67 protein-coding genes and 1 riboswitch (1 of these 68 only partly in view) are annotated in these 55,404 nt (G+C 37.2%); of the genes, 49 read left to right on the plus strand and 18 right to left on the minus strand.

The window, feature by feature from the left end; genetic code table 11:
* The first annotated feature begins 346 nt into the window (after window positions 1–346).
* The 6 genes from AC2VNP_RS12675 (at window position 347) to AC2VNP_RS12700 (ending at window position 5,973) form a co-directional block, all read left to right on the plus strand.
* Window positions 347–1,573 (plus strand): MFS transporter, encoded by a 1,227-nt coding sequence (locus tag AC2VNP_RS12675; RefSeq protein WP_486917676.1) that lies wholly within the window; start codon window positions 347–349, stop codon window positions 1,571–1,573.
* A gap of 207 nt (window positions 1,574–1,780) precedes the next feature.
* Window positions 1,781–2,308 (plus strand): RNA polymerase sigma factor, encoded by a 528-nt coding sequence (locus AC2VNP_RS12680; RefSeq protein ID WP_486917677.1) that lies wholly within the window; start codon window positions 1,781–1,783, stop codon window positions 2,306–2,308.
* On the plus strand, window positions 2,301–3,347 hold the full coding sequence (locus tag AC2VNP_RS12685; RefSeq protein ID WP_486917678.1) for a DUF4179 domain-containing protein: 1,047 nt from the start codon (window positions 2,301–2,303) through the stop codon (window positions 3,345–3,347). Before AC2VNP_RS12680 ends, AC2VNP_RS12685 begins: the two co-directional genes overlap by 8 nt.
* Before the next feature lie 242 nt (window positions 3,348–3,589).
* Entirely contained in the window at window positions 3,590–3,739 is a 150-nt protein-coding gene (locus AC2VNP_RS12690; RefSeq protein WP_486917679.1) for a hypothetical protein, read from the plus strand.
* Between the two features lie 321 nt (window positions 3,740–4,060).
* Window positions 4,061–5,275, plus strand: a complete 1,215-nt coding sequence (locus AC2VNP_RS12695) for a GAF domain-containing SpoIIE family protein phosphatase (RefSeq protein WP_486917680.1) — start codon at window positions 4,061–4,063, stop codon at window positions 5,273–5,275.
* Window positions 5,276–5,466: 191 nt separating this feature from the next.
* A complete protein-coding gene (locus AC2VNP_RS12700; protein WP_486917681.1) occupies window positions 5,467–5,973 on the plus strand; it encodes a ferritin in 507 nt (168 codons plus the stop codon).
* Window positions 5,974–6,107: 134 nt separating this feature from the next.
* On the opposite strand, the gene AC2VNP_RS12705 is transcribed toward AC2VNP_RS12700, so the two are convergent.
* Window positions 6,108–6,467, minus strand: a complete 360-nt coding sequence (locus tag AC2VNP_RS12705; protein ID WP_486917682.1) for a hypothetical protein — start codon at window positions 6,465–6,467, stop codon at window positions 6,108–6,110.
* A gap of 334 nt (window positions 6,468–6,801) precedes the next feature.
* Between AC2VNP_RS12705 and AC2VNP_RS12710 the strand changes: the two genes are divergently transcribed.
* On the plus strand, window positions 6,802–8,349 hold the full coding sequence (locus AC2VNP_RS12710) for an FAD-dependent oxidoreductase (protein WP_486917683.1): 1,548 nt from the start codon (window positions 6,802–6,804) through the stop codon (window positions 8,347–8,349).
* A 230-nt stretch (window positions 8,350–8,579) separates the two neighbouring features.
* Window positions 8,580–10,079 carry an amidase family protein gene (locus AC2VNP_RS12715; RefSeq protein ID WP_486917684.1) on the plus strand — a complete coding sequence of 500 codons (1,500 nt, stop codon included), beginning with the start codon at window positions 8,580–8,582 and terminating at the stop codon, window positions 10,077–10,079.
* Between the two features lie 59 nt (window positions 10,080–10,138).
* Here the strand turns inward: AC2VNP_RS12715 and kapB are convergent, their stop codons facing one another.
* The gene (gene kapB, locus AC2VNP_RS12720) at window positions 10,139–10,522 is read right to left on the minus strand and encodes a kinase-associated lipoprotein KapB (RefSeq protein ID WP_486917685.1); all 384 of its coding nucleotides are present in this window, start codon (window positions 10,520–10,522) and stop codon (window positions 10,139–10,141) included.
* 243 nt (window positions 10,523–10,765) lie between these two features.
* On the opposite strand from kapB, the gene AC2VNP_RS12725 reads away from it, so the two are divergent.
* Window positions 10,766–10,963, plus strand: coding sequence for a DUF2187 family protein (locus tag AC2VNP_RS12725; RefSeq protein ID WP_275120215.1), 198 nt, complete (start codon window positions 10,766–10,768; stop codon window positions 10,961–10,963).
* Window positions 10,964–11,013: 50 nt separating this feature from the next.
* Here the strand turns inward: AC2VNP_RS12725 and AC2VNP_RS12730 are convergent, their stop codons facing one another.
* Window positions 11,014–11,484: a hypothetical protein gene (locus tag AC2VNP_RS12730; protein ID WP_486917686.1), complete on the minus strand. Its 471-nt coding sequence runs from the start codon at window positions 11,482–11,484 to the stop codon at window positions 11,014–11,016.
* Window positions 11,485–11,636: 152 nt separating this feature from the next.
* Here AC2VNP_RS12730 and AC2VNP_RS12735 point away from each other — a divergent pair, with 152 nt between their 5' ends.
* Both AC2VNP_RS12735 and AC2VNP_RS12740 read left to right on the plus strand, forming a co-directional pair.
* Window positions 11,637–12,272, plus strand: a complete 636-nt coding sequence (locus AC2VNP_RS12735; protein WP_486917687.1) for a CAP domain-containing protein — start codon at window positions 11,637–11,639, stop codon at window positions 12,270–12,272.
* A gap of 121 nt (window positions 12,273–12,393) precedes the next feature.
* Entirely contained in the window at window positions 12,394–12,600 is a 207-nt protein-coding gene (locus AC2VNP_RS12740) for a hypothetical protein (protein WP_486917688.1), read from the plus strand.
* A 50-nt stretch (window positions 12,601–12,650) separates the two neighbouring features.
* On the opposite strand, the gene AC2VNP_RS12745 is transcribed toward AC2VNP_RS12740, so the two are convergent.
* Window positions 12,651–13,625, minus strand: a complete 975-nt coding sequence (locus tag AC2VNP_RS12745; RefSeq protein WP_486917689.1) for a S8 family peptidase — start codon at window positions 13,623–13,625, stop codon at window positions 12,651–12,653.
* 176 nt (window positions 13,626–13,801) lie between these two features.
* On the opposite strand from AC2VNP_RS12745, the gene AC2VNP_RS12750 reads away from it, so the two are divergent.
* Window positions 13,802–14,683, plus strand: a complete 882-nt coding sequence (locus AC2VNP_RS12750) for a helix-turn-helix domain-containing protein (protein ID WP_486917690.1) — start codon at window positions 13,802–13,804, stop codon at window positions 14,681–14,683.
* A gap of 308 nt (window positions 14,684–14,991) precedes the next feature.
* Here the strand turns inward: AC2VNP_RS12750 and AC2VNP_RS12755 are convergent, their stop codons facing one another.
* Complete coding sequence (locus AC2VNP_RS12755; RefSeq protein WP_486917691.1) at window positions 14,992–15,123, minus strand: hypothetical protein; 132 nt, start codon at window positions 15,121–15,123, stop codon at window positions 14,992–14,994.
* A gap of 353 nt (window positions 15,124–15,476) precedes the next feature.
* On the opposite strand from AC2VNP_RS12755, the gene AC2VNP_RS12760 reads away from it, so the two are divergent.
* From AC2VNP_RS12760 to AC2VNP_RS12800, 9 genes are all read left to right on the plus strand, one after another.
* On the plus strand, window positions 15,477–16,217 hold the full coding sequence (locus AC2VNP_RS12760) for a class I SAM-dependent methyltransferase (RefSeq protein WP_486917692.1): 741 nt from the start codon (window positions 15,477–15,479) through the stop codon (window positions 16,215–16,217).
* 16 nt (window positions 16,218–16,233) lie between these two features.
* The gene (locus AC2VNP_RS12765; protein ID WP_486917693.1) at window positions 16,234–16,458 is read left to right on the plus strand and encodes a hypothetical protein; all 225 of its coding nucleotides are present in this window, start codon (window positions 16,234–16,236) and stop codon (window positions 16,456–16,458) included.
* Between the two features lie 99 nt (window positions 16,459–16,557).
* Window positions 16,558–16,602: riboswitch (PreQ1 riboswitch) on the plus strand.
* 52 nt (window positions 16,603–16,654) lie between these two features.
* Entirely contained in the window at window positions 16,655–17,317 is a 663-nt protein-coding gene (queC, locus tag AC2VNP_RS12770) for a 7-cyano-7-deazaguanine synthase QueC (RefSeq protein WP_486917694.1), read from the plus strand.
* Window positions 17,318–17,764: a 6-carboxytetrahydropterin synthase QueD gene (queD, locus tag AC2VNP_RS12775; RefSeq protein WP_486917695.1), complete on the plus strand. Its 447-nt coding sequence runs from the start codon at window positions 17,318–17,320 to the stop codon at window positions 17,762–17,764.
* Complete coding sequence (gene queE, locus AC2VNP_RS12780; protein WP_486917696.1) at window positions 17,754–18,488, plus strand: 7-carboxy-7-deazaguanine synthase QueE; 735 nt, start codon at window positions 17,754–17,756, stop codon at window positions 18,486–18,488. The genes queD and queE overlap by 11 nt, the downstream gene beginning before the upstream one ends.
* A 430-nt stretch (window positions 18,489–18,918) precedes the next feature.
* Window positions 18,919–19,095 (plus strand): ATP-binding protein, encoded by a 177-nt coding sequence (locus tag AC2VNP_RS12785; RefSeq protein ID WP_486917747.1) that lies wholly within the window; start codon window positions 18,919–18,921, stop codon window positions 19,093–19,095.
* Window positions 19,096–19,187: 92 nt separating this feature from the next.
* The gene (locus tag AC2VNP_RS12790) at window positions 19,188–19,640 is read left to right on the plus strand and encodes an FAS1-like dehydratase domain-containing protein (RefSeq protein WP_486917697.1); all 453 of its coding nucleotides are present in this window, start codon (window positions 19,188–19,190) and stop codon (window positions 19,638–19,640) included.
* Window positions 19,637–19,993 (plus strand): MaoC/PaaZ C-terminal domain-containing protein, encoded by a 357-nt coding sequence (locus tag AC2VNP_RS12795; protein ID WP_486917698.1) that lies wholly within the window; start codon window positions 19,637–19,639, stop codon window positions 19,991–19,993. The genes AC2VNP_RS12790 and AC2VNP_RS12795 overlap by 4 nt, the downstream gene beginning before the upstream one ends.
* Before the next feature lie 36 nt (window positions 19,994–20,029).
* Window positions 20,030–20,659, plus strand: coding sequence for a TetR/AcrR family transcriptional regulator (locus AC2VNP_RS12800; protein ID WP_486917699.1), 630 nt, complete (start codon window positions 20,030–20,032; stop codon window positions 20,657–20,659).
* Window positions 20,660–20,776: 117 nt separating this feature from the next.
* Here AC2VNP_RS12800 and AC2VNP_RS12805 read toward each other — a convergent pair whose 3' ends face one another.
* Window positions 20,777–20,914, minus strand: coding sequence for a YflJ family protein (locus tag AC2VNP_RS12805; protein ID WP_486917700.1), 138 nt, complete (start codon window positions 20,912–20,914; stop codon window positions 20,777–20,779).
* A gap of 169 nt (window positions 20,915–21,083) precedes the next feature.
* On the opposite strand from AC2VNP_RS12805, the gene AC2VNP_RS12810 reads away from it, so the two are divergent.
* Window positions 21,084–21,986, plus strand: coding sequence for an ABC transporter substrate-binding protein (locus tag AC2VNP_RS12810; RefSeq protein WP_486917701.1), 903 nt, complete (start codon window positions 21,084–21,086; stop codon window positions 21,984–21,986).
* 57 nt (window positions 21,987–22,043) lie between these two features.
* Here the strand turns inward: AC2VNP_RS12810 and AC2VNP_RS12815 are convergent, their stop codons facing one another.
* On the minus strand, window positions 22,044–22,946 hold the full coding sequence (locus tag AC2VNP_RS12815) for a vanadium-dependent haloperoxidase (RefSeq protein WP_486917748.1): 903 nt from the start codon (window positions 22,944–22,946) through the stop codon (window positions 22,044–22,046).
* Between the two features lie 244 nt (window positions 22,947–23,190).
* Between AC2VNP_RS12815 and AC2VNP_RS12820 the strand changes: the two genes are divergently transcribed.
* From AC2VNP_RS12820 to AC2VNP_RS12835, 4 genes are all read left to right on the plus strand, one after another.
* Window positions 23,191–23,781: a CBO0543 family protein gene (locus tag AC2VNP_RS12820; protein WP_486917702.1), complete on the plus strand. Its 591-nt coding sequence runs from the start codon at window positions 23,191–23,193 to the stop codon at window positions 23,779–23,781.
* Window positions 23,782–24,185: 404 nt separating this feature from the next.
* Window positions 24,186–24,878, plus strand: coding sequence for a DUF1538 domain-containing protein (locus AC2VNP_RS12825; protein WP_486917703.1), 693 nt, complete (start codon window positions 24,186–24,188; stop codon window positions 24,876–24,878).
* Complete coding sequence (locus tag AC2VNP_RS12830; RefSeq protein WP_486917704.1) at window positions 24,875–25,624, plus strand: DUF1538 domain-containing protein; 750 nt, start codon at window positions 24,875–24,877, stop codon at window positions 25,622–25,624. The genes AC2VNP_RS12825 and AC2VNP_RS12830 overlap by 4 nt, the downstream gene beginning before the upstream one ends.
* Window positions 25,602–26,330, plus strand: coding sequence for a P-II family nitrogen regulator (locus tag AC2VNP_RS12835; protein WP_486917705.1), 729 nt, complete (start codon window positions 25,602–25,604; stop codon window positions 26,328–26,330). The genes AC2VNP_RS12830 and AC2VNP_RS12835 overlap by 23 nt, the downstream gene beginning before the upstream one ends.
* A 106-nt stretch (window positions 26,331–26,436) precedes the next feature.
* Here AC2VNP_RS12835 and AC2VNP_RS12840 read toward each other — a convergent pair whose 3' ends face one another.
* The 5 genes from AC2VNP_RS12840 to AC2VNP_RS12860 all read right to left on the minus strand — a co-directional run bounded on the left by AC2VNP_RS12840 (window position 26,437) and on the right by AC2VNP_RS12860 (window position 29,643).
* Entirely contained in the window at window positions 26,437–27,375 is a 939-nt protein-coding gene (locus AC2VNP_RS12840) for an arsenic resistance protein (protein WP_486917706.1), read from the minus strand.
* 132 nt (window positions 27,376–27,507) lie between these two features.
* Window positions 27,508–27,645, minus strand: coding sequence for a hypothetical protein (locus AC2VNP_RS12845; protein WP_275120239.1), 138 nt, complete (start codon window positions 27,643–27,645; stop codon window positions 27,508–27,510).
* Between the two features lie 25 nt (window positions 27,646–27,670).
* Window positions 27,671–27,994, minus strand: a complete 324-nt coding sequence (locus AC2VNP_RS12850) for a hypothetical protein (RefSeq protein WP_486917707.1) — start codon at window positions 27,992–27,994, stop codon at window positions 27,671–27,673.
* 131 nt (window positions 27,995–28,125) lie between these two features.
* On the minus strand, window positions 28,126–29,319 hold the full coding sequence (locus AC2VNP_RS12855) for a chromate transporter (protein WP_486917708.1): 1,194 nt from the start codon (window positions 29,317–29,319) through the stop codon (window positions 28,126–28,128).
* 15 nt (window positions 29,320–29,334) lie between these two features.
* Window positions 29,335–29,643 carry a PadR family transcriptional regulator gene (locus tag AC2VNP_RS12860; protein ID WP_486917709.1) on the minus strand — a complete coding sequence of 103 codons (309 nt, stop codon included), beginning with the start codon at window positions 29,641–29,643 and terminating at the stop codon, window positions 29,335–29,337.
* Window positions 29,644–29,808: 165 nt separating this feature from the next.
* Between AC2VNP_RS12860 and AC2VNP_RS12865 the strand changes: the two genes are divergently transcribed.
* From AC2VNP_RS12865 to AC2VNP_RS12900, 8 genes are all read left to right on the plus strand, one after another.
* Entirely contained in the window at window positions 29,809–30,267 is a 459-nt protein-coding gene (locus tag AC2VNP_RS12865; protein WP_486917710.1) for a GNAT family N-acetyltransferase, read from the plus strand.
* Window positions 30,268–30,379: 112 nt separating this feature from the next.
* Window positions 30,380–30,610 (plus strand): DUF1450 domain-containing protein, encoded by a 231-nt coding sequence (locus tag AC2VNP_RS12870; protein ID WP_275120243.1) that lies wholly within the window; start codon window positions 30,380–30,382, stop codon window positions 30,608–30,610.
* A 159-nt stretch (window positions 30,611–30,769) separates the two neighbouring features.
* Window positions 30,770–31,201 carry an SRPBCC family protein gene (locus tag AC2VNP_RS12875; protein ID WP_486917749.1) on the plus strand — a complete coding sequence of 144 codons (432 nt, stop codon included), beginning with the start codon at window positions 30,770–30,772 and terminating at the stop codon, window positions 31,199–31,201.
* Window positions 31,201–31,533: an ArsR/SmtB family transcription factor gene (locus tag AC2VNP_RS12880; RefSeq protein ID WP_486917711.1), complete on the plus strand. Its 333-nt coding sequence runs from the start codon at window positions 31,201–31,203 to the stop codon at window positions 31,531–31,533. The genes AC2VNP_RS12875 and AC2VNP_RS12880 overlap by 1 nt, the downstream gene beginning before the upstream one ends.
* A 268-nt stretch (window positions 31,534–31,801) precedes the next feature.
* Window positions 31,802–32,284, plus strand: a complete 483-nt coding sequence (locus tag AC2VNP_RS12885; RefSeq protein ID WP_486917712.1) for a nitrous oxide reductase accessory protein NosL — start codon at window positions 31,802–31,804, stop codon at window positions 32,282–32,284.
* Window positions 32,277–33,098, plus strand: a complete 822-nt coding sequence (gene modA / locus AC2VNP_RS12890; protein WP_486917713.1) for a molybdate ABC transporter substrate-binding protein — start codon at window positions 32,277–32,279, stop codon at window positions 33,096–33,098. Before AC2VNP_RS12885 ends, modA begins: the two co-directional genes overlap by 8 nt.
* Before the next feature lie 96 nt (window positions 33,099–33,194).
* On the plus strand, window positions 33,195–33,983 hold the full coding sequence (locus AC2VNP_RS12895) for an ABC transporter permease (protein WP_486917714.1): 789 nt from the start codon (window positions 33,195–33,197) through the stop codon (window positions 33,981–33,983).
* Window positions 33,980–34,744, plus strand: coding sequence for an ATP-binding cassette domain-containing protein (locus AC2VNP_RS12900; RefSeq protein ID WP_486917715.1), 765 nt, complete (start codon window positions 33,980–33,982; stop codon window positions 34,742–34,744). Before AC2VNP_RS12895 ends, AC2VNP_RS12900 begins: the two co-directional genes overlap by 4 nt.
* A 60-nt stretch (window positions 34,745–34,804) precedes the next feature.
* Here the strand turns inward: AC2VNP_RS12900 and AC2VNP_RS12905 are convergent, their stop codons facing one another.
* On the minus strand, window positions 34,805–35,548 hold the full coding sequence (locus AC2VNP_RS12905) for a YqcI/YcgG family protein (RefSeq protein WP_486917716.1): 744 nt from the start codon (window positions 35,546–35,548) through the stop codon (window positions 34,805–34,807).
* A 162-nt stretch (window positions 35,549–35,710) separates the two neighbouring features.
* On the opposite strand from AC2VNP_RS12905, the gene AC2VNP_RS12910 reads away from it, so the two are divergent.
* A complete protein-coding gene (locus tag AC2VNP_RS12910; protein WP_418199419.1) occupies window positions 35,711–36,208 on the plus strand; it encodes a L,D-transpeptidase family protein in 498 nt (165 codons plus the stop codon).
* A 132-nt stretch (window positions 36,209–36,340) separates the two neighbouring features.
* Here AC2VNP_RS12910 and AC2VNP_RS12915 read toward each other — a convergent pair whose 3' ends face one another.
* Window positions 36,341–36,769 carry a hypothetical protein gene (locus tag AC2VNP_RS12915; RefSeq protein WP_486917717.1) on the minus strand — a complete coding sequence of 143 codons (429 nt, stop codon included), beginning with the start codon at window positions 36,767–36,769 and terminating at the stop codon, window positions 36,341–36,343.
* 124 nt (window positions 36,770–36,893) lie between these two features.
* Here AC2VNP_RS12915 and AC2VNP_RS12920 point away from each other — a divergent pair, with 124 nt between their 5' ends.
* Entirely contained in the window at window positions 36,894–37,724 is an 831-nt protein-coding gene (locus tag AC2VNP_RS12920; protein ID WP_486917718.1) for a hypothetical protein, read from the plus strand.
* Window positions 37,725–38,038: 314 nt separating this feature from the next.
* Here the strand turns inward: AC2VNP_RS12920 and AC2VNP_RS12925 are convergent, their stop codons facing one another.
* A complete protein-coding gene (locus tag AC2VNP_RS12925) occupies window positions 38,039–39,136 on the minus strand; it encodes an alanine racemase (RefSeq protein ID WP_486917719.1) in 1,098 nt (365 codons plus the stop codon).
* Window positions 39,137–39,251: 115 nt separating this feature from the next.
* Here AC2VNP_RS12925 and AC2VNP_RS12930 point away from each other — a divergent pair, with 115 nt between their 5' ends.
* Together AC2VNP_RS12930 and AC2VNP_RS12935 are read left to right on the plus strand one after the other, a co-directional pair.
* Window positions 39,252–39,908, plus strand: coding sequence for a hypothetical protein (locus tag AC2VNP_RS12930; RefSeq protein WP_486917720.1), 657 nt, complete (start codon window positions 39,252–39,254; stop codon window positions 39,906–39,908).
* 163 nt (window positions 39,909–40,071) lie between these two features.
* The gene (locus AC2VNP_RS12935) at window positions 40,072–40,701 is read left to right on the plus strand and encodes a LysE family transporter (RefSeq protein ID WP_486917721.1); all 630 of its coding nucleotides are present in this window, start codon (window positions 40,072–40,074) and stop codon (window positions 40,699–40,701) included.
* On the opposite strand, the gene AC2VNP_RS12940 is transcribed toward AC2VNP_RS12935, so the two are convergent.
* Window positions 40,682–42,055, minus strand: coding sequence for an amino acid permease (locus AC2VNP_RS12940; protein ID WP_486917722.1), 1,374 nt, complete (start codon window positions 42,053–42,055; stop codon window positions 40,682–40,684). The genes AC2VNP_RS12935 and AC2VNP_RS12940 overlap by 20 nt on opposite strands.
* A gap of 175 nt (window positions 42,056–42,230) precedes the next feature.
* On the opposite strand from AC2VNP_RS12940, the gene AC2VNP_RS12945 reads away from it, so the two are divergent.
* The 10 genes from AC2VNP_RS12945 (at window position 42,231) to AC2VNP_RS12990 (ending at window position 51,896) form a co-directional block, all read left to right on the plus strand.
* Window positions 42,231–42,455, plus strand: coding sequence for a DUF3892 domain-containing protein (locus AC2VNP_RS12945; protein WP_486917723.1), 225 nt, complete (start codon window positions 42,231–42,233; stop codon window positions 42,453–42,455).
* A 370-nt stretch (window positions 42,456–42,825) separates the two neighbouring features.
* A complete protein-coding gene (locus AC2VNP_RS12950; RefSeq protein WP_486917724.1) occupies window positions 42,826–43,251 on the plus strand; it encodes a DUF1284 domain-containing protein in 426 nt (141 codons plus the stop codon).
* Window positions 43,252–43,413: 162 nt separating this feature from the next.
* Entirely contained in the window at window positions 43,414–44,976 is a 1,563-nt protein-coding gene (locus AC2VNP_RS12955; RefSeq protein WP_486917725.1) for a long-chain-fatty-acid--CoA ligase, read from the plus strand.
* Window positions 44,977–45,349: 373 nt separating this feature from the next.
* Window positions 45,350–45,907 carry a DUF3231 family protein gene (locus AC2VNP_RS12960; protein WP_486917726.1) on the plus strand — a complete coding sequence of 186 codons (558 nt, stop codon included), beginning with the start codon at window positions 45,350–45,352 and terminating at the stop codon, window positions 45,905–45,907.
* Window positions 45,908–46,117: 210 nt separating this feature from the next.
* Entirely contained in the window at window positions 46,118–48,085 is a 1,968-nt protein-coding gene (locus AC2VNP_RS12965) for a DUF4910 domain-containing protein (RefSeq protein WP_486917727.1), read from the plus strand.
* Window positions 48,085–48,651, plus strand: coding sequence for a GNAT family N-acetyltransferase (locus AC2VNP_RS12970; RefSeq protein ID WP_486917728.1), 567 nt, complete (start codon window positions 48,085–48,087; stop codon window positions 48,649–48,651). The genes AC2VNP_RS12965 and AC2VNP_RS12970 overlap by 1 nt, the downstream gene beginning before the upstream one ends.
* Window positions 48,652–48,779: 128 nt before the next feature.
* Complete coding sequence (locus AC2VNP_RS12975; protein ID WP_486917729.1) at window positions 48,780–49,220, plus strand: hypothetical protein; 441 nt, start codon at window positions 48,780–48,782, stop codon at window positions 49,218–49,220.
* Between the two features lie 219 nt (window positions 49,221–49,439).
* On the plus strand, window positions 49,440–49,967 hold the full coding sequence (locus AC2VNP_RS12980; RefSeq protein WP_486917730.1) for a GNAT family N-acetyltransferase: 528 nt from the start codon (window positions 49,440–49,442) through the stop codon (window positions 49,965–49,967).
* Window positions 49,968–49,996: 29 nt separating this feature from the next.
* Window positions 49,997–50,539: a manganese efflux pump MntP gene (locus AC2VNP_RS12985; RefSeq protein ID WP_486917731.1), complete on the plus strand. Its 543-nt coding sequence runs from the start codon at window positions 49,997–49,999 to the stop codon at window positions 50,537–50,539.
* A gap of 160 nt (window positions 50,540–50,699) precedes the next feature.
* Window positions 50,700–51,896, plus strand: a complete 1,197-nt coding sequence (locus tag AC2VNP_RS12990) for an MFS transporter (protein ID WP_486917732.1) — start codon at window positions 50,700–50,702, stop codon at window positions 51,894–51,896.
* Between the two features lie 247 nt (window positions 51,897–52,143).
* On the opposite strand, the gene AC2VNP_RS12995 is transcribed toward AC2VNP_RS12990, so the two are convergent.
* Together AC2VNP_RS12995 and AC2VNP_RS13000 are read right to left on the minus strand one after the other, a co-directional pair.
* A complete protein-coding gene (locus AC2VNP_RS12995; protein ID WP_486917733.1) occupies window positions 52,144–52,413 on the minus strand; it encodes a hypothetical protein in 270 nt (89 codons plus the stop codon).
* Between the two features lie 236 nt (window positions 52,414–52,649).
* A complete protein-coding gene (locus tag AC2VNP_RS13000; protein ID WP_486917734.1) occupies window positions 52,650–53,906 on the minus strand; it encodes an ATP-binding protein in 1,257 nt (418 codons plus the stop codon).
* A gap of 266 nt (window positions 53,907–54,172) precedes the next feature.
* Here AC2VNP_RS13000 and AC2VNP_RS13005 point away from each other — a divergent pair, with 266 nt between their 5' ends.
* Window positions 54,173–55,404, plus strand: partial view of a M3 family metallopeptidase gene (locus tag AC2VNP_RS13005; RefSeq protein WP_486917735.1) — the 5' portion only. It continues 349 nt past the right edge of the window; only the first 1,232 of its 1,581 coding nucleotides appear in the window; the start codon lies at window positions 54,173–54,175; the stop codon falls past the right edge of the window.

Consider the following 55,404-nt stretch of genomic DNA (forward strand, 5'->3'; position numbering starts at 1 on the left):
CACGAAAAGGCCGTATGCCAACCGAATTCTCCTAGTATATCCCAACAGCGCACACGAAAAGGCCGTATGCCAACCAGATACTCCTAGTATATCCCAATAGCGCACACGAAACGTCCGTTTACTAACTAAATTCTTCTAGTATATTCCAAAAGTGCACGCCAAAGAGCAGTTTTGGCAACTGCCCCCCCTAATATTTCCTTCTATGATGTATAAGCCCAAAAACAAACCGATCACTAATAACAAAGTTTACGAAACATCCTTCTATATTCCTGAAATTTCGTATTGCGAAATACTTATTACCAGATTACAATAAAAATAAAATAAAAACAGAATAAGAGGTTGCAACATGAATCGCAAAATGATTTTGTATACGAAAGCTTTATCTGATTTTGGTATGTTTATGGATTTAATCGTGTTAAACGTTATTATTTACATAGCAACTGGAAGTACGGCTTGGCTCGCAGCAACGATGGCCGCTCGGACGATTGGCGGAGTGTTGTCGAGTCTTTTTTCAGGTATTCTAGCGGATCGTTTTAACCGTAGAAAGATTATGATCATTAGTAACTTTTTACGAGCAGGTATTATATTTGCACTCATTCCTTTTCCTGATCCTACTATGATTATTATTGCATCGTTTTTAATAGGGTTTGTGAATAGTAGTTATATGGTAAGTTTTAGTGCGGAAATTCCACAAATATTTGGTGAAAAGAACACCCTTCCAACCAATGCGTTAGTTGCAAGATTAACGTCATTTGCTCTAGTCGCAGGTTTCTTAGCTGCCGCGCTCATTACAGATTTTCTTGGTTATAAATTAACGTTATTTATTGACGCGACCTTATACTTAATTGCGGGACTGGTTCTTTTACGAATTAAATGGGAGTCTCCATCGACTCGAACGTTAGAGGTGGCCAGCGGAGTTAAAGAAAAATTAAAATCAGTCTGGGTCGATCTTAAAGAAGTGTATTCTTATCTATTAGTCGCGCCGATGTTAATGTTTGTTAATATTGTATTTCTTGTTAGTGCATTTGCAGGGAGTTCTCATAATATGGGGATTCCATTGTTAGCTGAAACACTAGACCCATTGAGGCAAAGCTTTTATTACGGTATGATTTGGGCGGTATGGGGGTTAGGTTCTATTTTAGCAACGTTTACACTCCCTAAATTGCCGTGGATCAAAGACCAAAAAATCTATTTTACATGCTTTATATCAGCTATTTTGATGTCTACTGGATTTATTATCTTTTTATCAGGTTTAAATCTATGGGTGATCATGATCTTTGCCTTTTTCACTGGAATTTTTGATGCTTCATTTAATACGTTGCATGCAACGATCTTGCAACGAACAGAAAATCATATACGAGGGCGGATCTTTGGAGTTGGTATGTTGTTAAAATCACTCGGTTTTGCAGGCGGTTTCCTTATTGCACCATTCATCCTTTCCAACATGACGATGCCACAAATGGTATGGCTTTTGCACGGCTCCTTAATAACGGTTACCTTCATTGTCATGGCATTTGCTATTAGCTTTGTTATACGAGGAAAGAAAGTACTAGAGACGAAAAAAGCATCTTAATAAAGTACATTTGTTTTATAAATAAAAGGTTGTGGGCTGTCTCATAAAAGTGTCCTATCATCTTAGGTAACCTGACTAATTGGTGCTACCGCAGAGATGAGTAGAATGCATTTTTGAATGAGACGGCTCTTTTTTTATTATTTAATTTTTTTGTGAACCAGATTGCGGGGTTTCTCATCTAACGTATAGAAAGAAAGGAGGGACAAAATGAATGAGATAAAAGTCGTCAAAAGAGCTCAACAAGGAGATAAAGAAGCATTTGTCCAGTTAATTGAACAACATCGTAACAGCATGTACCGTATGGCACTAACGATTGTCCATTCAAAAGAGGCTTGCGAGGACGCTCTATCAGAAGCCATCACGAAAGCGTATGAAAAAATAACAACGTTAAGAGAACCGAAATTTTTTAAAACATGGTTGATGAGAATTGTCATGAATGAAAGTTATTCTATTGTTCGTGAGCGTAAACGTGTCGTAGAGTTAACAGAGTGGAACCGAGAAGCGGTTACTGAAACGATGACTACTGACTTTGAATTAGAAGAAGTCATTCAACAACTTCCAGAAGATTTACGAGTAGTCATCGTTCTTTTTTATATAGAACAATGGACGATTAACGAAATGAGTGAGGTATTAAATATAGCTGAAGGAACAGTGAAAAGCAGATTGCATCGAGCAAGAAAGAAATTATTGCCTTTACTAGAAACGAACGAAAAGAGGTGTTCGACTAATGAATAATTTGGATAAACAACTGTCAGAACGGTTACGACAAAACGTGAAAGAGCCACCGGCTTCAGTCGTTGATCGTATGAATAAAACCCTTAATTCCCTGCCAGAACGGAAAAAACGACCGCCAAAGAATTACAAGGTAATGTTCGGTGTCGCTGCTGCTTTCTTTTTAATGGCGATTATTTCAATGCCGATGTTCCAGTCTGTTGTCCCACAAGGAGTTCAGGAAGATTCGCTAAAAGAAAGTATTTTTCAGTTAGTAGGCGAGGGGGGGCTCGAGCAGCTGAGTAAAGAAGGATTAACGTTTCCTATGAACCTATCAGCAACGAGTAACGACATCACGATAGAAATTACAGAAGCGATGTTCGACGGTACGAGGCTTTATTTCAGTTTTATTGAATCCCATCCCCAACCTATTGATCTTGCTGCTGTTTCTGAAGAAGATCTAGCATTAAAAGAGTCGCGTTTTTTTGTAGGTGACCGTGGCGAATATTATCATATGCTTGGAGGTAAACCGACGAGGCAACTTTCCAAAACGAAGGTTGCAGGGGTATTTGGTTCTTCATTTGTAGGTGAAGTCAATCAGCTAGAGGATATAAATATTACGGTTTACCGAGGAGGAGAATACGCAGGGGAATGGGAATTTTTGATCGATGAAATACCTGCAATCGAGGGTGTAAGCTCGTTTATTGTGGACGAAACGTATCTTGTTGACGAGCAGTATGAATTTTATATAGAAAAAGTAGTTCAAACCCCTGTTACTATTGAAGTATATTATTCTTTTGACTACCCGTGGGTCTCTCCAATAAAAGAATACGAGTTGTATCAGTTAAAGGTGCTTGATTTAGAAGGAGAGGCTTACGAATGGCTTTATATAGGCGGGGGTGAAAAAAATAAAGTTTTCAGGGTGTTGTCGAATGGGCAAGATAAAGGAATTCGCCTGCAAGTTAATAAGTTTATGAATGTGAAAGAAGAAAGCAATGCAATGGACAGCAAGGCGTTAAATGAAGAAGTTGTTTTAGATGTAGTCTTAGAATTTGGTGAATAAAAAGTCAGGAAAAAGCACGGGTTAACTAAAGTGTACCCTTTGTAAGGGACATTTTAAACTCCCTGTGCTTTTTATTTTATGCCGATTAGTTTCATGAAAAGGGTATTAATGACATTAAATGGTATGGTTAAACGTTAAGTTAAAGTTTACATAAATAAAATACAAATAATTTTCCATTTGTAGTAATATAATTTCAATGAGTATTTTTATAATATTCAAACAAAAATAACCAGGCAGTGATTATGATGGAAAAAGAGAAACAGGAACATGTGACGTTTACAAAAGAAGAAAAGATGAAAGCAATGAACATTGGCTCGCTTGGCTGCACTGGATGTGGGTGTATGCCTGCATTGACGGCAGGGGTAGTACTCCTTATCGTCTATATTTTTTAAAGGAAGGTGTACATGTGAGAAGGAGTTCAGTTATTTTTTACTTTGCTTTTTTAGTGACATGCTTTTTTTCATTTCAGTTATATCGTTCCATTTCCAATGCTTATACCCCAATTGATGGTCTTGCCAACCTGTTATCTTTATTCATTTTATTTATTCTTGTCATCGTTTCTCTACTTTTCTCAATGAAATTTACGGAATTTATAACTAGTAAATAAGGAATAAAGTTCCTTACCAATAAAAAAACCATCGAAACGCCTATAAATATTTTACAATTTATACTATAGTTAATATACAAATTCAAGATAATATATGGAGGATTTCATGGCGTCGGAATTAGCAAACTTTGAAAAAACAGGACAAAATGTCTTTCAACTAATGAGTGAAACTATTCCAGCAAAAACATTTTTTATAGCAAGTACAAAAAATGAACGGTTCATTATATTAAAAGTGTTTAATAAAGAAGGCGGCTGTACGGTTCCATCTACCTTTAATGCACCACTAAATGAATCTTATTGTAATATGGTCGTTACTCATCATAAACCGCTACTAATAGAGGATACCTCTCGATCAGAACTAGTAAAACATATGCCAGTTACATCCTTATTTACGATTGGTTCTTATTTAGGGGTACCTATCATTCTTGAGAACGGGCAAACGTTTGGAACTTTGTGTGCAATGGACCCAGAACCTAATGTTATAAATGAGAGTCATATTTCAAAACTTGAGACATTTGCTAGTTTACTAGCCAGTACATTGCAACTAGAAGAATATTTCGTACAATTAAAAAAATATGAAATTCAAACGAAAAGAGAACTTCAACTTTCAAGAAAGATCCAAAGTTCTACGTTAATGAAACGTTTAGAAGATGAGAAGCTCTCCATTGACAGCATTTATGTCCCGTCTCATTATTTATCTGGAGACCTTTGTGCGTGGTATGAGCTTGAAGATGGAGTATATGGTTCTATTGTATTGGATGTGATGGGTCACGGGGTATCTTCCGCTTTAATTGGAATGGGAATTATACCAACACTCAAGAAAATTATGATGGATCGGGTGAAACCTTATCAAGTATTAAGCGAACTCAATCGAATGTTACTGGACCTATTTGAAGGTGATGAGGAATTGTTCACTTTTGTTACGGGGATATATACATTAATTGATACGAATAAGCAACGAATTGAGTATATGAATGCAGGTCACCCGCCAGGTCTTTTAATTGATCGAACTGGAATTCAGTCATTAGATCGGGGCTCGATGCCGCTTGGGATCTTTAAAGATCTTCCTAATCATTGCGGGGTAATTGAACTGCGTGGAAGTTGGGATTTACTATTATATACAGATGGATTGACTGACGAATTTCGTGTTGATGGAGAAAAAGGAATTGACACGATTATGAGTTATTACACTCGCTCAAAAGAAAATAACGAGTCGTTTCTACAGTTAATGCGTCAATTTATTTCTGGTGGAGAAGAGTATAGCGACGATATTTGTGTTGTGATGATTTCACCAAAACAAGAGGTCGCTGCTAAAATATAAATGCTGTTTTATTTTAGTGAAAAGTTAAGCATCTGCAAGACTAACGGCTCAAAAGCTATATGTGACTAGTCTAAAAGAGGTCATAAAAATCAGATGGAGAATCTCATTCTCTATCTGATTTTTAGGTTTTGTTGATTTCTTGTAAACAACAGAAACATCATGTAACATTAGTATATATAGGAGGCGATGGGATGTTAAGTGATAAACTGTTAAATGCATTAAATGAACAAATGAATTTTGAGTTTGAATCGGCACATACATATATGGCAATGGCTGCTTGGTGTTCAGCACAAAGCTTAGATGGCTTTGCGAACTTCTTCTTAGTTCAAGCTGAAGAAGAACGTTTTCACGCGATGAAATTTTACAACTACATTAACGATCGCGGAAAGCGCGCCATTATTACTGGATATGAGACACCGAAAAATGATTTTGATACCATATTAGATGTCTATAAAGCAGGCTATGCCCATGAACAATTAGTGACAAAAAACATTTATAAACTTTCAGATATTGCAATGGACGAGCGTGAGCATGCAACGATACAATTTTTAAAATTCTTCTTAGATGAGCAAGTAGAAGAAGAAGCGATGTTTGATAATATTATTGAAAAATTGAAACGAATTCAAAATGATAATAATGCCTTATTCATGTTAGATGATGAATTTTCGAGACGAACGTTTACGCCTGAAGAAAACTAAGAGTCATATATATTGTAAAAGCTGTCTTATGAGTGATTAGCCCAACCCAACTACAAAGGTGGTCCTACTTATTTAAAGTAGTCATCGTTGCGATTGGTGCTAGTTTATAACGATAAGGCAGCTTTTTTTTGACCTTATTCGATTGGATGCTTCAATTTTTTATTAACCAGTGAAATTAAATCTTCAACATCCTGGCAATTTTCTAACTCTCTTTTTTTGATGAAAAGTTCAGCATCATTCTGATTTCGCAATAGCGCACACGGATATTCAACAGTTGGCAACCCTTTGGGGAGATCATCTAAATGATAAAATATAACAGGAAGTGGAAGTGACTGAATATACTTTTTCCACCTTCGCTTCATACTAACCGTACCGTACGTAATCGCGCATAGGTGACATGGGTAAGTATTAGGAGAAGTCCATTTATGAATCGAGTCCAGTACGCCATTCCATAACCCGCTCTTTGCATGGTAAACAAAAATTAATTCTTTCATCCTTTCCCCCTATCTAGATGTCTTTCATTTTACTTTATAGTTCTTATATTAATACATCTCAATGGTAATTTCCCCATTAAGAACTTATGTGTTTTCTTTTTCCTCCATGATTGAGTCTATTCCTTTTAAACTGTAAGCCAAACGGATCCTTTTTCTTTTCTGGCAAAACGTGAAGCTTTTGAAAAGCAATCAAGTATGCGAAAAACAGCCAGATATGTAAAACACGACTCGAACTTCACTAGAAATGAGAAAGATTGACCAGTAACTAAGATAACCTTCACATATTTTCCATCTAACGAGGGAAACTAGAAAAAACAGAATGTGGAGGAAGAACATGACAATGAATTTTGAAAATAACAATCACCAATTACCGAGATTTCCAGAACCGTATTGGCGTGACGAAATCAATTTCCCATCTTTTTCACCGTTAAAAGAAAATATATCTGCAGACGTAGGAATAGTAGGAGCAGGAATTACAGGAATTACACTAGCATATTTATTAAGTCAAGCCGGGTTAAAAGTAGCCTTAATTGATGCTGGCGTGATACTTAATGGAACAACTGGACATACGACAGCGAAAATTACAGCACAACACGGTGTCATCTATGATGAGTTCATCGGGCACTTTGGTGAAGAAAAAACGAAATTATACTACCATGCCAATGAGCAAGCCCTTGCATTTATTAAAAATACTGTTGACTCTTTAAAGATTGATTGTGACTTTAAGGAACAAGATGCATACATATACACAAATTCCGAGCAGGAACTAAACAAATTGGAGAAAGAAGCGAAAGCTTACGAACAACTTGGAATCCCAGGGGAGCTCTTAGATTCGATGCCTTTACAGCTCCCAATGAAAAAAGCACTAGTGATGAGAAACCAAGCTCAGTTTCACCCGATTAAATACTTGCTGCCACTTGTTGAAGAAATTCAAAAAGCTGGAGGACAGATCTACGAAAATACAACTGCTGTAAATATTGAGGAAGAAGATCAGCCCAAAATCATAACGAGAAATGGGCAGTACATTGCATGTAAATATGCTGTTTCTTGCTCACATTTTCCTTTTTATGATGGAATGGGTTTTTACTTTGCAAGAATGCACCCTGAACGGTCATATATCGTTGCTATAAAATCGGAACAGCCGTACCCTGGAGGAATGTACATCACCTCTGAATCGCCGACTCGATCTGTTCGCTCAACGCCAATTGGTAATGAAGAGCTTCTGCTATTAAGTGGAGATGGACATAAAACAGGTAAAGGTGTCAATACGATCAAACACTATGAAGCACTTGCACAGTTTGGAAAGGACGTATTAGGAGTAACGGACATTCGTTATCGTTGGTCTGCTCAAGATTTATACACGTTGGATAAAGTTCCGTATGTCGGGCCAATTACATCAACAAAAGAAAACATCCTCGTCGCAACAGGGTATCGTAAATGGGGAATGACTAACAGTACAGCTGCAGCCATGATGTTAAAAGATTTAATTTTAGAAGGGAGACATCTGTACGAAGACATTTTTACACCATCACGTTTCAATGCAGACCCGAGCATTAAGGAACTCGTGAAAAAGAATGCCGATGTCGCTGTTGAGTTAGTGAAAGGTAAGATAGAACGTGTCGACAAGTTCCCTGAAGACGTAAAAAAGGGAGAAGGCACGCATGTAAAAGTCGATGGCAAAAAAGCAGGTGCTTATCGTGATGAAGATGGGAAGCTTCACTGTGTCGATACAACATGTACGCATATGGGTTGTGAAGTTGAATGGAATGATGGAGACCGCACATGGGATTGTCCGTGTCATGGTTCTAGGTTCTCCATTGAGGGTGATGTGATTGAAGGACCGGCTGATCAACCATTAAAGAAACTAGCAGTTGATGAATAAAAATAAAGTAAATAACGAAAGAAGCAAAAAAACACAGTCTAGCGATTGTGTTTTTTGTTTTGGCGTGTGAAAAAGGGAATTTAGATAGAGACGTCGAAATCACTTATCTAACAAAAAGGTAAAAAAGTCATACAGACGCATACACTGTAGTTTTGGATCGTTTTTGGCATAAACAGAGTCAAGGCAAAGTAAAGGCTGATGGAAAATGACAAATATACAGGGGTGATTGAATGTCTGACATCTATAAAAATAACGATGCTCTAGGGATGGCTGATCTTGTAAAAACAAAGCAAGTTCAACCAAAAGAGCTATTAGAAGAAGCGATACAAGTAATCGAAGAGCAAAATTCTGCATTAAATGCAGTTATCCATAAAATGTATGAACAAGCTGAGTTAGCGATAGAAAGTAATGAGTGGACTGGACGATTTGCGGGAGTACCAATGCTTCTAAAAGATATAACGCAAGAAATTGAAGGTGAACCGATAACTTCTGGTTCAAAAGCATTCGGGTCATACCGTGCGAAAAAAGATAATGAATTTGTGAGACGAGTTCGAAATACAGGAGCTGTTTTTTTAGGCGTAACAAATACACCAGAATTTGCATTAATGGGAATTACAGAGCCCGCCTATCATGGTCCAACAAGAAACCCATGGAATTTAAACTATACCCCAGGTGGCTCAAGTGGCGGTTCAGGAGCAGCTGTTGCAGCAGGGATGGTCCCTATGGCAGGCGCCAATGATGGTGGCGGATCCATTCGCATTCCTGGGGCTTATTGTGGTCTGTTTGGGCTGAAGCCGACGAGAGGACGTACACCGGCTGGGCCGATATTCGGAAGACATTGGCAAGGAGCATCTTCTGATCATGTATTAACAAAATCGGTACGTGACAGTGCTGCGATGCTAGATGAGGTACATGGATTGGAAAAAGGAGCTGCCTTTTATGCACCACCTTTTGACGGAAGCTACCTAGATTGTGTCAATCGACCGGTTGAAAAAAAACTTAAAATTGCGTTCACAACAGAATCTCCTTTAGGGACCGAGGTTCACTCAGAGTGTAAAGACGCAGTCTTAAAGACAGTAAAACATTTTGAACAGATGGGGCATTTTGTTGAAGAACAGGGGGCTCCAGTTGATGGTAAGAAAATTGCAACTGGCTATTTAACGATGTATTTTGGCGAAGTGGCTGCAACTCTTTCGTCATTAGAAGACGTTTTAGGACGCAAAGCTAAAAGTAGTGACGTAGAACCCCAGACCTGGTTATTAGGTTTACTCGGTCGAGCAACGACTGCAGAAGAGTTCGTGTTAAGCTTAAGAGAATGGGATAAGGCTGCATTTGCAATGGAAGCGTTCCATGAAACGTATGATTTATACGTGACTCCAACAACTGCATTTCCGCCTGCAAAAATTGGTGAACTTGAACCAAAACCGATGGAAAAGTTATTAATTAATGCCATTGGCTCGATTGGCTTAGGTGGTTTGATAAAGAAGACAGGTATGGTCGATCAGATTGCTGAGCAAAGCTTAATGCGGACGCCTTTTACTCAACTTGCCAATCTAACGGGCCAACCTGCGATGACAGTACCATTGCATATGACGAAGGACGGGTTACCATGTGGAGTTCAATTTATAGCAGCAAGAGGAAAAGAAGACCTTCTATATCAATTAGCAGGAGAATTGGAACAAACCGATATGTGGATCAATGTTGGACAGTTGATGAAAGAAAAAAGCTAATTGGACAGACTGAACGTGGTTTGTCAGTTGATCCAAATAGCTTTATGAAGATATAGATCTTATTTAAAATAATCTTTTTTTAATGAATCGAGCATTTCCATCGATTTCTTGGCCCAGTCACTACCATCTTCTTCAAGCTTTGTATATTGCTTTTTTAAAGCTTCCTTTAGGGAATCTTCGTAAGCAGGAATTTCACCATCATAAGGTTTGACATACACCGCAGGAATATTCGTTTGCTCTCGGTGGGCTAATGCTCTGCGTTCGTGAAACAAGGTAACATCTGTTTCTTTTGGATTATGTAAGTCACCTTGATCAGGATGCTTAAGAACGGCTAAGACTCTTACAACGTACTGTGAGGGTCTGATGTTCGTAATTTCTCCGATGTATTTGCCTGTTTTATAAATACCTGTGACCTTTTGGCCCATTTCTAATTGATTTTCCATACACAAACACCTTTTCTTTCTTTTTTACTAATGATATCATATCTAAGGGCTTTGTTCGAAGAATACATAACAGACCTAAATCTCATAATACCCTTAGTATGAACGAGCTGTTACTAAAGGATAATGTTATATTTTAACAAAAGTGATAGTAGATGTACTTTAATCTATCGCTTTTTTATTCATCGTGTGGGCAGAATGTTTACAAATAAAGGGGAAATACTTTAAAAAAAGGGGGAAATTAAAATGACAGAGGAACAACAAGAACCACATGTTAATATTGGTGATATCATCCAAATTAATAAGGGGACAGAAAAGGGTGAGCAAGCAAAAGTAATTGCTGTTTATACGAATTCGGTAGCCGTTGAGTTAAACAGAAAAGAAAAGAATGGAAACTTGGCTCGAACAGTAATTAATCATAGTAAATATGAAGTGAAATCATAATTCAACGATTAAAGCAGCAACGTACAATGGCGTTGCTGCTTTTTTGCATTTTATAATCGCTTAAACCCTTCTTCATCTAAATACGCAGTTGCCTCACCATAAGAATTGAAGGTCCCATCTAAGTTTAAACCGGCATACACATTCCACAAATCATCTTCTAATATAAGGGTCAATGTCTGTTTATCACGATTGATCCATGTTTCTTCGGGAGCATCAACAGATAATTCCTCTTCCATATTTGGTTCACTACTAAGGATAGTGATGGATTGCTCAAGAATATCCTTCAATTCATCAGATGTGAAATCACGAATATTGACCATTCCTTTTTGATCGGTAGAGTAGCCTTTCACTTTTCCAATATATACAAATCCATTCCCATTAGGATGAAGATGGTAGACAACATTTTTCTTGTCGCTCTTGCTTTCCTCGTACTGAAAGTTCACTCGTCCAAGTGAAACATCTTTTCTTCTTAATTCATCAAATGACTCAATAATAGCTAATTTTTCTTCAAAGGTTAACATAGTGCCTCCAAATTTTATATGTAGTTTATCCATTATAGCATATCCATTTCCTTATTATAAAAAAACAGGAAGAAGCCACAAATGATGTATGGTTTCTAACAAAAAAGAGAAACTTAATTTTGAAAAATACTTATATGGAGGTACCACTACTTATGAAACGATTACAGTTTGTTCTCGTTGCAGTTGTACTTATGGCTTCACTTTTTTCTGTACAACCTTCCGCGGACGCACAAATTAAAATGTTTAAAGAACCCCCGTTCTCGCACTACAAAGTTTCACGCGGTGATACATTCTGGTTTATCGCCCAGCGTTATGGGTTAGATTACCGTGAATTAATGAGACTTAATCCTGATGTAGAGCCAAGAAATATGCACGTCGGTGAAGTTATTCGTTTAAAACCTGACGCGGCTCATCATAGTGCATTCGAAGATCAAGTGGCAGCGCTCGTTAATCAGGAAAGACAAAAAAATGGCTTAAGACCACTTCAGCACCGAGCGGATGTAAAACATGTTGCCCACAAAAAAGCGGAAGACTTAATTAACTCGAATTACTTTGCACATAACAGTCCGAACTACGGTTCACCTTTTGATATGTTAAGAACATTTGGAGTCAGCTATCGTTCAGCTGGAGAAAATATCGCAAAAGGACAAAGAACACCACAAGAAGTAATGAATGCATGGATGAATTCACCAGGTCACCGTCAAAATATCCTTAACCCTAACTTTGACACAATTGGGGTAGGTTTCTATCACGGTGCATGGGTGCAAATGTTTATTCAAGCAAGATAATATAATGGATGAGAGGCTAATCCTAACATAGATTAGTCTCTATTTACTTTTAAAAAAAGTCGGAAATTTCCTATTTTTTCAAAACTGTGTTACGCTTAGATTACTTTGAAAGGGTGATGTAATGAAAAGTTATACGAATCAATTACTTGAAATGGTCAAGGAATCGAAGAGGGCAATTTCTTACGAAGGGGCTGCTAAGAAGTTAAAAGCGAGTAACCCGCAACTCAAAGATACAAGTAATAACACACTCGTCACAAAGAAGATATTAGAGATGTTAGTAGAACGAGGACAACTTAAGAAAAATAAAACCGGTAATTTTAAATTCTAAAATACAAATAATAATACAAAAGACAACCACTCCTGTGGTTGTCTTTTGTATTAGGCGGTTTGATGATCCGAACTGAATAAGTTATTTAACGATTGAGTGGCGGAATATAGTGAAAGTAAACCATTGCCTTCAGCGCATTTACTAAATCCTAGTGGAACCGTACGCCGAATTAATTGTGCATAAATTTCTGGTTCTGTTAGCTTTCGCCCAAATTCTCTTTCGCAAATATTAATTAAAAGGGCGATCGCACCTGTAACGTGAGGAGTAGCCATGGAGGTACCGGATAATCGAGCATAGTTACTATCATGATATGTTGAAAGGATGTTAATGCCTGGTGCGACTAAGTCAATTTCATCGTTTGTATTCGTAAAGGAAGCTAAATTACGGTTGAAATCGACGGCACCAACTTGAACAACCTCAGGATAGTAACCTGGGTAAGCTCGCTGGAGTGTATCTTCTTTTCCATCACCGTCATTTCCAGCAGCACATACAACCATAATGTCATGGCGAACTGCTTCTTTTATCGCTTCGTGGAGCAATGGAATATCGTGAGGTCCGCCTAGTGACATTGAAATGACTCGAACTTTTTCACCGTTGCTCCCCTCCCAATGAATGGCGTAATGAATGGCGTTAATGATCCAATCGTATTTTCCACCACCAGTACCTGAAAGAACTTTCAATATTAAGAGGTCAGCTTTAGGCGCAACTCCTACGACGCCTCCATTATTTAAAGAGGCAGCTATTGTTCCTGCCACATGTGTGCCGTGTCCGTTGTTATCTGCAAAGTTTTCTGGATCACCGCGAAAATCGGTTGTGAAATTAAATCCATCAATAATTCGATCTTGTAAATCAGGATGGTTCATTTGACAGCCAGTATCTAATACCGCAATAACAATGTGATCTCCTTGTTCCGTATCCCATATTTGCGGGGCTTCAACCATGATAACTCCCTTTGGAACTTTTTCTTCTGCATATGCAGAAACTTCTTCTACTTGATATGGAATTAAACGAACTTCAGAACTCATAGAACTCCTCCTTTTCATGTCAATTGGTGATTGAACGTATAAGGAAACAAATTTTAGCATTTGGTAGTTAATAGTTTGGATAACATTTTTACACTTAAATAAACAAAATTACCATTGGCTGATTGTTTATCCTTTGTATCGTTAGTAAAATGAAAATAAAGCTGTTGGTGGTGAATATGGAAACGATACAAGTTGGAAAGGCCATTAGAGAGTTAAGGAATTATTTGCGCCTGTCTCAAAAAGAATTAGCCGAAGGAATTTGTACTCAATCTCTGATCAGTCAAATTGAATGTGGGGATGTTTCGCCGTCTGCAGATGTGCTTTATAAGATAGCTAACCGATTTGGAGTGGATATTAATTATTTTTTTGATATAACGGATTGTCCACGATTAGATTATGTGCAAGAAGTGTTCTTCCAAATCCGCCAAGAAATTAGAAAGCGTAATTACAGAACAGTTTCGCAGATGATTGAGCGTGAGATGCCCAACCCTTTATTTCAAACGAAGGTAAATCAACAATTTATGCTATGGCATCAAGCGATTTGTTTATTTTATATTCACGGGGATGCTAATCAGTCTCTTGAGATGCTAAAAGGAGCTGTTGAACATACCGATACAACATCTAAGAATTTTTCGGAGAGGCAAATTGAGATCTTAACGAGCATCGCGATTATCTACAGTGAAATTAGTGATTTTAAGAATTCCATCTCGCATTATGAAATGGCACTGTTTCATCTAAAAAAGCGACCGGTTGTCCAAGATAAAAGTATAAAAATAAGAATTTTATACAATTATGCGAAGACGCTAACAACAAACCGTGACTATCAACGTTCCTTAGATCAAGTCAACCGAGGAATTAAGTTATGCATCGAACACGAAATCATGTGTCTATTCGGTGAGTTACACTTTCAAAAGGGAAAGAATTTGATTGGCTTAGATCATATACAAAAAGGAATACAGTACTTAGAGAAAGCCAAAATGATATTTGAATTAGAAGGAAACGAACCATTTGCAACGATTGTCAGAAATGAAATTATCACTTATACGAATGTTGGATGAACAGCAAACCACCCCACAACGATCATTTTTTTATTTTCTCAATTAGAAGAATGACTAGGTTTACAAGAGTTAATAAAAATACACCGGTTGCTAAGAATACCGTCATTGCATCCACTGTTATCACCCCTTTCTACGGGGGGATTATTGGCTGTTCATCATGGGATTGTAGACGACATCTTTCATACCTTTTAAGAACTCCCTTTTTATAGTATAGGTTGACTTCTCAAAATAATTTATCTACTAGTCTTTGTTTGATATTCCTCGTTAGTTAGTAAGGCGGTCGAAGTCAACCATAGACCCTTGGTGCTTTAGTGACGATGAGGTAAATCCTCTTGAACTTTAATTGGAGTAGAATCTAGTTCTGCACCTGTGTAATTAAAGCCAGTTAATCCGACTAGAATTGCTAAGCTCGCAATGCAATGAAGTAAGAACTTTTTCACTTTCCATTCCTCCTTTATAAATAGGTGTATTCTATTCTATGTTCAATATATCGTATTTCAGAATTTTCTGTATTTTAATTCTCCTAGGCTTATCCCGTGGTTATGTATCTTTTACGAGAGTTAGCTCTTCGAAATGAAATGAGATATAAATATATTGATTTTTTTTGACGAATTCCTACAATCTTTCTTTTATAGTTGAAAAAACTCTTATGTAAATTTAGTATTGAACGTTTTTATTCGTAAAAATATTAAAAATTGAATGTTTTGTAATACTTCTGTTTCAAACTCTGAGTTCACAAATACATATTAACAATAATAAAATCTAACACAATCAGAAAACGAGGAGGATAAACATGGATGAGAAAGAGCGTGTCATTCGTCAATTTAATGAAACATCAGATGGATATTTAACAAGTAATGTTCATGCAAAAGGAAAAGATTTAAAATGGATCGGAGAAGTTGTGAGCAGAAGGAAACGTGAAATAGCGTTAGATGTTGCAACAGGTGCAGGTCATACGGCACTTTTACTAAGTAAACTAGTTGGTGAAGTTGTAGCTGTTGATTTGACGCCAAATATGCTCAAATTAGCTGAAAGACAAGCAAAGAAAAATGGGTGCGACAATATTTCGTTTGCAATAGGCGATGTTGAAAAGCTGCCTTTTGATAATGATGACTTTGATATTGTAACGTGTCGTATTGCGGCTCATCATTTTCCGAATTTAAAACAAGCAATAAAAGAAATGCATCGAGTTTTAGCCAATGAGGGAGCTCTTATCATTGTCGATAATTATATACCCGAGAACAGCGAGAGGCAAAACAGGATCAATACAATTGAAAAGTTACGAGATCCTTCTCACCATGAATGTATTTCTTTAAAGAAGTGGGAAAAACTTTTTCACGATGTTGGGTTTACAGATGTAGACTGTTATAATACGTGGACTTCATCTATGGACGTCAATGAGTGGATTGACCGTGCCAAACCATCGGAAAAAAATCGGGAGAAAATTTATGAACTGATTGACAATGACAACTTAACTTGGATAAACAGGCAACAAGTTCATCTACAAAAAGTGATGTGGGTATGTACAAAGTAGTTTAGAAGGGGGTGTAATGATGGTTACTAAAACGGTGCTAGTAGCTCTCTTAACTTTCTTTTTGGTAAGTGGTTTTTTTATTGGAATAGGATATTTGTTTGAAATTCAATCTTTGATGTTTAGTTTTTACGAGGAGACACCAACTGGATTTACGGCAGGAGGTTCCGTATTGTCGTTTATCATAGGTCTCATATGCAGTTTCCTCGTCGGTAACTTCTATCAGAATAAAATGAGTCATTAAGGTTGTATTCTGCTGAAGAAAGAGTATAATAGTAATGTTGTAATTTCTATGATAATATAATAAAAATAGTTCAATAGAAATTCCGGACGTCTTGGATGGTCGGTAGAGGTTCTAGCTCAACCCTCTATAAAAAACTAAGAAGAACAGGACTTCTTAGAGGTGCTGTTTTTTCGTTTGTAAAGGAGTTTTAACATTGATGAAAAATGAAAAAGCAATCGTTGTGTTTAGTGGTGGTCAAGATAGTACCACTTGTTTATTTTGGGCATTAAAACAATTCAAAGAAGTAGAAACTGTAACTTTTGATTATAATCAGCGCCATGATGATGAAATAGAATGCGCCAAGGCGATTTCAGAAGAATTAGGTGTAAAACATCATGTCCTTGATATGTCATTATTAAATCAATTAGCACCGAGTGCATTAACTCGGGATGATATAGAAGTAAAAGCAGGAGAAAATGGTGATCTCCCGTCTACTTTTGTTCCAGGCAGGAACTTAATCTTTTTATCGTTTGCTGGGATCTTAGCTAGTCAAGTTAACGCAAAACATATTATAACTGGCGTTTGTGAAACCGATTTTAGTGGATATCCTGACTGTCGTGATGCTTTTGTTAAGTCACTGAATGTTTCGCTTAACTTATCGATGGACCAACAATTTGTCATTCACACTCCGTTGATGTGGCTTAATAAAGCCGAAACATGGAAACTTGCTGATGATCTAGGTGCACTAGAGTTTGTTCGAACGAAAACGTTAACGTGTTATAACGGGATCATTGGTGATGGTTGCGGCGAATGTCCTGCATGTGAGTTACGATTGAAGGGGTATGAGGAGTTTTTGCAGATGAGAGAGGAGCGACCTTAGATGATACAACAGTTTTATCCGCAAGTCCCACACGATTACCGTTATGAATTAAATAAAGATTTCAATTTCTCGGCAGCTCATTTTATTCCTCATGATGAAGCTGGTAAGTGTAAAAACGTTCACGGACATACGTATTTTGTGAATGTTACAGTAGCTGGTGATACGTTAAATGACAGTGGTTTTCTCGTGAACTTTCAATTGATCAAAAAATTAGTCCACGGTCGTTATGACCACACAGTTCTTAATGACTTCACCGAAGACTTTAACGATCAACAGTCGGAGCATTTTCCGACAACTGAAGTTGTAGCACGGACGATTTGGGAGAACATTCAAAGCTACCTGGATCAATTGTCGAATAAACCGAAATGTATTCAAGTCGTTGTTCGAGAAACTCCGACGAGCTATGTTGTGTATCGACCGAAAAAAGGTGATTTTGATGAGCAATAAAATTCCTGTAATTGAAATCTTTGGACCTACAATTCAAGGTGAAGGTATGGTTGTCGGCCGTAAAACGATGTTTGTTCGAACAGCAGGGTGTGATTACCGGTGTTCATGGTGTGATTCTGCTTTTACTTGGGATGGGTCGGCAAAAGACCAAATTCAACAAATGAGCGCAGATCAAATATACGCTGAACTGAAAAATATCGGTGGTGAACGATTTGATCATGTCACGATTTCAGGTGGAAATCCCGCTTTATATGCTTCTATTGATCAATTAATAGATATTCTTCAAAGAAACCACATCCAAATTGGGTTAGAAACACAAGGAAGTAAATGGCAAGATTGGTTTACGAAGGTTGACGACTTAACGATATCACCGAAACCGCCAAGTTCAGGAATGGAAACGAACTTTGAAGTTCTTGATGAGATCATTGATCGGTTAAAGAAAAGTCATAGACTGGAAGATTACGTGAGTTTAAAAGTAGTCGTATTTAATGATGACGATCTTAACTATGCAAAAAACGTCCATTTACGATATAAGGAGATTCCATTCTTTCTACAAGTCGGGAATGAAGACTTACAAGATATCGAACCAATCGAACTAATGAAAAAGCTTATTGAAAGTTACGAGCAATTAATCGAAAAAGTGATTGCTTCCAAAGAGTTGAACAAAGTAAAAGTGTTACCGCAGCTCCATACCTTATTATGGGGGAATAAACGTGGGGTTTAATGATAACGCATGAGAGTATCCATATACTCTTGTGCGTTTATTTTTGTGTGTACACAGGACCTGTAATTCATTTCTATTTGATTGAAGTTCTTAGTAGTTCACACTTTCGCAAATAAAAGGTCCGTATCCGACAATATAATCACAAAACGGCTAATAAATGTACATATCGGACAATAAGTTATCGAAATCCGACAATAAAATAGTGGAAAGTTCATTTCCCAAGAACTGTTGTTTTTTATGAGGCAGTCCTACTAATACTAACTTAGCGGGCTGTCTTGCAAGGCAGAAGTTGTCTCCCTCACATTGAGAAAAGTCTGAAACGAGTAGCAATATGTTACTTGTTTTTAAAATATGAAAAAGACAAAAGGAGAATACAATGGTAAAAGAGAAATATTAAGTACTAGTATTGCCTTAAAGTAGGCATGACTGAATAGAAGTTCAGTCGAATTGTAACACCTTATTACACTACGAAGAAAAAGGGACCGGTCTTGGAACGATGGTTGTTTTTAGTATTATAAAAGTAATGCAGGATGAAATATCAGTAAACAGTAAGGTCGGTGAAGGAACATGTTTCACTTTGGTGTTTCCTATTGTAAGTAATGAATGAGACTCTGTGTTTGATTAAATATCTGAATCTTTTAAAAATAAACAAAAGGAAATAAAAATGGAAAGTCACATACTTTAGTAAGGGGGCCCTAAATGGACAAAGAAGATTTGAACTTACCACGGTTATTAAAAGAATTTGACTTTGAAGTGGAACGAGGGAAGATTGCTGAATTTGCCATTGCAACAGGCGCACAAGATTTCGATGTATTTATGAGTAAGGAAGCTGCTATTAAAGCTGGATATCCAGATGTACCTGTTCCATTAACCTTTGGAACTGTACCGGAGATGTGGAAGGGGCTAGATTTTGAAGATATCATTGCTGATTTAGACCTCACGTTAACTCGTGTTTTACATGGCAGCCAGTCATATACGTATCATAAACCGATATTTGCAGGAGACCATTTATTTGGAAAAACCTTTCTAGTTGGTGAGAAACAACGAAAAGGTCTCTCCATCTACTCATTTGAAACCGTTTTCTTTAATGACAAAGAAGAGTTACTGTTAGAATGCAAATCGGTAGTCATTGAAAGAGGTGAGGGTCGATGAGTCAAGTTAAAACGAGCGATTTTATTACAATTACTCGAGAACAGCTTGTCCGGTATGCTGGTGCGTCCGGTGATTTTAATCCTATTCATACAAACATGGTCTTAGCAAAAGACAGTGGTCTTCCTGATGTCATTTCCCAAGGTATGTTCATTATGGGACTCACTGGCACACAGCTTAGCAAATGGTTTGGGATCCACAAAGTGAAACAGTTTGATGTTAAGTTTACAGCAATGACAGTTCCAGGAGAGGAAGTTCAAGTGATTTGTACTCTTCAAGATGAAAAGTCAGGTGAGGTAATTGTAAGAAACCGAAATGAAGAAGTGAAGCTTAGAGGTTTGGTCGAGCTAACTTAAAATGGGCACGCCTAACAAAGGAAAGGGGGAATTAGATTGAAGAAGTTACATATTCCTTCAATGGTAAAGAACAATCAGAAAATCCAAAAAAGGAGAAATCAAATATTAGAAGCTTCCATTCAACCATTTAAACAAAAAGGATTTCATCGTACGACCACGAGGGAAATTGCTGAAAATGCAGGAATGAGTTTTGGTGCCATTTATGAGTATGTAGAGAGTAAAGAGGACATTTTATACTTATTCTTTGAGTCCCTTTATGACCAATTAAATACGATTTTAAAAAGTAGAGTAAGTGATCAGTTTATAGGTCATGATCGAATAAGGTCGTTTGTGAAAGAATATTTTCACGTCATTAACGAAATATGGGATGAAACGAGTATTATGTATAGTGAGTCACGGTCTTTGCCGAAGCCTTATTTAGAGTATGTATTATCTAAAGAAAATGATTTTGTTCAATATGTTATGAGTATTTTCTCAAAGGCGCTCAAAGAAGAAAATATTTCCCTTTGTGAAGATGATATTTACTTATTAACCCATAATATTATTGTACAAGGCCATATGTGGGCATTTAGAGGTTGGGCTTTACGGAAGAGGTACACATTGGAGAAATATATAGATATCCAATCAAAAACGATTATCGGTAGCATTTTGGCATTAACTGAATAAATGGGATGGGAGCTCAGTTGTTGAGCTCTTTTTGTTTTTACAACATGAGTACACTCTGCTATTATTCTATTGAACATAAGAATAGAGAGCCATGGACAAAGCCATGACTCAAAAGAATTATTTGAAATTCGTCTTACCGTGATACAAGTTTGCTAGTATGTGAGTTTTGTACAACTCGAGTTTCCGTCCATCAATAGAACGGATCCCGCGTTCCTTTAACTTCTGTACATACCAACCTTTGCTTCCTACGTGCATGAGCGATCATCCTTTCAGTCCGGAAATTATCAACAAAAAAAGAGAAAAACTGCTCAAATGAGTCAGTCTCTCCCTTTATGATGAACTTGGTGGTCATTGTAACATTAGGACAATCTGTAGGGAAATAGGTAGACAAACTATAAATTTTTAAAATGGTGGTGTCTTTTCAATGAAGGTTTGTTCATTTTTACCAGCAGCAACAAGTATGATTTATGAATTGGGCTTAGAACAGTATTTATATGGTGTGACTTTCGAATGCCCGAGTGATAGGCCTAAGGTCGTTCGCTCCCATTTAGAAGGGAAAAATCTAACAAGTGTTGAGATCAATCATACCGTAAAAGAATATATGGATGCAGATAAAAACCTGTATTATGTTGATATGGAGCTTTTACAGGAAATACAACCTGATATTATTTTTACCCAGCACGTTTGTAATGTCTGTCAAATTGGGACGAGTTACGTAGAAGAAGTCGTAAAGTCGTTACCCAAAAAACCGCAAATCATCCCTCTTGTTCCGCACCGGTTAGATGATATTTATGATAATTTACTCCTGATTGCTCGTGAACTGAAGGAAGAAGTGAAAGGGAAAACAAGGCTTAGAGAGTTAAAGCAGCGGGAAATGCACATTGCTCAGAAGCTACGAGAAAATGTTCTCCTTCCTAGAAAAGTAATGCTGATCGAATGGATTGAGCCTATCTTTAATTGTGGTCATTGGATACCAGATCAAATTGAAAGGGCAGGAGGTTATGATCCACTGGGTAATCCAGGAGGACATTCAAGCCCAACCGATTGGGAATCTGTCGTCGCTTCCAACCCGGAAGTGATCGTAATTGCACCGTGCGGTTTTACACCGGAGCGTGCGATGCAAGAAGTAAGCGGATTAGAACAAAAGCACGGATGGAGCGAATTAAGTGCTGTACGAAATCAACAGATATATATAGTGGATGGAGATTTATTCACCCGCCCAAGTACGACGTTAGTGGATGGCATCGAATTGCTTGCTGCCCTTTTTCATCCAACATATTTTGAGATACCAGCGGGCGTAAGAAGTAAAGTTGTTTCATATTATTAGTAATTAAAGTAAAAAAACCATCAGGGTGTATGATACTGATGGTTTTTTCTACATTATTTATATAAATAATGTAGGGTTTGTTAGATTACTAATATTCGTTGTTTTTTTGGGATCAGGTGTATCTGTTTCGATAACTAAAGAGGTACAAGATGTATCATAGTTATAGGGGATGACTTGTTCATATGGAGGCGGCATTAGTTTTGCGTTTTTATATTGACGGTAAGGAGTATCAATCGGATGACCTTTGGAGTCATAATCTTTTGTAAGTTGCTGAACAATAATTTCACCGATCTGTCTTCCGAGACGCAGTCCTTGTTCGTTGTCGATCGGGAAGTGAATACCACCGTATAACCTTGATAAAGCAGCTTCTTCAGCTAAGGCATGAATTTTTCTACTTTCGGCTGGAAAGAAGTAACTTAAAATGACTGCAGCTGTACCTGAAACAGTGGCGTGTCCTGACGGATAGGCCGGATGTTTTGGCGTACAAATAACTGTCGCTAACCTTGGATCCAGTTGATTGGGACGGGCTACATTTAATTTATATTTCATATCCCATGTCACACAAAATGCATCATTAAGCCCAGTGAAAAGTGCTGATAATATTCTTGCGGCTCGAGGGGCTGAGACGTTATACGTATCAATTAATCGATCGGCGATGGGCAACCATTGTTTCGGTGGGGGCCCAGAACCCCAATACTTCACGATGGCTATTCGGTCGTCATTTATGTTAGCCACTTCTCTTTGAACGATGTTTAATTGCTCTTCCCAATTTATCGTATTGGGATGTCTTAGAGCAAATCTTACCTTTTCACCATCTGTTGTTTCATAACCTCCAACTATACTTTTCTTAATAAAATATGTTTTCCAAGATCCTGCGTACCGTTCAACAGAATCGTTCGGCGGGTGTGTCTCACCTGCATAAGGAATGTCTGTCCATAGGGGATAATCTGGTCTTCTCATTTCCACAACTCACCTCTTAAATCATATATAGCTATGATATGTGCAACCACTTAATCGGGCATACACACTAATAAAAATGGGTGTTTATCTTTATGTGGTAGCAGGCACCTTCAACGCTTTATTGTGTTGAAGGTACCTGCTACCACATTTTTAATAAAGAAGGGCTTCAAGGGTATGTTTAGGCTTTTTAAGGAGAAATTATTAGTGATTTACAAGTAATTACATTAAAAAGGCAGAGGAGAAAATGCATATATTATTAGCTATTTTTCTAATTGTGTTAAATATAAGACGAAAAACGTGGAAGAACATAAAGAAGCATTACAGTAGCATTCTATATGTTGGTTTTTTTAATTTTCTTTATTACTACACATGTAAGCACTTTATTTTGTGGGATTACAAGTCCAGTTACATGAGTGTAAGATGGGTAAGGGCTTTACATCTTTTTATCATCATGCCGTTACTTACGCTTTTATTTTTATCCAATATTCCAAATTCAATAGTCAATAAATTTTTATACATTATCAAATGGGTGTCAATTTCTGCAGTGATAGAGTGGTTGGGTGTAAAAAAGTTTAAGGCAATTTATTTCCTGCATGGTTGGAACCTTGGGTGGTCAGCTGTACTGTACGTTCTTATGTACAGTTTCAGCTATTTAATTTTAATAAACCCAGTCCTAGTAGCTGTACTGTCTATTTGTTCTATTATTTTCTTAATTCGTTTCTTTAAGGTGCCATTTCGAAATGAGTTTTTGATGGGGCCGATCGTTTTAGGAGTAAGAAAGTTAAACTTATTGAACAAGGACAAATATTACAAAAGATTAATTAATAAGTTTTAATATCAGCAGATAAAAAGAAGACGACGCCCAAAGGACGTCGTCTTCGCGTATTGAGGCGATAAACTGCACTCCACATAGTGCATTGCCAAAAGGCGTGTTTATCGGCTTACACAATGAGCTCATCGCTTTATTAATATATCATGATTATTCTAGAAAGACAACTTGTTTTTTATGGAAATTACTATTCTAGGTACGCTCCCCAATACTTTTATAATTGTAAATCAAGTTATGTTCAATGTAGTTTTAAAGAAAATTCAATAGTACTTTTCATCGGATTGTCAAATTATGTGATCTAACCTTATTTTTTGTTGAAGAGTTTCAACTATAATAAAAGAGGTATTTAATATAGAGAAAAAGAAATAAACTAAAAAGAATGGCAGTGAAAGTTACGAGGGGAGAACTAGATGCAGGATATAAGAGATACAGTGAAAGAAGTTGTATATGCAATTTTACCTATAACACTCGTTATTGTTATTTTACAATTTACTTTGATATGGCTTCCTATGGAAGTGTTTTTTCAATTCCTAGCAGGGGTTGTCATGGTAAGCTTAGGGTTAATTTTATTTTTATTAGGTGTACATATTGGATTACTACCGGTAGGTGAAATGGTAGGTTCGGCGTTGCCGAAAACGAAAAAAATCGGCTTGATTTTATTCTTTGGGTTTTTGCTAGGTTTTGTCGTTACAGTTGCAGAACCAGATGTCCGTGTACTTGCCTTACAAATTGATCAAGTATCTAATGGTGAAATATCGCGTAATATTTTAGTTTATTCCGTTGCTCTCGGTGTTGGGATTTTTGTAGCATTAGCGATGTTACGCATCGTCTTTAACATTTCGATCAAGTGGTTGCTTGTAGGTGGCTACGGTCTTGTGTTTTTATTAGCTGCATTTACCCCGGCTCATTTTATACCAATATCTTTTGATGCGGGCGGGGTTACAACGGGGCCTATGACTGTTCCATTTATTTTAGCTCTCGGAGTAGGGGTAGCATCTGTATTAAGGGGTAAGACGTCTTCTAGTGACAGTTTTGGATTAGTTGCACTTGCTTCGATTGGGCCGATCTTGGCTGTCTTGTTATTAGGAGTGATTTACGGATGAAAATTAACATTTTCGAAGGTTTTGGTCATGTATTACTTGAAGTAACATTTGCTTTACTTCCATTGATTATTTTCTTTCTAATCTTTCAATTTTTCTTTCTAAAATTAGAAAAGCAAAAGATTATAAATATCGGGAAAGGGTTTATACTTTCTTTTTTTGGGCTCGCACTTTTTCTGCAAGGAGTTCATGTTGGTTTTTTCCCAGCCGGCGAGTTGATTGGCGAAACGTTAGGCAGTTTATCGTATAATTGGGTGCTTATCCCGATAGGCTTTGTACTAGGCTTTGTTGCTACATTCGCAGAACCTGCTGTACGTATACTAAACCATGAAGTTGAAAAGGTTTCTGGTGGATATATTTCACAGAAAATTATGCTCTACACCCTCTCGATCGGTGTTGCCGTTTCAATTGCTGTTTCGATGGTGCGGATTTTAGTTGGAATTCCATTATGGTATTTTGTTATCCCAGGTTATTTAATTGTTATTATAATGATGTTCTTTTCTTCGAAGACGTTTACATCGATTGCCTTTGACTCTGGCGGGGTAGCAACAGGCCCGATGACAGTAACATTTATTTTAGCCATTGCTGTCGGAGTAGCATCAGTCATTGAAGGAAGGGACCCGCTTATTGATGGATTTGGTATGATTGCACTCGTTGCGTTATCACCGATCTTATCGGTATTGACATTAGGTGTCTTGTATGAGCGCAAAGGAGGTAAAGGTAAGGATGAAGTTAAATCTGAAGCATAAGTTAATGATTACAGTTGTAAAAAAAGGGCAAGCGAAAAATATAATAAAAGCAACTAAAAAAGCAGGGGCAGAAGGTGGCACAATTTTACTAGGAAAAGGTACTGGTATCCATGAAAATAAAACCTTCTTAGGAATTCCGGTAGAGCCAGAGAAAGAGGTAATATTAACCCTTGCTTCTACTAATATAATGGACAATGTAGTTCGAACGATTGTTAACGATTGTAAAATAAATGAGCCTGGAAAAGGTCTCGGAATGATCATTGATCTAAAGCATGTCGGCGGAATTTGTCATTTATTAAATGTACCAATAGAAAATAATCCAGCAATGGAGGAAGAGAGGAATATACCTATGCCAAACCAAACGATACACTATGAACTCATTGTAACCATTATTAATAAAGGTGATTCCGATAAAGTAGTAGAAGCTTCAAAAAAAGCAGGGGCAGAAGGAGGTACGATCCTAACAGGTCGAGGCACAGGCATTCATGAACAGGCAAAATTTTTTAATATCTTAATTGAGCCAGAAAAAGAAATCGTACTTACGTTAATTGACCGAGAAAAGACAGACGACGTATTGACGATGATTATGAAAGAAGCACATTTAGATGAGCCGGGTAAGGGAATTGCCTTTGTACTAGATGTGGAACGTACGGTCGGTATTAATCATATCTTGAATGAAATGGTTAACGAAAAGTTCAATAACTAGATACGTTAAATTGTATTTTTATACACAAAAAAATCCAGTCTTAGCGATGACTGGATTTTTTTGTGTATTCATTTGTGTGTCGTTATATCAGGTTAAGTATCCTCTGTTATCTTCGTAATAACAATACTTGAGAAATGAGCGCTAATATAGGTAACTCCAACAAAGGTCCAATTACTAAAGTGAGAGCAATTAACGGTTCATCTGGGAAGGCAGTCATGGCAATCGCTAAAGCAATGGGAGAGTTTCGTGCTAGTGTTGTCAGGCTTAGACTAGCTCGATCTGCATAGCACAGGTTCATGAGTTTCCCGATTTTTTGCCCAATCATAAAGTTAATCACAAAAAAGCATAAGATCGGGATTGTAATTTTCCATAATAAATCGATATGATTAAAAAGCAATTGACCGTGAGCTGAGAACATAGCAACAATCGCCAGACTTAGAAAAATCATCGGCAACAAGCTAATCGAAGAAAAGAAACTTTCTTTGATGTGCTGCTTTTTTCGTAACAGTGCCTTTGTCAGTAACGCTCCAATAAAAGGAATGAATAAAATGAGTAGAACGCTCTCTAATAAGAAAGACCACTCCACAACACCGGTCGTACCACCAAATAGAAGGAGAAAAAGCGGGAGTAATAGGATTTGAAATATCAAATTTAACGGCAAAATTGCAGTCGATAGCGCAACGTTACCTCTTGCAATGCTTGTAAAGATTAAGTACCAATCCGTACATGGTGTGACCATTAACATTATAAATCCAATGTACAAAGCTGGATGGTTGGATAAGAAAGCTAAGGCTAGGAGCCAAGCGAGGATCGGTACCCAAATAAAATTAATTAACAAAGAAATAGTGGTAAACTTCTTGTTTTTAATAGATGCTTTTATATTTTCTACGGGTATTTGTAAAAAAGTAATATAGAGCATGGCGACTAATAACGGAACAATGAACGCCTCAGCACGTCCGCTAACAACATCGAGCTGCCCTAATAGTAACCCAATAACAACAGCTATAAAAATGACAAGTGAATATAATTTTTCAAATAAGTTCATAAACGTTTTGCACCAACTGTTCTATTCGTAGGTATTCTCATATTACCATATGATTGGTGTTGAGAAAAATTGTAACTATAAGAAAAGTGCCCCTGACCTCGTTACCGGGAGTCAGGGGCTTTTTATAATAGGTTAATCAGGGAAGACTTCCAGCCCTAATACAAAATGCGCAAATAAAAACACGATCGTCATTAAAATGATAGAAATAACGATGCTCATAATTGGGTCTCTAATTTCAGGTGGTAATTTTGCTCTTTTATTCGATTCCATTTTGACATCTCCTTCAGATTTTAATTTATGAATGAATTAAAATCTGAAGGATGAATGTACTTTGAAACTTGATTGTAAGTAAGTTTGCTATCGTTTTTAATTTTTCAACTGTGGCTTGAAACAGTTGTTTGTTCGGCAATACATAAAGTAGATAAGATAGAAAATATGAGATGTAAAGAACGCATCCTTTAAATGAATGTTCGCTCTCAAACCAGCTGTTATTTAGGTCAGGCGAACTTGGCATTAAGATTACAAGAGGGTCGTTATTGTTTATCACATGATTTTCTAGTTCATAAAAAGAATGACTAAGGCTAAATAAAACGATGAAAATGAATACGATGTGTCTCATCTATAAACTCCATTTTACATTTTATACTTAGTATGTGTATTTATTGTAAATGTATTAGTTTAAAGTTCAGTTAATAAACAGAGTGTACAGAGAAAAGAGCGAGTCCACATTGGGCTCACTCCATTTTATAGCTATAGTAAAGATAACAAAAAACCGCCGAATGCACCTGTTAATACAATCACCCAAGGAGGCAGTTTCCAGAATACTAACATGCTGAATAGGACCGCAGCAAAAGCAAAATCAACAGCCGATAAGATCGAACTCGTCCAGATTGGATGGTAAAGGGCAGCGATTAAAATGCCGACAACTGCAGCATTAACACCCATTAATGCTCCTTTGATTTTCGGGTTGCGGCGCAATGTATCCCAAAATGGCAATGTTCCTAAAATCAGTAGGAATGCAGGTAAAAAGATGGCAACGGTGGCTAACAATCCGCCTTGCCAGCCGTTAATGACAGCTCCGATGTAAGCCGCGAATGTAAATAACGGTCCCGGTACGGCTTGGGCTGCACCGTAACCTGCTAAAAATTGTTCTTCTGTTAACCACCCTGTTGGTACAAATTCACGTTCGAGTAATGGTAAGACGACATGGCCGCCACCAAATACAAGTGCTCCAGAGCGGTAAAAACTATCAAACATTGCAATCCAATTGATCGCAGTAGCTTCTCTCAGAATGGGAAGAAGTATGAGTAATCCAAAGAAAAGCGTTAAACATCCGTAAGCAAAGCGACGAGAAATCGGAAACTTTGAACTCGATGGAGCATCATCAATGGTTTGCTGTTTATATATTAAATAACCGATAAATCCAGCTAAAATAATAATTCCAACTTGAGTAAATGCCGTTTGCCAGAGTAAAGTGAGGACAATTGCAAATAACGCAATCGTTCGTCGTTGTAAGTCTGGCGTTAAGTTCTTTGCCATCCCGAGAATTGCATGCGCTACAACGACAACCGCAACAATTTTTAACCCGTGGATCCATCCGTAGTCAGCAAACCCTAACTGATTGAGAAGAACGGCAAATATTATGAGGGCGATAACGGAAGGAAGGGTAAAGCCAAGAAAAGCTAATATTCCTCCAAATAAACCAGCCCGCATGACGCCAATTCCGATGCCTACCTGGCTACTTGCTGGTCCAGGTAGAAACTGACATAAAGCTACAAGGTCAGCATAGCTTTTTTCATCCATCCATTTTCTTCTCCGAACGTACTCTTCGTGAAAATAGCCCAAATGAGCAATTGGACCACCGAATGAAGTGAAACCTAGTCGAGTCGAGACGAGTAACACTTCTAACAGCGTTTTTAATTTGTTTTCCTTTTGATTGGACATCTTTTTCACCTCTTGTTAATCTCTAATTTCTTTAAAAAGCTCATAGGCTTTGTTTCTTGCTTCAACGAGTAAGGTTTCACCTTTTTCAGTCGTTGAGTAATACTTGCGAATTTTACCTTCAACATTTCGATCCTCTTTATGTAAGAGACCGTCCTTTTCCATGCTGTGAAGGATAGGGTATAATGTACCTGCGCTTATGTTATAACCGTGTTCTTTCAGCTCTTCTAACATCCACAAACCAAAAATCGGATGCTCTTTGGCATGATGTAAAATATGTATCTGAATAAACCCTAGAAATAACTTTCGTAAAACTTTATCCTCCAATCGTAAGCTCCTTTCATTATTGTTTGCCAATATCGAAAACCGATATTATAAAAATAACAAAATAAAAAAAGAGAAACAACAGCTTGCCGAAATAAAACATAGTAAATTTACATTTTTAATATGATATTTACAAAGCAACTCATCTGAACAGGGAGAGATGTGTACATGATCCTAAAGTTAGATATTACAGAGCCACATATTGCGGCTGGGATTTACGACTTGCAGAAAAAAGCCTATGAAGTAGAAGGTAACATCATTGGTTATTTGGATCTCCCGCCTTTAAAAGAAACCGTTCAAGACCTCCAACAATGCGGTGAAATCTTTTTAGGATATGTTATAGAGGAAAAAGTAGTCGGGGCGATCGCTTACAAAACGTCAATAGATATACTAGATATTCACCGTTTGATGGTTCACCCTGAGTACTTTAGAAGAGGCATTGCACAAGCATTATTGACCCACTTTGAAGAGTGTGAGCCTGCAATACGTGAGTGGATTGTTTCTACTGGAACGGGGAATACTCCTGCAATAAATTTTTATAAAAGAAATGGGTTTCAAGTGTTAAATGAAGTAAAGGTAAATAACAGGTTATCCATCACAAATTTAAAAAGAATTGCAGAAAAATAAACCCTGAAATCTGATAAAAATATGCTGACGGATGTAACCACTTTTGATATGATGTAGATAGTGATAATGATTATAATTATCAATTAGTTACTTCTAAGAGGTGGACGTACATATGAAGAAGATCTACTTTTGTAAAGAAAATGATGTATCTAAAAAAGTGTTTAAACATATAAAAGAAAAGTATCCAGACATCACCGTGAAACGAAAGGGCTGCATTGGTGAATGCAAAACATGTAAACGTTGTCCTTTTAGTTTGATTGACGGAAAGAAAATCGTTAAATGTGATACAGACGATGAACTATATGCGAAATTAAATAAGCAGATATTGAAAAAAGCTAAGTAACCGAGGTTGCATTTAGATAATATTAAACGACAGTAAGAGTGAGTTAGATGTGATAGTTGAAAGGTGCATATAGAGATTGTTGGAGTATTTGACATGAAACTAAAAGGTGTCGTAAACTAAATATGAAACTTTATGGTTTCGTATTTACATACTGGAGGAATAAAAATGACATCAACTTTAGATATTCGTAAACAAGCCGTTTTTAATGCAAAGATCGAGAAAGTTTGGGATGCAGTTGCAACATCTGAAGGCATTGACTCATGGTTTATGCCTAATGATTTTAAACAAGAGTTAGGCTATGAATTTACGATTCAATCACCGTTTGGTCCGACTCCTTGTAAAGTTTTAGAATTAAATCCGCCAAACCGATTAGTGTTTTCATGGGGCGAAGCTGGCTGGAAAGTTTCTTTTGAACTTAAAGATTTAGGGGATCAAACTGAATTTACGTTGGTCCATTCAGGTTGGGGAGCACCAGATGAAATCGTTCCTGGCCCAGGACCAGATCAGACGAATGCTGAAATCAGCGACCGGATGAACAATGGGTGGGATTCAATTGTTCATGAAGCATTGCGTAAAGTAGTGGAAGGGTAATGGCGCTAGAACAAAAACATGATGTGTTTCAAGCAATTGCTGATCCATCAAGGAGAAAAATGCTGAGATTGTTAGCCGATGGAGAAATGCCTGTCACAATGATTAGTCAACACTTTCCAATTAGTCGGACAGCCGTTTCTAAGCATTTACGTATTTTATCAGAAGCCAACCTTGTCAGTGTTTCAAAAATAGGAAGAGAATCTCGCTACAAACTCCAGGCAGATGCATTACTAGAGTTAAAGAAATGGTTATCTTTTTACGAGCAGTTTTGGGATAATAAGATAGCGATGCTAAAACATGTCGTCGAAAAAGATAGGGATGGCGAGAAGTAAATGTAGTTTGATCTCTCATTAGAAGAGTAAAGTAGGACATGCAATATTTATATAATATTAGAGACTAGCTCGAGTTACATTTGTAACCAAAGCTAGTCTTTTTGTTTTTTTAAACAGGTCCTAATTTTTATACATTATAGGGTATTTTGACAAAATCGTGAACAGAATTTACATTTCACAAAGCTCTCAAAATTATCGATTACTTTAAAAGTATCAACAAAAGGAGGGGGTTACTACGAGACACTATAGTTTCTTCTTTATTGGATGTATGGCGCTTCTTCTAATGCTAAGTGCTTGTGTAGAAAAAGAGTACGAACCTTATCAAATTTCAGAAGGGGTCGACATATGCAATGAGTGCAATATGGTCATGGGTGATAACCAATATGCCACGCAAATTCATCTGACCAATGGCCAATACTTTATGTTTGATGATATTGGCTGTCATTATCAGTGGTTAAAGCAATATAGTGACCGAGAGATTGCGGTCCAATATGTACGTGATTATCATACGTTGGAGTGGTTAGAAATTGAAGATGCTTATTTTGTCTATGATGCATCCATTCAAACACCGATGGGCTATGGGATTAACATCTTTAAAGATGTAGATGAAGCTTATCGATTTATGGATGAAAATGGGGCAGGCGATATGTTCACGTTTAATGAGTTTTTCGATCATCACTTCGAACGGCAATTCGGATATAACTTTCAACAAAATTTAGTAGGAACAAAATGGGGGATAAAAAATGACTAAGAGAAAAGGATTTATTTTTGCATTATTACTAGCTTTTACAATGATGACAGTTGCTGCATGTGGTTCGAATGATAGCTCTTCATCTGATCACGAAAATGAAAAAGTCAATGAAGACATTACGCTTCAAGCCCTAATCGGGGCAGGTCTTGCTCAGCCGATGGATGAACTAATTGAAATGTATGAAGAACAAACGGGTGTAAAAGTAGAAGTGAATTATAACAATAATGCGGGATTAGTCGGTCAGCTGGAGATGAGTAAGCAAGGTGATATATTTATTCCAGGGTCGCAACGGGTCATTGATTCGATGAAAGAAGCAGGCCATGTTGAAGATGATGTATTTGGTCCACTTGCTTTTCATACCCCAATCATTCTCGTAGCAAAGGATAACCCAAAAAACATTGTAAGTATTGAAGATCTTGCGCAATCAGGTTTAACGATCGCAATTCCTAATCGTGAAGGAACACCACTCGGACAATCAGCGTACGAGATGTTTGAAGAATTAGGAATAACAGAACAAGTAGAAAAGAATGAGATTATAACAGCGCAAACAGGTTCTGAAGCTGTTATGGCGATAATGTCGGGAGAAGTTGACGCTGCAATCAGTGAACTAGCGGCATTTCAAAAAAATCGTGAAAAGTTAGATGCTGCACAGATTGATCCAGATCTAAATGTCCTTCATGCATTTATGGGTACGGTCATCTCCTATTCTGAGCAAAAAGAAGCAGCGACTGAATTTCTTCAGTTTTTAGAAAAAGAAGCACCTGCCGTATTTCAATATCATGGATATAACATCAAAGGTGAAATTCATCAGTAACTAGGGGAAGAAGAACGATCCAATCGTTTCGATAGATCGTTCTTATATTTCTGATCCGTGTAAATGATAATACCCAAGATAGAAGTGAGGAGAATTATGCGTACAAATCAATTATTAACGAAAAGCTTTATCACGATATATATACTCACGGCATTATTTTTATTCTCTGTCTATATTGGTTTATTTTTTTATGTAGATCTATTTGCTTTTATTACAACAATCCAAGATAAAGAATTTCATTTTGCGATCGTTTTTACGTTGGTGACTTCATTGATTAGCGCAGCCATTATAGCGATTATCGCCATTCCTGTTGGCTACGTTTTAGAAAAGGTTTCTTTTCCTTTGAAAAATATCATTAGTTCACTTTTTGATTTACCGTTAATTCTTCCGTCTTTAGTAACGGGTGTGGCCTTATTATTATTTTTTGGGCCGTTAACTAGTGATTTCTTGAACACGCTTGGCGTGCGTGTTGTTTTTACACCAGTTGGGGTGATCATTGCCCAAGTCGTAATTGGATTACCTTTAGCTGTGAGAGCGTGTCAGCAAGCCTTTTCTAGCTATGATGCACGGTTTGAGAAAGTAGCGGCAACCCTTGGTTATAGTCCATTCCAAGTATTTTTACGAACATCCTTACCAATGGCGAAATCTGGGATTTGGAGTGGGGTCATCATGGCTTGGGCAAGGGCTATGGGGGAATTTGGAGCCATATCAATGGTTGCAGGAATGACAAAATTCAAAACAGAAACGGTCAGTATTGCAATTTTTTTAAAGATGTCGATAGGTGAAATTCAATTTTCAGTTGCGATTTCAATAGTGATGATATTAATTGCAATCATCATTCTTACAGTCATTCGAATGTTTGAGGGGAAGGATGAGAGACAATGAGCCTGCATTTAAAAATAGAACAATTGAGTGTTACTTACGAAAAGTTCGCTCTTAAGAATATTGACTTTACTCTGCAACCTAATGATTATTTAGTGGTAATGGGGCCGACAGGATGTGGAAAAACCCTGTTGCTTGAAAGCATTGTAGGATTAACCAAAGTTGATCACGGTCGTATATATATAAATGGGGAAGAAATAACGAACACACCAGTTGAAAAAAGGAAGATCGGTTTTGCCTATCAAGATAGCTTTCTTTACCCTTTTTTCACAGTAAAAGAAAATATATTATTTGCGGCAAAAGAAGAAAAACGTGACAGCCATATTATTGCTCGAATGAGAGACTTAACAGAAAAGATGAAAATTGACCATCTTTTAGACCGTAAACCACAGAGATTAAGCGGGGGAGAAAAACAACGCGTGTCGTTAGCAAGAGCCCTTCTGATGAAGCCGAAACTTCTATTATTAGATGAACCGATTTCAGCTCTTGATCCTAAAACTAGACTAGAGCTTTACGATCTTTTTCGGTCAATTCATCTTGATGAAAATGTGACGATTATTCATGTCACCCATGATTTTACGGAAGCGATGGCTCTTTCTAATAAAGTAATGTTGTTAAACAACGGGCATATTGAGCAGTTTTCTTCGAAGGAACATTTTTTTGAAAAGCCAGCGACTCCATTTGTTTCTGAGTTTGTTTGCTTAGACCAAATGAAGGCCGTACTTAATGATAGACATCGTCCAGTCAAAGCCGCTGGTGTGTAATCGCTCGAAATAGGATAGGAAAAGAGTAAAGCTTCTTTCCTATCCTTGTCTAATTAATGATTACTTCTTTTTATTCATCAGATGTTGTGCGCGATGGAATGGGCATTTAGAAAGAGCCGTTTCGTCATCATGAAGGAAATACTGCTTCCATTCATAATTATCATCCTCACCATACTTCTTTAATTCTGGATGAGCTTCAATGTGGTCATAGGCTGCAAGACGTTTCCGAATTTGGGTTTTCATTTTTTCTGCATAATCAGGAGAAGCATTAAATTGTTGAAGTACCCATCTTGGAGTAATGGCCATCATAAAGTAAGGAAATGATCGACTGTTTCTATGTGTATGGGCTGGTGTTGCACAGTACATAAAATAGGGTTCACCATGAAAGCAGAATTCCCACTCATTTTCATGGGGATCTTGTGGAATATGTTCAGGCCAATGTTTTTCATCTAGCTCGGTTACTTTGTTTAATAAATTCCAATATTTTTGTTCATATTCTTCAACGGTAACATTTTCTTCATGTGAACCTTTAAAAAATACGATGAGAGTTGTATATTTACCAAATTGTCGATAATTCTCTGAGTACTCTTTTAATACTTGAGCCAGTTCATATGAAGTAAAGTCTTCATCAGGATGACCAACAAAACCATATCGTAAATGACTAAGTGCAAAAGCTTGAGTTGCAGGAATACATGGAAAGAGGTGCTGGCGATTCGTCATTTTCTCCTCAAAATGTTGTATCGCATTTAATTTCCATCCGTTCAGATGATGTTGTGCTTTTTCTTTTGTCGTTAATAAATTCATGATATTCACTCCTAACCTCATTTAGCCTATGGCAAAATTGTTGGTTAGGTGATTGTCCTGGTTTACTATGGGCTTGACTATGTGAAAAGATTTATGGGTAAAGCTCCGTAAGGTACTTTCTTCCATATAATATAAAAATATTTAGTATCGGGAGTTGTTAAAATGTATCAGCATATTGTGAGGCCAGGGGAAACCTTGTGGCAAATTTCAGAAGATTACCGTATACCTTATACAACTTTACTGCAAGCCAATCAGATCGTTAATCCTAATTTGATCTACGTAGGGCAGGCAATTACAATCCCTGGATTACCTAATCCAGACTTACTGCCATATTCGATTATGGTGTCCATTTCAAATCGTACGCTGACACTATTCCAAAACGGTGCCGTTGTAAAAACGTATCCGATTGCTGTTGGGCGAATTCTAAAACAAACACCGATAGGAGAATTTGTCATCATCAATAAAGCACCGAATCCTGGAGGTCCTTTTGGGACGATGTGGATGTCGTTATCTAAAAAACATTATGGTATTCATGGAACAAATGATCCTTCTTCGATTGGCAAAGCCGTTTCTAGAGGATGCATCCGAATGTTTAATCAAGATGTAGAAGAATTGGCCCGTACAATACCGATTGGTACTAGAGTGAGTATACGACCGTGAGACCGTCATATATAAAGGTAGGGTTAAAATATTCTTACTTCTGTAAAATAGAAATATTTAGCGTGGACTTTTTTAAAAAATGATGCGGAAGCTTATGTATCAAGCTCAACAATTTGTTAAGCTTGTCTTTTTTTAGTTTGCGGAAGATGGATCGAAGTTTAGTTCATTTAGTAAGCGATTGGTATTTCCGTCAAAAGTGAAGAAGAAAGGTGTATTTTCATCATTAAATAGCAGGTAATAAGGTTTTTCGTCTTTTGGGAAAATAAACACGACTTGATCGACTAAATCATGAAACCACTCATTTTCTATTGTAGTTGCACGTTCAAATGGAACTTTTATCATATATCCTTCTTCTGGAATAGGATTGAACCTTTTGCTTAGTCCGGTTGTACTTTCTATGAGCGTTTTGGTTTCTGCTTGTATTTTGTCTGTTGAAGGTACTGATTGTATGACCTCGCCTTTTTCAATATGAAAAATTTCGACTGGTTTCTGGTTTTGTGCTGAAACCACTGTAGTCACTGCGATAAAGAGTAACACTAGAGCCATTATTTTTTTGTACATTTTGAACCACCTCACTGATAATGTTCCCCATGATCGATGTGTTCATCTCATTTACTTTTAGAGAAAAGAGTTAATAATTAACACCCTTCTAATCAAATAGAAGTCGACGGTCTTGATCATAATAATGGTTGTCCTAGTGACACAAGGGCACATGGATGTAAGTGTTGGTGATCGGAGGTTGATTACAATTGATATCGTGATGTTTTTGTTCTTAACGATTGTAGTTTTAGCTGGTGTAATTACGGTTACCGCTTGGGCACGTCGACAAGTAAAACCGGAGTTTGTCCCAGTTACTACAGGGGGAGCCGTTAATCAAGAACCGATTCGAGAACAATTTAGGGAGGAATTTGGGATGGAAAAAGAAACACAAGAAATCGTTGAACGAGTAGCAGCAGCCAAGGCCGAAGAGGAAATTGGAGAGGAGTTAATGCCATTGCGTGGTCATCTTGAAAAAATGCAATCGACACTAAACCAATTGCAGTCGACCCAGCAACAGTATAGTTCCATGAGCTCACAATCTTCGAGTGGTCAAGATCAGCAACAAGCTAATCAATTATTACAACAAATGCAGCAATTTAGTTCACAAGCTCAACAACAACAACAAAAGACGTTCCAACAATTGCAGCAATCAATCCAGCAAGCGACGCAAATGTTAGGTAGCGTTAGTCAATCCCTACAATCCTTTAATGTTCTTAATCAAATGACTCAACAAATCAACCAATCACAACAACAGTTACAACAAATGCAAAGCCAGTCACAAGGACAGATGGGACAAGGTGGTCAGTCGCAAGGCCAAATGTCTCAAAGTGGACAAAGTTCACAAATGCAAAGTGGCCAAGGTCAAAGCCAAATGTATGGTGGACAAAATTCACAAATGCAAGGTGGCGGCCAAGACCAGCAATCACAATATGGTAGTAACTACAGCAGTGAAAGCGAATTGTACGATAGCTATTAAATTAGGGATCGTGCCATTTAGAATGGTTACTACAAGGGGCTGATTTCGGTCAGCCCCTTTGATTTTTTGTAGTTGGTGCGTGCTGTTCACATTTTGGCAAATAAATCGTGAAATCGGACAATAAATTTTCAAAACCGACAATAAAATAATGAAAATGGATAATAAATCGGTAAATCCGACAATAAAATTAAAAATCGGCTAATAAATGAAAGAAACTGATTAATAAAGTCACTCTAAAGCGATAAAAACTCATAAATAAGAACATAAAATTAATGTGAATGTACCTAACCATCAATTTTTCAATAATATTCTGCTTATTTCATCATTCCACGAGCTTCGACCTTCCAACGATCAACAACTTCTCCATCACGATGAACAATATACTCTTCAAACAAGTTAGCGACGACACATGAATGATTAGGGATAATCTCAACGGTATCATTCATTTTTAATTGGGTGTCTTTAAACGTTGCGACTCCATGTTCTTCGGAAAGTCGCTCGATCGTAACTTCAGGGTGATTGATTACCTTACCGTAACCGATAACACTCTTATTCCCATGTGCCCCTTGATCTAATGACAAGGCTTTACTACCTGTATCAAAGATAATCCGGTCCTTCTTTTTACTCACGACACTCGCGAGTACGGTCAAGGCACATTCTTTAGTTTCGGCAACACCTAATCCGACTTGGCACATATCATAAAACGCAGCGTTACCAGGACGAATTTCAGTAATGCCCTTTATTTTTGCTCCATACTTAAACGTCGGTGTAGAGCCGACACTTCGGTGTTGAATTGGAATGCCAGCTTGCTCGCAAAGTTCGGCACTTTGAATGACTGAATTTGCTTCATCTTCCGCAATTTTTTCAATTTGCTCTTGTGAAGTTGCAGCATAGGAATGACCTGCATGTGTAAAAATACCAGTTAACGTTAGGTGATTCATCGTTTTTATTTTTTGTGCTAATTCAACGATTTCCTCCATTTCAATACCACAACGATTCAGTCCAGAGTTCACTTTGATCCACACTTCTAAGGGCTCACTACAGCCGGAAAAAATGGTATTCACAATTTCAGCTTGCTCACCTGAATCAATGGCTAGTATAACTTTCGTTTCGGAAGATAATTTTTTTAAACGCTCAAGCTTTTTTGGCTGTGCTAGTGGATAAGCAATTAATATATTTGAAATATGAGCGGCGGCCATAACTTCTGCTTCTTCTAATTTAGCAACAGTAATACCGCACGCACCCTTTTTTAATTGCATTTTTGCGATGTTCACACTTTTATGCGTTTTAATATGAGGGCGCCACTCGATTCCATTTTGTTTCGCAATGTCTCGTATATCATTTAGGTTGCTTTCAAGCTGATTTAAGTTGAGCAACAATGACGGAGTATCTAAACTATGTATTGAGTTCATGGTCCGAACCACCTCGAAAAATATTTTATTATTTTAGTGTAACCTGATGGACTTAATAACGTCTTACGTATTGAATTTATCATAGGTTGTTTTTCCAGGGAAGAGGAGATGGCAAATGAAACGCGTATTTTTACTTTTTATACTTTGTGCAATTGCTTTTTTAGCGGCTTGTACAACAGGACCGGCAAATGAAGGTGCAACCAATCAACAAGGAAACAAAGAACAATCGAGGGAACAGCAAAGAACTGCAGTGATCAAAAATGGTGAATTAACAAGATTTGAAGAGGGGTTATTGCAAAGTATTGGAGACCGTGCGTTTGTTTATGATATTGACATTGAAAATGTTGGTGTATCTGAGATTTATGTCACTGTCGATCACTATACAAAAGGTGAGCTCGTCTCAAAAGTAGTTGAGATGACAACATCAATTTATGAAAATAGTGACGATAATGTTATTCGAACCATCTTTATTAATCAGCAATTTGAAAATATGAAGAAGGAACGATTGACGTTATCTGTGATGACCAATTCAGAAACCACTCATGGTTCGATTGACAAAGAATTAAGCTTAGATGAAGATCATTCATTAAGTGCATACGGTGGGATTACAGACCCAGTTTCTTTATCGCTAAATGAAACATACGCAGTAGCATCTGTTATTAGGACAAATGAAGATGCAATCACAGTGATCAATGGGCCTTTAACGGAAGAAGAGTTAAAAGAGGTAACAAACTATGACCACGTCTATATTGTTTCCATTCAATTAAATTAGTAGAGAAAGCTGCCTCTTTTTAGAAGAAGCAGCTTTTTTTTGGCTAAGATTTGTATTAAAAAATTGAAATCCTTCAGTCGTAAGTTTCAAAGTAGCTGAATACAATGTACAAGTCGTACAGTTTGTCCGTTGCACAAAGCTAGTTGATTTGGAGGAGGAGACGATGAGTGTTTTTATAAGTTATATTCTTTTAGGTTTATCATTAGCTGCACCCATTGGGCCGGTTAATGCAGCCCAAATTGATAGAGGAATAAAAAACGGCTTTTTTCATGCCTGGCTTGTAGGCTTAGGTGCTACAGTTGCCGATGCTTTTTATATGTTATTAGTGTTTGTAGGGGTCGTGCATTTTTTAGAAATTCCTTTTATGCAGACGTTCCTGTGGATTTTCGGTTTCTTTGTACTCGTCTATACTGGGTTTGAAAGTTTATCAGGAGCAAGTCAAATCAATGTTAACAACATGAGAAGCCAAAAAGAATCGCATTTAAAATCGTTTATGTCAGGATTTTTTATGTCCTTATTTAACCCGCTGACGATCCTTTTTTGGCTAGGTATTTTTGGTTCGATTTTGGCGAAAACCGTAACGACTTATGGTACAGGAAAAGTTATTTTGTATAGTGCCGCCATATTTATTGGAATTACAATCTGGGATTTAACGATGGCTGGGCTTGCAAGTACGATGCGTAAATATTTAACGAATCGATTATTGACGGTAATTTCTGTTATTTCAGGTTTGTCGTTGATTGGCTTTGGGATCTATTTCGGTATTCAAGCAGCTACTGTTTTATTTTCGTAAACAAGGAACCAGGGCCATTATCATCATCCTTTGTTTTATTCCAAAAATGTTTCATAATTAAAGTGACGATTCCGATTACAAAAATAAAAGCTAAGCTCACAAAAAAGCCAGGACGGCTCGTTTGGTGAAAAACGGTCCCAAAAACACCGAGAAAAACAAGAATAAATCCTAAAATCCGTTTAATGTTCGACATTAATGTCATCTTAATAATTCTACCGTATGATCCGAGAATGAAAAACCAATTGTACAGAAGCATTAGTCCAGCGGCTGTCGTCACGTATTCATAAATTCGCCCAGGCATAATTAGCGCTAAAACAATAGATATCGTTATACCGCCTGTAGTTAATGCCATCGCAGGGAGGGCAATATCTTTCTTTACCCGTTTTGAAAGAATACCTGGTGCATCACGGTCTTCTGCAAGTGTTACAAGAATACGAATGATTGCAAACAACGAAGCAACCATCGTGGAAAAACCGGCGATGATGAAGACCGCATTAAACACATGGGGAACAAAGGCTAAGTCATATTGATTCAATGCAGTTACAAAAGGACTTTTTTCTGTCGTAAATCGGTCCCATGAAACCATTAATAGGGCAAGCCCGATGGAAGATACATAAATAATAGCTAACAAAAACAACATGACCTTACCTGATTTCGGTGCTTCTTTCATATCCTTTAAACGGACAGCTAATAGACCCATAATTTCAATACCGGCATAACCGTAAAACCCATAAATAAGCGATGGCAACAGACCTGTTAGTCCATTTGGAAAGACAGTATCATACGTTCGTGGAATTCGAAACGCGTCACCGTCTCCAGCCCCTAACACGCCAAATAGGGCAAGGAGGGCTAGAATGATAAACATTAAAATGGCTGCAATTTTTAGAACAGCTAGTAAGTTTTCTACACGGTCAAAGCCAGACGGTCCCATTAGGATGACGAGCAAACCAAGAATTGAATAAATTGTTGCGAATACCCATAATGGAATATTAGGAAACCAAAACCGTGAGAAAATTGACAGGGCAGTCATTTGGCTACCAATAATCAACAGTTCAGAAAGGAAATATACCCATCCACTCGTAAAACCAGCCCAACGTCCGTATGCATGCTTTGCATATGTACGAAAAGACCCTTTTTGTGGATCATTAATCATTAATTTAGCTAGTGCTTCGTATACAAAGTACGTTCCAATCGCGGCTATAACATATGAAAAAATAACAGATGGCCCAGCCATATTTATCGCAATACTTGAACCGAGGAAAAACCCTGTTCCTATTGTACAAGCAACACCTAATAACGAGAGTTGCCACCACTGTAACGGTTTTTCTTTTTGTTCAGCGGAATTTGATTTCATTTCCCATCACCACTCCCTTGATCTTGATTGTATTGTTCGATAAGGACGGTCACTTTATGTAAGAAATAACGTAATCCTTTGAGAGATTTACACCCTTTATAAGGATAAAATTTTTATATTGTGTAATACTAAAGTTGAAATAAATCAGTTCACCATGATGAAGGAGGCTATCTGTATGAGTCAACAAGTTGTAGCTGTCAGAAAAAATAACGAAGGCGATATCATAGAATTAAAATTATCGAGTGGACAAATTGTTGATTACAAGCAAGCTCAAATGATGGCACAAAACGGTGAAATTGAACACGTCAATGTATTCAGAGGACGAGATGGAGACATGCATCTTCGCAGTGATGCAGATGGCGATCCAACGAACAATTTAGACAACTTACCAACTTTTTAATCTAATGAATAAAATTAAGATAGAGAAACGGAAGGAAGACTACTTAATAAGGTGGTCTTCTTTTTTGTGGTTTTAACATAAGATAAGTGTGTGTAAGAAAGTGAATTGAATATGTTGGTAAGGGAATAATCATGTGAAAAATAAAAATAAAATAACAACTATAAACCTATTGTGAGAACAAGTTATATGTTAACATATGAAAAAAGTGAGTTTACGTTTAGTTTATTAAGAAGGGATTATCTTTGTATTTATTGAATGTTTATATAATATAAATGAAAGTGTAAACGGAATTTTAAAAGAAAGATACAATGAGTTGATAGGTTTTTTGCTAACGCGGAAACGAAACGGATTTATAGGGGGAGTGAGGAAAATGAATTTACGGGGACATCATTTATTATGTTTATTAGGCTATAGTGGACATGGATATTCTCCTTCTTTTATTAATAAAATGGAGCACCTCGCACCGATTTATCGAAAATTAGATCTTGATTTTGAGATATATGTAAATGAGCATACGGATGAAATTTGCAAGCATTGCCCAGCAATGGAACGGAACAACTGCACCACATTTGAAAAAGTGGATTATGAGATCAGGGAACTGGACCGTAGAATAAATGAAAAATTACAAGTACGCCCTGGTTTTTATTATTCCAAGAAAACTATTTTTCGACGAATACGAGAGAATATTGAGCCAGATGATTTAGATATCCTATGTAAAGGATGTAAATGGCTTTCATATGGTGTTTGTAAGGCTGCTATTCGCCAATTAAAAGAAACAGAAATTAGCAATGTTTGAATTGGAAGATATCTGAGTAATTAATAAAGTTAAACTACTTATATGTGAATATATACTAGCGCTTAATCCCAAAAAACTCTAACTTAAAAGGTACCTTTAATATTTGAAATTTTCAGAAAAAATATATACAATATAGTAGAGTTTATATTAGGGAGGCTACGTATGTATAAAGAGACCATGCAATCTTTATTTGAACAAGCTTTTTTCAATTATAAGGACCGAACGGCCATTAAGTTTCAAGAACAAGAATATACTTATGAACAAATCGAACAACATGCAAATCGTTGTAGTTGGTCGATGATTGAGCTAGGTATCGGGCCTGGTGAACGTTCTGCACTACTCATGTCTAACTGTCCGGAATTTATTATGGCGGATTTAGCGATTATGAAAAGCGGTTCCGGTAAGGTTCCGTTAAATGATATGTTAGTTGAAAAAGAGATTCAGTATATTTTGCAAGACTCTGAAGCAAAGATCCTATTTGTTGGACCCGATTTTTTCGATGTGATCCTCAACATCAAAGAAAATCTTCCTCATTTAAAATACATCGTAGCCATTTGTGAGCAAGAAAATTGTCCGTCAGAATTTATTCCTTGGTCCCAATTTATCGCACTTCATCCTAGTGAAAACCCGCAAAGCAAATTACAACCAGAAGATTTATATTTGCTCGCCTATACAGGTGGTACAACTGGTTTACCAAAAGGTGTTGTACATACTCAAAGAAACGGTTTCATTAATATGTGTTCACACATGATTGAAACTGAAATCAGTGAAAAAGAAAAAATGTTAATTTCCACTCCACTTTCCCATTCAGCAGGTTTGTTTACTCAAACAGGATTACTTCGTGGTGCTACAATTATCATTGAACCAAAATTTGATCCCCAAAAAATACTTAGGATTATTGAAGAAGAAAAGGTTACTTTTACATTTATGGTTCCAACGATGATCTATAGAGTGCTCGACGAATTAAAAAATAATACCTACAATGTTTCTTCTATTAAAACGATTGTTTATGGAGCTGCACCTATTACGGAACAGCGATTAAAAGAAGGGTTAGATCGGTTCGGTTCAGTTTTTCTCCAATTTTTTGGGCAGACTGAGTGTCCCAACTTTATAACTAAGCTGACAAAGCAAGACCACTCCTTGGATAAAGACCGGGTTCACCGATTAAAAAGTTGCGGTCGTCCTGTTTTAATGTGTAATGTAAAAGTTGTTAATCCAAATGGAGACATGGTGGCTACTGGAGAAGAGGGAGAAATTATCGTTCAGTCTCCGTATGTTATGAATGAGTATTATAAATTACACGAAAAGACTGAAGAGACGATACAAAATGGATGGTTATTTACAGGAGATGTCGGAAAGATTGATGAAGATGGTTTTGTTTACTTATTAGATCGGAAAAAAGACATGATAATTAGTGGTGGTATGAACGTTTATACGACGGAAGTAGAGAATGTTATTCAACAACATCCTGATGTAAGCCAAGTTGCAGTCATTGGTGTACCTCATAAGGATTGGGGTGAAACAGTGCTGGCATTGATCATTCCGACACTTGATTGCGTGAACAAGGATGAGATCTTAGACCACTGTTCACGACTATTATCTAAATATAAACGACCAAAAGATATAGAATTCGTTAAGGAATTTCCTTTAACACCATATGGTAAAATTGATAAAAAGGCATTGAGGACAAGATATTGGGGAGTTGTAGAACGAAACGTGAACTAGTGAATGATTTTCACGTATTCATGATGAATAGTTAAAGAAGTATTAGTTTAAGTTTATTTGAGTTCATGGGTTTTGATTTTTCAGAGCCTTTTTTTTTTTTTTGGAAATAATTTCATAATTAATTTTCCACTTCTATAGCAAATAATAATGGATGGAGGGGATGAAAATGATCAATCGACTTAGCGTATTGTTTAAAACTTTGTTGTCAAAAGTTATTCAGCGAATGAACAATATTCAAGTGTTTTTGATAAGTTTAACTTACCTCCTAACGGTTCGATCTAGCCGAATTTAAGCATTAATAAAAGTGTAATTAGAAAAACTAGTGCCTTCCGAATGCACTAGTTTTACATAATAATTTTACCTTGGGGTGGAAATGATGACACGAGCGATAGAAGCAGTAACCGAATTGTTGCAATCTTTTATAGATGATGAACCGAAACCACCGTTACATGTAGGTGAAGTGATGAGCTTATGGACGGCTGTCACTGCATTCCAAGAGGCAAGGGCTCTTTACCAAGCCGCACTTAACACAACAACTGATTCTGATTTAAAACATACATTAGAAAATGCAGTTCAAGCATCAAAAAAAGATTACGAAATGATTAAAGAGTTCTTGATTAAGGAGGGAGTTCAATTACCTGCAGTAAATGAAGATAAGCCGCACTCAGACCCTGCTGCAGTTCCTGAAGGCGTTAGACTAACAAACGATGAAATTGCAAATTTAATTTCTGCAAAAGTTGCCACTTCCATTGCCTTTTGTGCAACTTCCATGTCTCAATGTATAAGAAGTGATGTCGGTCTGTTGTTTTTTCAAATCCAAGTCCAACTGATGAAATTTGCCTCACCGCTTAAAAACTTAATGAAAGCGAGAGGATGGTTGAAAAGTCCGCCACCTTACTCACCTCCTGGTGTCCCAAGAGAGCATAGTTAATGAAATCATTGGTTTTAAACATTCATCGTTTAATATACTTTCTGTAACTGTAATGTTGCAGGAGGTATATTTTTGTTTGCATAAATATTACGGGTAACTAAAGAAATCTATCAGAGACTCCCAAAAGTTCCCTTCATTTTGGTACAATAATAACCGAATAGTCTAAAAATAATAAATAAAATACATAGTTCATATAAAGGAGAAATGAATATGTTTTCGAACTGGAGAAAAGTTTTACAAGAAGAACTTTCAGGCAGACAAGCGTTTCGATATGCCGATCGAATTGCGCAGTTTCATCGGATTCAAGCGTCAACTGGGTACCGTGAAGCGGCAGAAGCGGTTGTGAAATTATTAAAACGTGATGGGGTCGATGCTGAATTAATTTCCTATTCAGCTGAAGCAGGCAGCCGATTTTTAGCTCATCGGACCTTCCAAGAATGGCATTGTAATCATGCTGAGTTATGGATTGAAGGAGAGGAGCGGAAGCGGATTGCACGGTTTGAAGAAGAGGAAATTTCTGTTGTACAACGAAGTGTAGCGACACCACCTGAAGGGGTTGAAGCCGAACTTGTTGTCGTTGAACAGGCAGAAGACCCGACAAGTTATGATGGATTGAATTTAAAAGGCAAAATTGCGCTTGTTCGTGGAAACCAATTTTTAATTCATGATCTAGCCGTAGTGAAGCATGGGGCAATCGGGCTTGTATTTGATAATTTAAATGAGTATGCCCCGATCCGAACGCGGTTAGATATGCCTGATGCTATCCAGTATACGTCATTCTGGTGGCAGGGAGACGAACAAAAAGCATTCGGTTTTGCGGTTTCTCCAAGAGTTGGAGAAGAATTACGCGCCAAAAGTAAACAAGGAACGGTTCGTTTGAAAGCAAAAGTGGATGCCAAGCTGTATGATGGTCACTACGAGAATATCGAGTTTTTTATCCCTGGAAAACAACAAGAAGAAGTTCTTCTAGTCAGTCACTTATGTCATCCGTATCCTGGGGGACAAGATAATGCATCAGGCCCTGGTACATTAATGGAAACGATGCGAGCATTACAGAGACTGATCAGTGAAGGGAAGCTGCCGCAACCTGATTTAGGGATACGTTTTTTAATGATGCCTGAAATGACAGGAACGTATGCGTACTTTGCTCAACACCCGGAGCGGAAAGAAACGACTATTGCAGCGCTGAACTTAGATATGGTGGGAGCGGATCAGACGAAAGGTGGTGGCCCGTTATGTATTGAACAGCCACCAATGGCAACGCCGACTTTTCTTGATCGTTTTGCTTATAATTTATTTCAGCGAGCAAGTTTGAATACGAGCAATTTAACAGGAACCTTCAGCTATAGTACAACCCATTTCTTAAGAACACGGTTTTCAGGAGGAAGTGATCATTATATTATTGCAGATCCGACGATTGGGATTCCATGTCCGATGCTCATCCAATGGCCAGATAAGCATTACCATACGACCGAAGATTCTACGAATAACCTTGATCCAAACATGATGGAAATAGTTGCACAGACGACAGCTTTATATGCATATGGTTTGGCGAATGGCAGTGAACAAGACTGGTCGTTACTATTAAACAATGATACCGCTACGAGATACACAGATTTACAACAGGCGCTTATGACGATATATAATGATCAGAAACTTAAAAAAGATTGGGCAGGAGCCTTTGAATTTTATTGTGAGTATGAAAAAAGTGCATTGGAAAGCTATCGACAGTATGCCGACATTCGCAAGTTTACTAGCATTCCGCAACAAGTTGATCGAGCGCAAGAATTACTAGGTGAACAAATAAAAGTTTTACAACAGCACGAACAGGAAACCGAAGCTTTGGGTGCTAGGACTGAAACGAAAGCGGCTAGTCTACCATCAGAATTTACAGAGAAGGTGTATAAAAGAACCTATGAGGGTCCGTTTGATTTAACGTTTGAGTTAGAACGACTACCGTTAGAAGAACGCTTACAATGGTATGAATACAAGAAACAGACAAAGCCCCCAGCAGGTTATGAAGTGTTTTTACAATATTGGATCGATGGCACTCGTTCCGTACGAGAGGTTTTGGCATTAGTTCACATGGAGTCAGGATCCTATGACTTGGAATATGCCCAAAACTATTTGCAGCTATGTGAGCGGTTAGGATTAATATCTTGCAGGGACGATAGCTAATGCTAGCTACAAATGGTAGATTGTCCATTCGAAAACTGATGGATTGTGAATCAGATTATAAATTACTCTATAAGTGGTTAAATGATGAAGTCGTTCAAGAGTATTACGAAGGAAAAAGTGTGAAACATACTCTTGAACAGATTCACGATGAGTATCGTCCACGAGCGATCGGCAAGGACTATGTGCAAGCCTGTATCATCGTTTACGGTGACGAAGCCATTGGTTATTTACAGTTTTATCATCTACAACAAGAAGAAATTGAGGCGTACGGAGCTGCAAGAAACGAACAAGTGTATGGAATCGATTTATTTATCGGTGAACCGACTTATTGGAATAAAGGAATTGGAACAGACGTAATAAAGTTAACAGTCGATTTCTTATTTACCAAGGTTGGTGTACATGAAATTTTCATCGATCCGCAGACGTGGAACGAAAGGGCGATTGCTTGTTATGAGAAATGTGGCTTTCAAAAAGTAAAAGTACTTCCTAAACGAGAATTATACGACGGAGAATATAAAGATAATCAAATCATGCGGATCACACATAAGGAGTTCAACGAAAACTGATAATTGGAAGACGAAGCAGAGGCTGTTCCTATGAAACAGCTTCTGTTTTTATTGTGCCGCACTCACTTTTACAAAAAAAACGAAAAATAGTATAGTAGTGGTACAGAAGTGATGGGGAGATGGATGGAGTGGATTTGAAATATAGAGAAAATAGCGTATGGAAAACAACAGGGATGTTATGGTTAGGCGTTGCTGTTCTAAATTTTATTTGTCTACTATTTCTATTTATTGGGTTAGGGTTTAGTGCTTATACAGTTATTGTCGCGATTATTATTAGCTGTAATGTGGCATTAAGTATAGTTATAGGAATTTATTATTTACGTTTGAATGACATTACATATATACAACTGGAAAATGACAGGTTGTTAGTTCATAAAGGCCTTATTCGTTTGAAGCGGCAAATTAACTATGATGATATTGAAGAAAGTAGAATTAGTGACAATAAACTAATCTTACTATTAACGAGCGGAAAAGAAGTTGAGATTAATTTGGACTTATTAAAAATAAGAGACTTTGACAAACTTAATATTAAATTGAGTGAGCATGTTGAAATAAGACAAGCAAATTAATCTACGATTCGATACTCGCAGACAGCAACGCCATGCGGGTATTTTTATTTGAGCTGCGTAGATAAAAAATGGATATCTCTAGAAAAGGATGTATGATGAAGATGGTTCTTTATCTCTTCTCATTTACAATGAGCTTAAACGTAGACAGTTATAATCGGTTAGTGTGACGGGGCCATATTTGGCTGAGACAGGGATAGAGGAACCTTGAGGAGGATAGAGATGACTATACTAGAAACTAAACGTTTAACATTACGAAAGATGAATGTTCAAGATGAAGATCATCTTATAAAAATATTTTCCGATCCCATTGCGATGCAGTACTATACATCAACTAAGACGAGAGAAGATGCACGAAAATGGATAAACTGGAATATAAAGAATTACGAAAAACATCAGTCGGGGCTTTGGATATGCGAGTTAAAAAATACAGGCACATTCGTTGGTCAGTGTGGGATTGTTCCGCAGATCGTAGATGGTCAAGAAGAAATGGAAATTGGGTATTTATTTGTTCGAGACTACTGGGGACAAGGATTTGCAACGGAAGCAGCAAGGGCTGTTCGGGACTATGGTTGGAATAAGCTTGGATGGTCTCGTTTAATCTCGATGATCTATAAATACAATACCCGTTCGATCAAAGTTGCTGAACGGATAGGTATGAGTATGGAGAAGGAAACGAATATTAAAGATCGACCTACCCTTATTTATTCCATCATTTGTAACTCTAGGCAGGGATCAGCGGTTTTATAAAACGAAAAATTTTCTGAAGGAGGCATCCTTTGATTTGGCATATAATGATACTTGTCATTGCGTCTAATCTCGATGATTTAGCGGTAGGTTTTTCACTCGGTATGAGAGGGAAAATTCCGCTAAAGGTTATATTCATCATTGCGATTTTTTCGGGGCTAACGATGGGGACAGGGTTATATTTTGGAGACGTTATTGCTGGGGTGATACCAGAGCATTTATTATTCTATTTAGCTTCCTTTGTTTTTCTCATCATTGGTTTATGGTTTTTATGGGATGCTAGAAAATCGAACCAAGAGGAGATGGGTGATAAAAAGCTGGATCTAAGCTTAAAAGCTGCGGTCCTTTTAGGGATTGCATTAGGGATCGACTCTTTAGCCGCAGGCTTTTCAGGTGGATTGGCAGGTTTTCCAATTATACTATCAAGTGTATTGGCCTTTGCAACTAGTTTCCTCTTTATATGGGCTGGCTCCAAATTTGGTCACTTAGTGGCACTGAATGTATTTAAAAATCATGCAAGCTCGATATCTGGTTGGTTATTTATTGCCCTCGCTTTATTTATATTGTTCATTTAAATCACTTGGTCGTAGGTGTTTGCGATCAAGTTTTTTGGTTTATTCGTGTTTTTCATACGAAGCAAATAGTCAAACAACTTCTATATAAAAAAAGGGTGGCATAATCATATATATTTGCTAAAAGTACTTAAAAGGGGGAGTTACTAAAAGGAGGGCTTCTATGAGTGAGATGCAACTAAATGAGGTAAAAGTAAACCCAACCGACCAGTCATATTCATTTATAACTGTAGTATTAGTGTGGTGTGGACTCGTAGTATTATCGAGCATGTATATTACGATCCCGCTTATTTCCGTTTTTAGTTCAACTTTTGAAGTTTCATTACAGCAAGCAGCTCTAACAGGAAGTGTTTTCTCCCTCTTCTACGCACTCGGTTGTTTAATTTTTGGGGCACTTTCTGATCGATTTGGACGCAAAGCCTTTTTAATAATTGGAATATGCTCCATTACAATTGTTACTCTTTTGATTGGATTTGTCGAAAGTTTTTATTGGTTACTGATCTTAAGAGCGATTCAAGGAGCCGTTGCTTCTGTATATGCGCCTATCTCTCTTGTTTATGTAGGGGAAGTGTATCCTTCGGAGAAGCGATTGACAACCATCGGATTTATTACCTCAGGTTTTTTGACGGCAGCTATTTTTGGGCAAGTGTTGAGCAGTGCGATTCAAGAGCTTTGGAGCTGGCCAGTAATCTTTTTTACTCTGGCAGCGTTGTATTTTATTTCCAGTCTTCTCGTTATTTTCGTACTTCCTCGAGAGGAACGAAGCTCGAGGGGGTGGAGCGTGTGGGCTATTTTTAAACAAATGGCAGTTTTGCTGAAAAATAAACAGTTGCTGCTTACATTGTTCATTACGTTTCTAACACTCTTTTCACTCGTTGCCATGTATACGATATTGGGCAGCTATTTAAGTACGAATACGTTTGGGTTGTCGAGCCAAGTAATTTTAACGGTTCGAGCAGTCGGGATTTTTGGCATTATATTTGCTCCTTTTGCTGGAAAGCTTTCTAATAGATTTGGTATTTCAACTGTATTACGTGTGGGAATGGTTCTTGCAAGCGTAGGAGTGGCGATGGTAGGTGTTTTCTCCAATTTAATTTTGATAGTTCTTATGAGTGTTGTATTTGTGGCAGGCATAGCATTAGTTTGTCCCGTTACAATATCAATGGTCAGTATATTAGGAGAAAAAGTAAGAGGTACTGCCGTTACATTTAATGCTTTTATTTTATTTGTGGGGGCAAGTTTAGGACCGGTTACAGCGATTTTTTTAATGGATGTTTTGAATTATACGATGAGTTTCCTAGTACTTGGGGCTTTTCTTTGCATAGGATTAATCGTATCTATGTTTATTAAGATTAAATAATTGCCTCGTACAGCTGGCTCAACTAGGAACTCACACTTATTGAAAAGGGGTTGTAGTTTGAGTCAGTTTTTTCTTAACCAAAGATTTAAGAGTAATGTCGGGAGTTGCTCTTCTATAAGAAGAGTTAATCAATAAAATCGTTCAAAAAACAAACCTACTGAAAAGGGAGAACACCGCTTTTCATAGTAGGCTAATTATTTCGTCATTAAAATTCTTTTCATCCCTCTCTTTGCCATATTAAGTGCGATTATTGATGTTTCATAAAAAACTCCGAAGACTTATTCTTCAGTTTCCCTAGCGCTCTTTTTAGAAAGTTACCAAGGTCCTTTGACGATTTTACTCGTTCATAAGTTGCTTCAAACTCTTCAGATCGAATCGGGTATTGTTCTCCACTCGGTTCAGTGATCAAATAGTCACCCGGTAAACCTCTTACTGTACCTTCTGCTGTTTCAATTGTAATCGATCTCTTCAGTTTTACTGCTTCTACGACGACCGGTATTTTTCTATATTTAGGCATGTAATCCCTCCCTCCAAAACCAATCCCTGTTCAAGTTAATGTTTTAATAGGGTCTAAGAGCTTGGGATGTAAGTCCTATTTTTTATTAGAGAAGATTCGCTCAAACGTTTACTCCTAATCCCATTTCAACATTATAAAAAGGGTTGGTACCTACTAACTTAATTTCAACGTATGCAGCATGTCAGCAGTTTGTGACAGGTTCCTATAAGTTCGTAGTGGTAGTTGTCTAAGTTTATCTACGCTTCTTTTAGTACAGGCAGGCCAATAATAAATGTCGATCCTTTTCCTTTTTGACTTGTCACATCAATGGTACCTTCCATGGAATGGATAATACTGTATGAAATCGTTAAGCCGAGACCAGTTCCTCGTTCTTTTAAAGAATAAAATGGAGTACCTAAAGCTTCCATTTCGTCTTTTGTCATCCCACAACCGTTATCTTTTATAGTAATGTAGTAGAAGTCTCTAGTCTTTGAGACGGAGACGGTAACTACTTCTCCTGTTGTGGAAACCTCGATCGCATTTTTAATCATGTTTATAAGCACTTGTTGGAATTTCTCAGGGCAGCCTTTTATAAAATAGTTATTCTCTGAAGGTAAGTGATACTCGATATCTACACTTTTCATGAGTGCGTATGATGAGAGAGTGTGATTGATCCGATTGATTTGTTCATGAATATTGATCGTTTCGAGCTTTACGGCTTGTGGTTTTGCTAATGTTAAATAATCGTTAAGGATCGTTTCAGCACGTCTTAATTCATTTGTAATAATCGCATAATGTTCGCGATGTTTCTTAGGCGTATCTTTATCTTGTTGTAAAATTTGAACAAAACCATTGACGACGGTCATTGGGTTTCTGATTTCATGAGCAACACTTGCGGCCATTTGCCCGACAATATTAAGCTTTTCTGATTTTTCGAGTTCGACTCGTAATTGTCCATGCTCTCTTATCGTTTCTATTACATAGATGCAAACCCACATCATCAATATATGCATGACAATAAAGAACAAATAAAACATATACACGTCATTCGATGAATATCCAAACATTAGTTGTATGGAGAAAATAACAAGCAGTGAATTAATGGCAGTCAGTACTAGAGTTGATTTAATTTTTTTATTGTATGTAAAGGTTTGATAATTTCTAAAGTACATAATTAAAAGAATTAGCGATATTAAGGAGACTATCAAAGCGGCATAAGCACCCATTCCCCCAATAAATACACGAAAGGCAAACATCATGATCGTTACAAATACACCAATGGGAAAGCTACCATATAAAAAAGAGAGGATCCAAGGAATCGTACGTAAATCCATCATATTCCCAGTACTGAAGGAAACGGGAAAAGACATACATAAAAAAATAGCAAGGCTGCTAAGGAAACCAACAATTAAACTATTATATTTTTCAAGGTATGTGTTGTTTTTTAGTATCGTGTAATAAAGTAAGGGTGGAAATAAAATAAAAACGACTTGTAATAAGAATTGCTGTAGCATGAACGTGGATTCTCCTCTTTTTTCTATACTTACTACCGTATAATTCTAGAAAATAGTCAAATTCCCTCTAGTTTTCAACCAGATCCTACTATTATATCTATTTTTTTCATAAATTGGGCTAGATTTCCTTGTTAAAGCTAAGAAGTGAAAGGTATTTGTGATACTAAAAGCAGGCTAATTTATGATTATTTGAATATTTGGAGTAATTTATACATTCTTCTGGTAGTATGGCAATATAGCAATATTAGTGAAGGCGGAGGGATAGCATGAGTGGAAAGAACATTGAAGAGTTCTTATATCACCAAAATGAGACGATAAAAGACCTTTACCAATCGGTACTAACGAATCACTGGATGGCGGCCACAACAGGAGAGCAAAAGTGGAGTGAACAGCATGAAAAAGCATTAAATACATATTTTAGTCATTTTGCCAGCGAAGAGTTGATGGACCAAGTGTCATATTTTCGAAGTATACAAGACTTAGAATATAAACAACAACGCCAATTAGATGATATCTATCGAAAAACGATCAAAAATCAACTCAGTCCGGATACGCTCGCTAAAACGGTGGAACTCGAAAAAGCAATCTCGCAAACGTTTACTTCTTTTCGACCGAATATTCAAGGGAAAGAAATAACAAACAATGAGATCAATGACATTCTCAAGAGTAGCCGTGACCTTGTTGAAAGAAAAGAAGCATGGCTTGCCAGCAAGCAAATTAGTAAAAAAATCGAAGCGCAAGTCTTGCAATTGGTACATAAACGTAATGAAGATGCACGGGCGTTAGGATATGATAATTTTTATCAGATGTCTATGGAAACACAAGAGTTAGACATTAATAATGTATTTCAGATATTAGAAGACTTAAAGGAACAATCTGATGCTCCATTTGAGAAACTGAAACAAGAAATCGATGAAGAATTAGCAAAAAAATGGGGAATTTCGGCACGTGATATTCGACCATGGCATTATACAGATCCTTTCTTTCAAGAAGCGCCTGCTGTTCAAGGGATAGATATAGATAGTTATTTTAAAGGAAAAAATGTAGTGGAAATAGTTAACCAAACCTTTCAGGCAATGGGACTAGACATTGAGGACGTTTTGAAGCGGAGTGATTTATACCCACGAGAACATAAAAATCCATTTGGGTTTTGCTCGGATATCAATCGAGAGGGAGATGTGAGAATACTAGTCAACCTAGATGAGAGTTTATTTTGGTGTACGGCTTTACTTCATGAGCTCGGTCATGCGGTGTATTTTAAAAACATCGATCGTCAGTTACCTTTTATTCTTCGTTTTCACTCGCATACGTTAACGACTGAGTCGATCGCTCTATTCTTCGGTCGCATGAGTAAAATGGACAGTTGGCAAAGACGATTTTTGGATCTTCAGCCAAATCAACTGAAAGAGATGAGGCCGTTTGCTAATAAGATGCTTCAGCGTCAAATGCTCGTCTCAGCTCGCTGGATTATAACATTTTCTTCTTTTGAAAGAGAGTT

It is taken from the genome of Alkalihalobacterium sp. TH-98, from assembly GCF_057473385.1.

Bases quoted from the DNA above. Each gene is read 5' to 3' on its own strand.
- AC2VNP_RS12950 (WP_486917724.1), top strand. From the start codon at position 42,826: ATGAATTTACGGGGACATCATTTATTATGTTTATTAGGCTATAGTGGA.
- AC2VNP_RS12870 (WP_275120243.1), top strand. From the start codon at position 30,380: ATGAAGAAGATCTACTTTTGTAAAGAAAATGATGTATCTAAAAAAGTG.
- AC2VNP_RS12730 (WP_486917686.1), bottom strand. From the start codon at position 11,484: ATGTTAACCTTTGAAGAAAAATTAGCTATTATTGAGTCATTTGATGAA.
- AC2VNP_RS12695 (WP_486917680.1), top strand. From the start codon at position 4,061: ATGGCGTCGGAATTAGCAAACTTTGAAAAAACAGGACAAAATGTCTTT.
- AC2VNP_RS12915 (WP_486917717.1), bottom strand. From the start codon at position 36,769: ATGTACAAAAAAATAATGGCTCTAGTGTTACTCTTTATCGCAGTGACT.
- AC2VNP_RS12745 (WP_486917689.1), bottom strand. From the start codon at position 13,625: ATGAGTTCTGAAGTTCGTTTAATTCCATATCAAGTAGAAGAAGTTTCT.
- queC (WP_486917694.1), top strand. From the start codon at position 16,655: ATGAAAAATGAAAAAGCAATCGTTGTGTTTAGTGGTGGTCAAGATAGT.
- AC2VNP_RS12830 (WP_486917704.1), top strand. From the start codon at position 24,875: ATGAAAATTAACATTTTCGAAGGTTTTGGTCATGTATTACTTGAAGTA.
- AC2VNP_RS12850 (WP_486917707.1), bottom strand. From the start codon at position 27,994: ATGAGACACATCGTATTCATTTTCATCGTTTTATTTAGCCTTAGTCAT.
- queD (WP_486917695.1), top strand. From the start codon at position 17,318: ATGATACAACAGTTTTATCCGCAAGTCCCACACGATTACCGTTATGAA.
- AC2VNP_RS12990 (WP_486917732.1), top strand. From the start codon at position 50,700: ATGAGTGAGATGCAACTAAATGAGGTAAAAGTAAACCCAACCGACCAG.
- AC2VNP_RS12965 (WP_486917727.1), top strand. From the start codon at position 46,118: ATGTTTTCGAACTGGAGAAAAGTTTTACAAGAAGAACTTTCAGGCAGA.
- AC2VNP_RS12725 (WP_275120215.1), top strand. From the start codon at position 10,766: ATGACAGAGGAACAACAAGAACCACATGTTAATATTGGTGATATCATC.
- AC2VNP_RS12700 (WP_486917681.1), top strand. From the start codon at position 5,467: ATGTTAAGTGATAAACTGTTAAATGCATTAAATGAACAAATGAATTTT.
- AC2VNP_RS12970 (WP_486917728.1), top strand. From the start codon at position 48,085: ATGCTAGCTACAAATGGTAGATTGTCCATTCGAAAACTGATGGATTGT.
- AC2VNP_RS12795 (WP_486917698.1), top strand. From the start codon at position 19,637: ATGAGTCAAGTTAAAACGAGCGATTTTATTACAATTACTCGAGAACAG.
- AC2VNP_RS12925 (WP_486917719.1), bottom strand. From the start codon at position 39,136: ATGAACTCAATACATAGTTTAGATACTCCGTCATTGTTGCTCAACTTA.
- AC2VNP_RS12920 (WP_486917718.1), top strand. From the start codon at position 36,894: ATGGTTGTCCTAGTGACACAAGGGCACATGGATGTAAGTGTTGGTGAT.
- AC2VNP_RS12880 (WP_486917711.1), top strand. From the start codon at position 31,201: ATGGCGCTAGAACAAAAACATGATGTGTTTCAAGCAATTGCTGATCCA.
- AC2VNP_RS12910 (WP_418199419.1), top strand. From the start codon at position 35,711: ATGTATCAGCATATTGTGAGGCCAGGGGAAACCTTGTGGCAAATTTCA.
- AC2VNP_RS12955 (WP_486917725.1), top strand. From the start codon at position 43,414: ATGTATAAAGAGACCATGCAATCTTTATTTGAACAAGCTTTTTTCAAT.
- AC2VNP_RS12805 (WP_486917700.1), bottom strand. From the start codon at position 20,914: ATGCACGTAGGAAGCAAAGGTTGGTATGTACAGAAGTTAAAGGAACGC.
- AC2VNP_RS12945 (WP_486917723.1), top strand. From the start codon at position 42,231: ATGAGTCAACAAGTTGTAGCTGTCAGAAAAAATAACGAAGGCGATATC.
- AC2VNP_RS12815 (WP_486917748.1), bottom strand. From the start codon at position 22,946: ATGAGAAGACCAGATTATCCCCTATGGACAGACATTCCTTATGCAGGT.
- modA (WP_486917713.1), top strand. From the start codon at position 32,277: ATGACTAAGAGAAAAGGATTTATTTTTGCATTATTACTAGCTTTTACA.
- AC2VNP_RS12940 (WP_486917722.1), bottom strand. From the start codon at position 42,055: ATGAAATCAAATTCCGCTGAACAAAAAGAAAAACCGTTACAGTGGTGG.
- AC2VNP_RS12960 (WP_486917726.1), top strand. From the start codon at position 45,350: ATGATGACACGAGCGATAGAAGCAGTAACCGAATTGTTGCAATCTTTT.
- AC2VNP_RS12690 (WP_486917679.1), top strand. From the start codon at position 3,590: ATGATGGAAAAAGAGAAACAGGAACATGTGACGTTTACAAAAGAAGAA.
- AC2VNP_RS12825 (WP_486917703.1), top strand. From the start codon at position 24,186: ATGCAGGATATAAGAGATACAGTGAAAGAAGTTGTATATGCAATTTTA.
- AC2VNP_RS12935 (WP_486917721.1), top strand. From the start codon at position 40,072: ATGAGTGTTTTTATAAGTTATATTCTTTTAGGTTTATCATTAGCTGCA.
- AC2VNP_RS12765 (WP_486917693.1), top strand. From the start codon at position 16,234: ATGATGGTTACTAAAACGGTGCTAGTAGCTCTCTTAACTTTCTTTTTG.
- AC2VNP_RS12845 (WP_275120239.1), bottom strand. From the start codon at position 27,645: ATGGAATCGAATAAAAGAGCAAAATTACCACCTGAAATTAGAGACCCA.
- AC2VNP_RS12680 (WP_486917677.1), top strand. From the start codon at position 1,781: ATGAATGAGATAAAAGTCGTCAAAAGAGCTCAACAAGGAGATAAAGAA.
- AC2VNP_RS12685 (WP_486917678.1), top strand. From the start codon at position 2,301: ATGAATAATTTGGATAAACAACTGTCAGAACGGTTACGACAAAACGTG.
- AC2VNP_RS12930 (WP_486917720.1), top strand. From the start codon at position 39,252: ATGAAACGCGTATTTTTACTTTTTATACTTTGTGCAATTGCTTTTTTA.
- AC2VNP_RS12740 (WP_486917688.1), top strand. From the start codon at position 12,394: ATGAAAAGTTATACGAATCAATTACTTGAAATGGTCAAGGAATCGAAG.
- AC2VNP_RS12790 (WP_486917697.1), top strand. From the start codon at position 19,188: ATGGACAAAGAAGATTTGAACTTACCACGGTTATTAAAAGAATTTGAC.
- AC2VNP_RS12705 (WP_486917682.1), bottom strand. From the start codon at position 6,467: ATGAAAGAATTAATTTTTGTTTACCATGCAAAGAGCGGGTTATGGAAT.
- AC2VNP_RS12840 (WP_486917706.1), bottom strand. From the start codon at position 27,375: ATGAACTTATTTGAAAAATTATATTCACTTGTCATTTTTATAGCTGTT.
- AC2VNP_RS12895 (WP_486917714.1), top strand. From the start codon at position 33,195: ATGCGTACAAATCAATTATTAACGAAAAGCTTTATCACGATATATATA.
- AC2VNP_RS12715 (WP_486917684.1), top strand. From the start codon at position 8,580: ATGTCTGACATCTATAAAAATAACGATGCTCTAGGGATGGCTGATCTT.
- AC2VNP_RS12835 (WP_486917705.1), top strand. From the start codon at position 25,602: ATGAAGTTAAATCTGAAGCATAAGTTAATGATTACAGTTGTAAAAAAA.
- AC2VNP_RS13000 (WP_486917734.1), bottom strand. From the start codon at position 53,906: ATGCTACAGCAATTCTTATTACAAGTCGTTTTTATTTTATTTCCACCC.
- AC2VNP_RS12820 (WP_486917702.1), top strand. From the start codon at position 23,191: ATGCATATATTATTAGCTATTTTTCTAATTGTGTTAAATATAAGACGA.
- AC2VNP_RS12750 (WP_486917690.1), top strand. From the start codon at position 13,802: ATGGAAACGATACAAGTTGGAAAGGCCATTAGAGAGTTAAGGAATTAT.
- AC2VNP_RS12760 (WP_486917692.1), top strand. From the start codon at position 15,477: ATGGATGAGAAAGAGCGTGTCATTCGTCAATTTAATGAAACATCAGAT.
- AC2VNP_RS12900 (WP_486917715.1), top strand. From the start codon at position 33,980: ATGAGCCTGCATTTAAAAATAGAACAATTGAGTGTTACTTACGAAAAG.
- kapB (WP_486917685.1), bottom strand. From the start codon at position 10,522: ATGGAAAATCAATTAGAAATGGGCCAAAAGGTCACAGGTATTTATAAA.
- AC2VNP_RS12865 (WP_486917710.1), top strand. From the start codon at position 29,809: ATGATCCTAAAGTTAGATATTACAGAGCCACATATTGCGGCTGGGATT.
- AC2VNP_RS12980 (WP_486917730.1), top strand. From the start codon at position 49,440: ATGACTATACTAGAAACTAAACGTTTAACATTACGAAAGATGAATGTT.
- AC2VNP_RS12735 (WP_486917687.1), top strand. From the start codon at position 11,637: ATGAAACGATTACAGTTTGTTCTCGTTGCAGTTGTACTTATGGCTTCA.
- AC2VNP_RS12855 (WP_486917708.1), bottom strand. From the start codon at position 29,319: ATGTCCAATCAAAAGGAAAACAAATTAAAAACGCTGTTAGAAGTGTTA.
- AC2VNP_RS12995 (WP_486917733.1), bottom strand. From the start codon at position 52,413: ATGCCTAAATATAGAAAAATACCGGTCGTCGTAGAAGCAGTAAAACTG.
- AC2VNP_RS12710 (WP_486917683.1), top strand. From the start codon at position 6,802: ATGACAATGAATTTTGAAAATAACAATCACCAATTACCGAGATTTCCA.
- queE (WP_486917696.1), top strand. From the start codon at position 17,754: ATGAGCAATAAAATTCCTGTAATTGAAATCTTTGGACCTACAATTCAA.
- AC2VNP_RS12905 (WP_486917716.1), bottom strand. From the start codon at position 35,548: ATGAATTTATTAACGACAAAAGAAAAAGCACAACATCATCTGAACGGA.
- AC2VNP_RS12810 (WP_486917701.1), top strand. From the start codon at position 21,084: ATGAAGGTTTGTTCATTTTTACCAGCAGCAACAAGTATGATTTATGAA.
- AC2VNP_RS12885 (WP_486917712.1), top strand. From the start codon at position 31,802: ATGGCGCTTCTTCTAATGCTAAGTGCTTGTGTAGAAAAAGAGTACGAA.
- AC2VNP_RS12675 (WP_486917676.1), top strand. From the start codon at position 347: ATGAATCGCAAAATGATTTTGTATACGAAAGCTTTATCTGATTTTGGT.